General features: G+C 61.9%; 38 protein-coding genes and 2 tRNA genes. 31 read left to right on the top strand and 9 right to left on the bottom strand.

All coding sequences use genetic code 11. The features are described 5' to 3' along the window. Nucleotides 1-736, bottom strand: a 736-nt coding sequence (locus HJA_RS17010; protein ID WP_035584740.1) for an acyl-CoA dehydrogenase family protein, incomplete at its 3' end; no start/stop codon positions are given. Between the two features lie 221 nt (nucleotides 737-957). Between HJA_RS17010 and HJA_RS17005 the strand changes: the two genes are divergently transcribed. Both HJA_RS17005 and HJA_RS17000 read left to right on the top strand, forming a co-directional pair. Next, entirely contained in the window at nucleotides 958-1,566 is a 609-nt protein-coding gene (locus HJA_RS17005) for a helix-turn-helix domain-containing protein (protein ID WP_081814786.1), read from the top strand. Nucleotides 1,567-1,626: 60 nt separating this feature from the next. Further along, complete coding sequence (locus HJA_RS17000; RefSeq protein WP_035584734.1) at nucleotides 1,627-2,064, top strand: nuclear transport factor 2 family protein; 438 nt, start codon at nucleotides 1,627-1,629, stop codon at nucleotides 2,062-2,064. Nucleotides 2,065-2,088: 24 nt separating this feature from the next. Here HJA_RS17000 and ychF read toward each other — a convergent pair whose 3' ends face one another. Continuing rightward, a complete protein-coding gene (gene ychF / locus HJA_RS16995; protein ID WP_035584731.1) occupies nucleotides 2,089-3,186 on the bottom strand; it encodes a redox-regulated ATPase YchF in 1,098 nt (365 codons plus the stop codon). Nucleotides 3,187-3,332: 146 nt separating this feature from the next. Between ychF and HJA_RS16990 the strand changes: the two genes are divergently transcribed. Then, the gene (locus HJA_RS16990) at nucleotides 3,333-4,295 is read left to right on the top strand and encodes a hypothetical protein (RefSeq protein WP_035584728.1); all 963 of its coding nucleotides are present in this window, start codon (nucleotides 3,333-3,335) and stop codon (nucleotides 4,293-4,295) included. Nucleotides 4,296-4,298: 3 nt separating this feature from the next. On the opposite strand, the gene HJA_RS16985 is transcribed toward HJA_RS16990, so the two are convergent. The 3 genes from HJA_RS16985 to HJA_RS16975 all read right to left on the bottom strand — a co-directional run bounded on the left by HJA_RS16985 (nucleotide 4,299) and on the right by HJA_RS16975 (nucleotide 6,818). After that, nucleotides 4,299-5,087 carry a thioesterase family protein gene (locus HJA_RS16985; RefSeq protein ID WP_035584725.1) on the bottom strand — a complete coding sequence of 263 codons (789 nt, stop codon included), beginning with the start codon at nucleotides 5,085-5,087 and terminating at the stop codon, nucleotides 4,299-4,301. 146 nt (nucleotides 5,088-5,233) lie between these two features. Further along, nucleotides 5,234-5,554, bottom strand: coding sequence for a 2Fe-2S iron-sulfur cluster-binding protein (locus HJA_RS16980; protein ID WP_035584722.1), 321 nt, complete (start codon nucleotides 5,552-5,554; stop codon nucleotides 5,234-5,236). A gap of 16 nt (nucleotides 5,555-5,570) precedes the next feature. Next, nucleotides 5,571-6,818: an NAD(P)/FAD-dependent oxidoreductase gene (locus tag HJA_RS16975; protein ID WP_035584719.1), complete on the bottom strand. Its 1,248-nt coding sequence runs from the start codon at nucleotides 6,816-6,818 to the stop codon at nucleotides 5,571-5,573. Between the two features lie 137 nt (nucleotides 6,819-6,955). On the opposite strand from HJA_RS16975, the gene tsaE reads away from it, so the two are divergent. Genes tsaE through trxA form a run of 6 tightly spaced genes read left to right on the top strand, consistent with a single transcriptional unit; the run spans nucleotide 6,956 to nucleotide 16,149 of the window. Next, on the top strand, nucleotides 6,956-7,402 hold the full coding sequence (tsaE, locus tag HJA_RS16970) for a tRNA (adenosine(37)-N6)-threonylcarbamoyltransferase complex ATPase subunit type 1 TsaE (protein WP_051597835.1): 447 nt from the start codon (nucleotides 6,956-6,958) through the stop codon (nucleotides 7,400-7,402). Next, a complete protein-coding gene (locus HJA_RS16965; protein WP_035584714.1) occupies nucleotides 7,392-8,483 on the top strand; it encodes an aminoglycoside phosphotransferase family protein in 1,092 nt (363 codons plus the stop codon). Before tsaE ends, HJA_RS16965 begins: the two co-directional genes overlap by 11 nt. After that, nucleotides 8,484-9,209 (top strand): nucleotidyltransferase family protein, encoded by a 726-nt coding sequence (locus HJA_RS16960; protein WP_035584711.1) that lies wholly within the window; start codon nucleotides 8,484-8,486, stop codon nucleotides 9,207-9,209. Further along, the gene (gene addB / locus HJA_RS16955) at nucleotides 9,199-12,243 is read left to right on the top strand and encodes a double-strand break repair protein AddB (protein WP_035584708.1); all 3,045 of its coding nucleotides are present in this window, start codon (nucleotides 9,199-9,201) and stop codon (nucleotides 12,241-12,243) included. The genes HJA_RS16960 and addB overlap by 11 nt, the downstream gene beginning before the upstream one ends. Continuing rightward, a complete protein-coding gene (gene addA / locus HJA_RS16950; protein WP_051597833.1) occupies nucleotides 12,173-15,772 on the top strand; it encodes a double-strand break repair helicase AddA in 3,600 nt (1,199 codons plus the stop codon). Before addB ends, addA begins: the two co-directional genes overlap by 71 nt. Nucleotides 15,773-15,828: 56 nt before the next feature. Continuing rightward, the gene (gene trxA / locus HJA_RS16945; RefSeq protein ID WP_035572737.1) at nucleotides 15,829-16,149 is read left to right on the top strand and encodes a thioredoxin; all 321 of its coding nucleotides are present in this window, start codon (nucleotides 15,829-15,831) and stop codon (nucleotides 16,147-16,149) included. A gap of 18 nt (nucleotides 16,150-16,167) precedes the next feature. Here the strand turns inward: trxA and HJA_RS16940 are convergent, their stop codons facing one another. Continuing rightward, entirely contained in the window at nucleotides 16,168-17,121 is a 954-nt protein-coding gene (locus HJA_RS16940) for an ABC transporter ATP-binding protein (protein ID WP_035584705.1), read from the bottom strand. Nucleotides 17,122-17,240: 119 nt separating this feature from the next. On the opposite strand from HJA_RS16940, the gene HJA_RS16935 reads away from it, so the two are divergent. The 9 genes from HJA_RS16935 to HJA_RS16895 all read left to right on the top strand — a co-directional run bounded on the left by HJA_RS16935 (nucleotide 17,241) and on the right by HJA_RS16895 (nucleotide 25,651). Beyond that, nucleotides 17,241-17,444 carry a zinc-finger domain-containing protein gene (locus HJA_RS16935; protein ID WP_035584701.1) on the top strand — a complete coding sequence of 68 codons (204 nt, stop codon included), beginning with the start codon at nucleotides 17,241-17,243 and terminating at the stop codon, nucleotides 17,442-17,444. 28 nt (nucleotides 17,445-17,472) lie between these two features. Then, complete coding sequence (locus HJA_RS16930) at nucleotides 17,473-18,657, top strand: FAD-dependent monooxygenase (protein ID WP_035584697.1); 1,185 nt, start codon at nucleotides 17,473-17,475, stop codon at nucleotides 18,655-18,657. A 77-nt stretch (nucleotides 18,658-18,734) separates the two neighbouring features. Continuing rightward, nucleotides 18,735-20,105, top strand: coding sequence for an L-serine ammonia-lyase (locus HJA_RS16925; protein ID WP_035584694.1), 1,371 nt, complete (start codon nucleotides 18,735-18,737; stop codon nucleotides 20,103-20,105). A gap of 47 nt (nucleotides 20,106-20,152) precedes the next feature. Then, complete coding sequence (locus HJA_RS16920) at nucleotides 20,153-20,752, top strand: exopolysaccharide biosynthesis protein (protein ID WP_035584691.1); 600 nt, start codon at nucleotides 20,153-20,155, stop codon at nucleotides 20,750-20,752. Nucleotides 20,753-20,821: 69 nt separating this feature from the next. After that, nucleotides 20,822-21,742, top strand: a complete 921-nt coding sequence (locus HJA_RS16915) for an oxygenase MpaB family protein (protein ID WP_035584688.1) — start codon at nucleotides 20,822-20,824, stop codon at nucleotides 21,740-21,742. Nucleotides 21,743-21,754: 12 nt separating this feature from the next. Further along, nucleotides 21,755-22,963: an acyl-CoA dehydrogenase family protein gene (locus tag HJA_RS16910; RefSeq protein WP_035584685.1), complete on the top strand. Its 1,209-nt coding sequence runs from the start codon at nucleotides 21,755-21,757 to the stop codon at nucleotides 22,961-22,963. 11 nt (nucleotides 22,964-22,974) lie between these two features. Then, entirely contained in the window at nucleotides 22,975-23,763 is a 789-nt protein-coding gene (locus HJA_RS16905; RefSeq protein WP_035584682.1) for a glutathione S-transferase family protein, read from the top strand. A 41-nt stretch (nucleotides 23,764-23,804) separates the two neighbouring features. Then, complete coding sequence (locus tag HJA_RS16900) at nucleotides 23,805-24,782, top strand: NAD(P)H-dependent flavin oxidoreductase (protein ID WP_035584679.1); 978 nt, start codon at nucleotides 23,805-23,807, stop codon at nucleotides 24,780-24,782. A gap of 14 nt (nucleotides 24,783-24,796) precedes the next feature. Continuing rightward, complete coding sequence (locus tag HJA_RS16895; RefSeq protein WP_035584676.1) at nucleotides 24,797-25,651, top strand: enoyl-CoA hydratase-related protein; 855 nt, start codon at nucleotides 24,797-24,799, stop codon at nucleotides 25,649-25,651. A 108-nt stretch (nucleotides 25,652-25,759) separates the two neighbouring features. On the opposite strand, the gene HJA_RS16890 is transcribed toward HJA_RS16895, so the two are convergent. Both HJA_RS16890 and HJA_RS16885 read right to left on the bottom strand, forming a co-directional pair. Continuing rightward, nucleotides 25,760-25,835, bottom strand: a tRNA-Asn gene (locus tag HJA_RS16890). Between the two features lie 320 nt (nucleotides 25,836-26,155). Next, nucleotides 26,156-26,229, bottom strand: a tRNA-Cys gene (locus tag HJA_RS16885). A 149-nt stretch (nucleotides 26,230-26,378) separates the two neighbouring features. Here HJA_RS16885 and HJA_RS16880 point away from each other — a divergent pair. The 10 genes from HJA_RS16880 to hisC all read left to right on the top strand — a co-directional run bounded on the left by HJA_RS16880 (nucleotide 26,379) and on the right by hisC (nucleotide 37,496). Further along, nucleotides 26,379-27,032 carry a protein-L-isoaspartate O-methyltransferase family protein gene (locus HJA_RS16880; RefSeq protein ID WP_035584672.1) on the top strand — a complete coding sequence of 218 codons (654 nt, stop codon included), beginning with the start codon at nucleotides 26,379-26,381 and terminating at the stop codon, nucleotides 27,030-27,032. Between the two features lie 116 nt (nucleotides 27,033-27,148). After that, entirely contained in the window at nucleotides 27,149-28,426 is a 1,278-nt protein-coding gene (locus HJA_RS16875) for a TolC family outer membrane protein (RefSeq protein ID WP_051597832.1), read from the top strand. Between the two features lie 104 nt (nucleotides 28,427-28,530). Next, nucleotides 28,531-29,202, top strand: coding sequence for a PopZ family protein (locus HJA_RS16870; protein WP_035584669.1), 672 nt, complete (start codon nucleotides 28,531-28,533; stop codon nucleotides 29,200-29,202). An 82-nt stretch (nucleotides 29,203-29,284) separates the two neighbouring features. Beyond that, nucleotides 29,285-32,005 carry a valine--tRNA ligase gene (locus HJA_RS16865; RefSeq protein WP_035584666.1) on the top strand — a complete coding sequence of 907 codons (2,721 nt, stop codon included), beginning with the start codon at nucleotides 29,285-29,287 and terminating at the stop codon, nucleotides 32,003-32,005. Between the two features lie 43 nt (nucleotides 32,006-32,048). Continuing rightward, nucleotides 32,049-33,059 carry an isoaspartyl peptidase/L-asparaginase family protein gene (locus tag HJA_RS16860; protein WP_081814785.1) on the top strand — a complete coding sequence of 337 codons (1,011 nt, stop codon included), beginning with the start codon at nucleotides 32,049-32,051 and terminating at the stop codon, nucleotides 33,057-33,059. Nucleotides 33,060-33,080: 21 nt separating this feature from the next. Continuing rightward, nucleotides 33,081-33,617: a GNAT family N-acetyltransferase gene (locus HJA_RS16855; protein ID WP_035584664.1), complete on the top strand. Its 537-nt coding sequence runs from the start codon at nucleotides 33,081-33,083 to the stop codon at nucleotides 33,615-33,617. Between the two features lie 60 nt (nucleotides 33,618-33,677). Further along, nucleotides 33,678-34,691 carry a DUF3137 domain-containing protein gene (locus tag HJA_RS16850; RefSeq protein WP_051597831.1) on the top strand — a complete coding sequence of 338 codons (1,014 nt, stop codon included), beginning with the start codon at nucleotides 33,678-33,680 and terminating at the stop codon, nucleotides 34,689-34,691. 99 nt (nucleotides 34,692-34,790) lie between these two features. Continuing rightward, nucleotides 34,791-35,171, top strand: coding sequence for a hypothetical protein (locus HJA_RS16845; protein WP_035584661.1), 381 nt, complete (start codon nucleotides 34,791-34,793; stop codon nucleotides 35,169-35,171). 156 nt (nucleotides 35,172-35,327) lie between these two features. Then, a complete protein-coding gene (locus HJA_RS16840; RefSeq protein ID WP_035584658.1) occupies nucleotides 35,328-36,353 on the top strand; it encodes a LacI family DNA-binding transcriptional regulator in 1,026 nt (341 codons plus the stop codon). A 51-nt stretch (nucleotides 36,354-36,404) separates the two neighbouring features. Continuing rightward, the gene (gene hisC, locus HJA_RS16835; protein WP_035584655.1) at nucleotides 36,405-37,496 is read left to right on the top strand and encodes a histidinol-phosphate transaminase; all 1,092 of its coding nucleotides are present in this window, start codon (nucleotides 36,405-36,407) and stop codon (nucleotides 37,494-37,496) included. Here hisC and panC read toward each other — a convergent pair. Further along, on the bottom strand, nucleotides 37,480-38,325 hold the full coding sequence (panC, locus tag HJA_RS16830; protein WP_035584745.1) for a pantoate--beta-alanine ligase: 846 nt from the start codon (nucleotides 38,323-38,325) through the stop codon (nucleotides 37,480-37,482). The two genes, hisC and panC, sit on opposite strands and share 17 nt — an antisense overlap. A gap of 100 nt (nucleotides 38,326-38,425) precedes the next feature. Here panC and HJA_RS16825 point away from each other — a divergent pair, with 100 nt between their 5' ends. The 3 genes from HJA_RS16825 to HJA_RS16815 all read left to right on the top strand — a co-directional run bounded on the left by HJA_RS16825 (nucleotide 38,426) and on the right by HJA_RS16815 (nucleotide 40,918). After that, nucleotides 38,426-38,881: a hypothetical protein gene (locus HJA_RS16825; RefSeq protein ID WP_035584653.1), complete on the top strand. Its 456-nt coding sequence runs from the start codon at nucleotides 38,426-38,428 to the stop codon at nucleotides 38,879-38,881. A 48-nt stretch (nucleotides 38,882-38,929) separates the two neighbouring features. After that, nucleotides 38,930-39,814, top strand: a complete 885-nt coding sequence (locus HJA_RS16820; protein ID WP_051597830.1) for a division plane positioning ATPase MipZ — start codon at nucleotides 38,930-38,932, stop codon at nucleotides 39,812-39,814. Nucleotides 39,815-39,913: 99 nt separating this feature from the next. After that, the gene (locus HJA_RS16815; protein ID WP_035584650.1) at nucleotides 39,914-40,918 is read left to right on the top strand and encodes an amidohydrolase family protein; all 1,005 of its coding nucleotides are present in this window, start codon (nucleotides 39,914-39,916) and stop codon (nucleotides 40,916-40,918) included. Nucleotides 40,919-41,009: the final 91 nt, after the last annotated feature.

Genomic DNA, 41,009 nt, shown 5'->3' with positions numbered 1-41,009 from the left:
GGAGCCGCACCTGCATCGGGCCAAAGCCCTGGCCCTCCTCGCCAAGCAGCTTCCAGCCCGGCACACGGCAATCTTCCAGCGCGACCTCGTATGTGAATTCTCCGCCCAGCATTGGAATTCGGCGCAGCACGTTGAAGCCCGGCGTGTCGCGATCCACGAGGAATGCGGACATGCCGCCCCGTGCCTTCTTTTCCTTGTCCGTGATGGCCATCAGGATGGTGAAATCGGCCTCAGCAGCCCGGGTGATCCAGATCTTGCGGCCATTGATGACCCAGTCGTCACCATCGCGCACTGCGCGTGTAATCATTCCGGATGGATCGGCGCCGGCACCCGGTTCGGAAATGCCGATGGCGGATATGGTTTCACCTCGGGCGTAAGGCTCGAGATATGCCTTGCGCTGTTGTTCGTTCACCGTGGTCATGAGCATGCGAAGGTTCGGCGAGTCCGGCGGTAGCGTATAAGTCGCGACCGTGGAGCCGAGCGCCTCGTTAACGGCCACAAGGGCTACATGAGGCATGCCCATGCCGCCGGCGTCTTCCGGCGCATCGAGACTCCAGAGGCCAAGATCTTTTGAGACTTTGTCCAGCCGCTGGCGCTCTTCAGGAGTCAGATAGGCGCCTTGTCCATTGGCTTCGCGTTCCAGAACGGCGCCTTCCAGCGGCATCAGCTCGTCCCGCACGAAGCGCTGGACGAGGTCGGCAAGCATCCGGTGCTCTTCGTCCAGTTCAAATTTCATATTTCGCTCCTCCGGCCGCCCTTAACTGGTGGCTCAGAACGGCAGAACGCCACAAGGGAGGGAGTCGGGCAAGGCGCCAAACTTCATGACCTTGGGGAAGCTCCGCGGGAGTTGAAAGAGTCCCGAAGTCTGGCACAGGCCGGTAATCTGCCCTATCGATTGTCCTCGGCAAAGCTTGTCGTCAGGCGACCCGCTCGCTGGGGGAAGAAGGTAACAGGTGCATGAAGCGATCAGACGGAAAGGCTGAGCGGGACGACCGCGACACCTATTGGGTGCTTCGGAAGGATCAATTGAGCTGCTTGGCGTCTCCGGTACGAATGGACATTGTCGACCATCTGGTGGGCCGCGGCCCGATGTCCATCAAGCAGTTGGCGGCTTCAATGGGCCGGCAGCCTTCCTCGATCTATTACCACATGAATATGCTGGTGAAGGCGGATCTGGTCGTGGAGGCAGGTTCGCAGGTTTCCAATCGCCGGGCAGAGGTCCTCTACGAAACAATATCGCCTCGCATGCGATTGCAGAAAGCGCTATCTGATCCCGCCAATCACGAGACCATCGACCGGACGGTTGGTGCGATCTCCCGACAGGCACACCGGGATTTTGTTCAGGGCTTGTCTCATCCTCGGGCACAGCTGGAGGGCGACGAAAGGAACCTCGGGTTTTTCCGGCTGATCAACCGGCCGAGCCCGGAATCGCTCAGGGAAATCAATGGCTACATTGAGCGGATTGCCGAGATACTCTGGGAGGAACGCGACATGGAGCAGCCGCTGATTGCGTTTGCCTGGACACTGACGCCACTTCACGAAAAAGCTGTCAGTGGCGATGACTGAACCTCCGGACAGCGCGTTCGGCAGGTATTTGAAATATAAAGATGTTGATGGAGCGAGTTTATGAGCGACCTGAACAGCCGCGGGGTTATGAAAGCGATTTACGATGTAATCTCGCAGCCGTCAGGCAAGCGGGACTGGGAGAGCATCCGGCATTTGTATCATCCGCGCGCAACCATGACTCGGACAGGCGTAGCAATCGACACGTTGCCAGCCAATCAGTGCCTGACGTTCGATGAATATGTCAAAGCCGCAGAGGAAAATCTCGCTGGCGCCTCCTTCAAGGAAACCGAAATCGGGCATGAATGCGCGCGGCTGGGGGCCGTCGCACAGGTGCGCAGCGTGTACGAAACCATCTACCGGGTCGGAGATCGCGAGATTCATTCCCGGGGGGTGAACTTCATCACCATGGTCCGGCTCGCAGATACCTGGCAGATCATCAGCATCGCATGGGACAATGAACGCGCAGGTGTCACCATTCCGGATGAATGGCTCAATTGAGATAGATTGACAGGACGATCCCGGTCAGACGTTGAACCTGAATAGCATCACGTCGCCATCCTGCACGACGTATTCCTTGCCTTCGGCCCGCATCTTGCCGGCTTCCTTGGCGCCAGACTCTCCGCCGCAGGCGATGTAGTCTTCGAAGGTGATTGTCTCCGCACGGATGAACCCCTTTTCGAAGTCGCCATGAATGACGCCGGCCGCCTTCGGCGCAGTCCAGCCTTTGCGGATCGTCCAGGCGCGGGCTTCTTTCGGGCCAACAGTGAAATAGGTCTGGAGGTCCAGCAGGTCATAACCCGCATGGATCAGGCGGGTCAGGCCAGGCTCTTCAAGGCCGAGTGTTTCGAGGAATTCGGTCCGGTCGGGCTCGTCCAGGATGGCCAGCTCGGATTCGATCTGGGCTGAGATGACAACGCAGCCGGCGCCTTCTTCCTTGGCGCGCTCTTCCACGCGTCTGGAGTAGTCATTGCCGGTCGCCGCACTGGCTTCGTCAACGTTTGCGACAAAGAGGATCGGTTTGGACGTCAGCAGTTGCAGCATGTTCCACGCCTTGCGGTCGTCTTTCGGAACATCGGCGCGGCGGGCAGGGCGGCCTTCCTTCAGCTCGGCGAGTGCCAGGTCGATCAGGGCCACCTGGGCTTTGGCTTCCTTGTCGCCGGAATTGGCTTTCTTGATGACGTTCTGCTTGCGCTTCTCGAGGCTTTCGAGGTCTGCGAGCATAAGCTCGGTCTCGACCACTTCAAAGTCGGCAATCGGGTCGATGGTGCCGCGAACATGGGTGATGTCGTCATTATCGAAACAGCGGAGCACGTAAATGATCGCATCGGTTTCGCGGATATTGGCGAGGAACTTGTTGCCAAGGCCTTCGCCCTGGCTGGCGCCCTCAACGAGGCCGGCAATGTCGACGAAATTCATGCGCGCGGGAATGATCTCTTTCGAGCCGGCAACCCGGGCCAGTTCCGCCAGGCGCGGTTCTGGCACGGCGACTTCGCCGACATTCGGCTCAATCGTGCAGAACGGATAGTTCGCCGCCTGTGCCGCAGCAGTCTGTGTCAGAGCGTTGAAAAGCGTGGATTTGCCCACATTGGGCAGGCCCACAATCCCGCATTTGAAGCCCATTCCGGCCTCCCTAAACTTAGATTTCGAGGGGGCCATAGCCCTATTCCCGCAGGAAAAACAGGCGGTTTTCTCTCCTGACAGCGGAATTGGGTGTTCAACAGGGGGGCTTTGGGTAAGGTTGGCCCACGAAATGCAAGGCAGAACGCATGGCTTATGACGTCTTTCTCGTAACTGTGCCGGAAGACTTCGACATGGCGAAACTTGTCGCCCGTCGTCTCCGCTCGCTGAAATTCACCGTTCGTTTCAATCAGAAACAAACGGAGGACGATATTTTCGACGCCAAGGATGCGCGGGATGCCGGTAAATCCGGCAACATGCTGATCCTCTGGTCCGAAAATTCGGTCAAGAATGACTGGGTGCGCGCAGCAGCTGCGGTCGGCAATTCCCGGGATGGGATGCTGGTGCATGCCGGCATCGACAAGACGATCCCCTATACCCCTTACCGGAAATCGAAGCGCTTCCCGCTGGAGGGATTTACATCCCGGAAAATGCCGGAAGGTTTCTACAAGCTAGTCGAAGAGCTGGCGGAACGTACCGGCCGCTCCGATCTTCGCGCCTGGATGAAACTTGGTTCCAAGGATGACGAGGCCCGCGAAGCTTGGCTCGATGCCCATCCGGATGACCCGCTGGCCATTGCAGAGCGCCAAAAGCGTGAGAAGGCGCTCGGTATCAAGCCGGAACCTGCCAAGGAAGCTGCAGAGGCTGCGACGAAAGCGGAGACCACTCTGCGCAATGGCAATGGAGAACCTGCGCCCCGTTCAACAACCGGTGTGTCCGCTGCTGTGGCGCGTGCTTCGGCAAATGCCCGCACCGCAGCCACAACTGTCGTGGAGCCGGATCAGGATCCCGTTTACGGAAACTGGACCATCGCGGCTATCTGCGCGGCGATAGCGGCGATTTTCCTGTTCAGTCTTGTGGTCCGCTCTCAGCCCGTCGAACGGCTCAGCGCAGAGATGCCGGCAACCGGCAATGCCCGGACCGTTATCGCGGCTTGCCCGGCAGGGACCGTGCCGCGCTCAATGGTCGAGTTCATGGAGCCCGGCCCGGTCGACATCGGCATGGGGCACGGCCCGATCATCGACGACACGACCCCGCCTGAAAGCGAGTAAGGCCTATCCAAAGACGGCGATCGTCTGACGCCCCACCATCATCGGCTCGCCTTTTGAATTCCACAGGCGCATGGCCTGGCTGGAATAGCCTTGTTGTGCGGTCTGCGCGACGTGCTGGGCCAGGAACCACCCGTCCTCGGTCGAGATGTTGTCCGTCAGGAATTCAGCCATCCAGGTCATGGAGCTGATACGTCCCGGCGCGGTCATCATGGAAAGGGCCGCCGGAGGTGGTGAGTCCGCAATCGACAAAAGCGTGACAGCATCCATGGGTGCCGTTTCATCCCGGTGCCGTAGCCACAGAACGATTTCGCCATCCGGCGCGCCGCTGATCGGGCGCCCACCCTTGGCGAGGCGCACATTGAAGTGATGCGAGAAAGCAGGCCGCCGGCGCTCATCCGGGAAGAACTGTTTCGTCTCGTCCGGCAACGTAACAACCGGCGCCACCATGTCAGAGAAATCAAGGCTCGATTCCCGCGCGGCCCCGAATGCGAAAATGCATTCCGCGACGATCCCGTCGGGGCCTGTCATGCGGACGGAAATGAACGCGGTGTTCTTACCCTCACGCAGCACAGTCGGCACGGAGACAAGCTCACCTGAGGCCGGGCCGACAAAGGCGACCTGTGCAGAGCGAAGAGGCCGGTCGCCCGCAAGCGGCAGGGCGGCCTTCAGGCAGAGGGCCGCTGTCAGTCCGCCATATGTGGTTCGTCCCTGCATCCAGTCTTCAGGCACGGTTACACGTGCGGAATTATCCGCATCAAAGGCGATGGAGGAGAGGAGATCGGTATAGTTCATTGCCTCGGTCCGTTATGGCAGATTTGATTCCTGCCTAGCCGCATTCCTTTTCGGAACCAATCCGTGCCGCTAGGGGAGCATGGCCGGAATAAAAACGCCCCGGCGTGTGAAGCCGGGGCGCCGAAACTGGTGGTTTTCGATCCAGCCTAGTGCTGGCTTTCCGGCGTAGTCACACGCAGACCGTCCAGATCGTCCGACACGGTGATCTGGCAGGACAGGCGAGAGTTTTCCTGAACGTTTTCAGCGAAGTCGAGCATGGATTTTTCCATTTCCTGCTGCTCGCCCACTTTGTCCATGAAGGCCTGGTCGACATAGACGTGGCAGGTCGCGCAGGCACAGGCACCGCCGCAATCTGCATCAATTCCGGGAATGGAATTCTTGATGGCAGCTTCCATGACGGATTCGCCGTTTTTCGCCTCGACGGTCCGTTCGGTGCCATCATGGTCGATATAGGTAATCTTTGGCATCGGCTTTGTGGTCTCCTTAGGCTGAGGCGGCGGCCGCAGCGATGTCTTTCATTGAAATGGATGTATCCTTGAGCATGTCGGGTGCAACTTTGGTACCCGTCATGATCAATTTCTTTGACGCCAGGAATTCTGGCGGGCTGTTGACCGCGTCGACGGCGATCAGCGTGCCATTGCGCAGGTAGAAGACGGCGAATTTCCGCTCGTCCGGATTACCGCGAACGACAATTTCATCGTGGCCCTGGTTGAGCCCGGCGATTTGCAGTTTCAGGTCGTACTGGTCCGACCAGAACCAGGGGCAGTCTTCTGGCGGGCGCGGTTTGCCGAGGATGGCAGCGGCAGCGAGCTTACCTTGTTCAATCGCATTGTGGACGCTTTCAAGACGGCCTGTGCGGCCATAATGGACAAGCGGACGGCTGGCGCAGTCACCCGCCGCGAAGATGCGAGGATCAGACGTATGCGCGTCCCTGTCCGTGGCTATGCCATTGTCGATCGTCAGCCCGGCATCCTGTGCCAGTTCGATGTTCGGCAGGATCCCGATCCCGGCCAGCACAATGTCCGCCGGTAATTTTGTGCCATCCGCCAGAACTGCCGCGCTGACTTTACCATTCTCGCCTTCGAGATGGTCGAGCCGGGCGCCTGTCAGGATCGTGACGCCCTGCGCGCGGTGTTCCTTCTCGTAAAAGGCGCTCATCGTCGGGCTGGTCACTCGGGCGAGCACACGGTCCGCCATCTCCAGCACAGTGACTTCAAGCCCCATCTGGCGCGCCACAGCGGCTGCTTCGAGGCCGATATATCCGGCGCCGATAATCACCATCCGGCGGCCGGCGACCATGTTCGGCTGAATGCGGTCTACGTCAGCCAGGCCGCGCAGATCGAACACATTTTCAAGATCGGCGCCCTTCACCGGAAGCGGGCGGGGGCGGGAGCCCGTACACAGGATCAGCGCGTCATAGTTCAGCGTCGCGCCATGTTCGAGTTCTACCACCTGGGCAGCGCGATCGATCCGGGTCGCACGGGTCGAAAGGATCAGTTCGACGCCATTGTCTTCATACCAGGCGGCCGGTTTGAAGAAGAGGCGCTCTTCGGCGAACTCACCCTTCATATAGGCTTTCGAAAGGGGCGGGCGCTGGTAAGGCAGCGCGGGTTCGTCCCCAACAAGCACCAGCTTGCCGGCGTAACCTCCCATCCGCAGGGACTGCACGGCCTGCGCGGCTGCCTGTCCGCCGCCGATCAGTACGATCTGCGATGCGTCTGAAAGATCCAAACCTGTACCTCCCTCAAGGCATTGCTATATTTATGACGCATGCGTCACGTTTTTAGCCTTTTATATGCTGGCCAGTTACAGTGCAAGGCGTCGTAAATCCATGGCACGAATTAGCGCAGCACCTTTATATGCATGAGATGACAGTGATTCTTGAATGTCCAGATGAGACTTCCCTGCGTGACGTGGGGGCACGTGTCGCCCGCTTGCTTCAGGCGGGAGATGTGATCGCCCTTCATGGGGAGCTCGGCGCCGGGAAAACGACATTCTCCCGGGGGATTATATCGGACTATAGCGGGACTACGGATGTCCCAAGCCCGACCTATACGCTGGTTCAGCTGTACGATTCCGGGCCATTTCCGATCTGGCACTTCGACCTTTACCGGCTCAAGTCTCCCGATGAGGTCGTCGAGCTCGGATGGGACGAAACGCAGGACGGGATCGCCCTGATCGAATGGCCGGAGCGGGCAGGCGACCACCTGCCGGAGTGGCGGCTGGATGTGACGATTGAAATCCTTGGGGAAGGCCGTCGCGTGACACTGGAACCGCGCGGCGAAGGCTGGCAGACACGTCTCCATGGGTTTTGACGAAACAGGCCGCGCGGCGGAGATAGACGCTTTCCTTGTCCGTGCAGGCTGGGAGGACGCCGCGCGTTTCCCGCTCGGTCAGGATGCGTCCACGCGGCGCTATATCAGACTGATAAAACCGGATGGCTCGCGGGCGCTGCTGATGGATGCCCCGAATGTCGAGGACAGCCCATGTCCGCCGGATGCCGATGACGCGACCCGTATCGCCATGGGCTGGAATGCCTCGACGCGGCTTGCGGCCTCGCGGGTGGATGCCTTTGTCCTGATCGCCAAATACCTTCAGAATCGCGGGTTCCGGTCTCCGGAGATCCTCGCCCATGACAGCGATCATGGGTTCGCCCTCATCGAGGATTTCGGGGAAAATCTCGAAATTGCCCGGCAGATCGAAGCGGGGCTGATCGATGAGCGCCCGGCCTATGTCACCGCTGCGGGCATCCTGGCGGAGCTGCACCGTGAAGACCCACCAGAGGTGCTGTCGAATGGCGCGGATGTCTGGAGAATTCTCGATTTCGACCAGCTGGCGTTGAGATCCAATGCCGATCTCTATGCCGACTGGCTGCGGGCAGAGCGGGGTGGCGGCCCGCTGGAGGGCGCCGAGCGGGAAGAGTGGGACAAGGTTCGCGATCAGCTGATTGCGCAGGCAATGGAATATCCCCGCACCTTCACCCTCCGGGACTTTCACGCCGAAAACCTGCTCTGGCTGGGGAATGGCGAGCTTGGCCTGCTGGATTTTCAGGACGCCGTGCGCGGCTGGGACGCCTGGGATATGGCGATGCTGACCCAGGATGCCCGCCGGGAGGTTTCGCCGGAAGCGGCCGAGGCAGCCATCCGCCATTATCTCGACGAGACCGGCAAGTCGCGCGAAGCGTTTGACGAACGGCTGGCGGTAATCGGCGCGTTGAACGCCCTGCGCATTGCCGGCGTCTTTTCCCGTCTTCAGCACCGCGACGGCAAACCGCGTTACGGCCTGTTCCAGCCGCGCCAGCTCTCCATACTTGCCCGAAATCTGTCGCATCCGGCGCTTAAGGATATGCAGAGCTTCGTCAGGCGGACGACGCCGTTTGTCTTCGAGGGGGTCTGAATGAGCGTGCCGGTTCCACACACAGCCATGGTGCTTGCCGCCGGTCTCGGCACACGCATGCGGCCCCTGACCGATGACTGCCCGAAGCCGCTGATCGAGTTGCGCAGCAAGGCGCTGATCGACCGGATGCTGGACCCGCTGGCCGCCGCTGGCGTGAAACGAGCCATCGTTAATGTCCACTACCTTGCCGATCAGGTGGAAGCGCACCTGAAAAACCGCTCCGATATTGAGATCGTCATCTCAGATGAGCGCGGAGACGTTCTGGAAACCGGCGGCGCGCTGGCCAAGGCCCGGCCGCTGCTGGGCGATGACCCGATCCTCGTGGCCAACACGGATGCGTTCTGGGAGCCGGCGGGGCCGGAACCTGTCCAGGCGTTGGCCGAAGCGTTCGATCCGGAAGCCATGGATGCCTTGCTTCTGGTCGCCGATACCGGGCGCACGCTGGGCTTCGGCGGGGCAGGCGACTTCTTCCGCCATGAGGACGGCAGCATGACCCGGCGGGGCGATGCACCCAAGGCGCCATATGCCTTTTGCGGTCTGCGCATTATCCGCCCGCAACTCTACGACAATGAGCCTGTAGAACGTTTTTCGGCGCTTCGCGTCTGGACGCCGCTGATCGAAAAGAAACGCCTGCACGGTGTGTTGCTGGACCGGTTCTGGCTGCATGTCGGCGATCCTCAGGCGCTGAAGGACGCAGAGATGTGGCTGGCCTGCCATGGCGGATAAGGGCGGATTGTTCTCCGGTGACTCCCGCCTCTACACGATCCCTCCGGGAACGGATTTCCTGCGGGCGCTTGCGGGCACACTGGCGGAAGAGGCGGGGCTGAAGGGCAATCCCGAAGCGCTGGCAGACGCGGTCATCTATGTTCCGAACCGGCGCTCGGCCCGTGTGCTGGCCCGCGTGCTCTACGACGCAAGCGGCGAGAAACCGATCCTGCCGCCGGACATCCGCACCCTGGGAGACATTGAGGCGGATGAGGCGCCATCTGTTGACGCGGCAAGGTCCGGCCTGCCATCTGCCATGTCGGCGGCGAGACGGCTTGGCGCGCTGACCCATCTTGTCCAGGCCTTTTACGACAATGCCTATGGCGTGACGCCGCCGGCGGCCTCCGCGCTCGCGGCCGCGCAGGAACTCAGCCGACTGATGGAACAGGCGGCACTGAGTGAACAGGTCGACTGGTCAATGCTGCCCGACCTTGCCGGGACAACCGAACTGGCAAAGCACTGGGAACATTCGGTCAAATTCTTGAAGATCATTTCCGAAAGCTGGCCGGACTGGCTTGCCGAAAATGGTGAGAGCGATCCGTTCCTGCGGGACATTGCCGCGGCCCGTATCATGGCGCAGCGCTGGGCAGAGGCTCCGCCCAAGGCGCCGGTCCTGATTGCGGGGTCCACGGGTGCAACCCCGGCCGGCCGTATCCTGATGAAGGCCGCCATGACCTTGCCGAAGGGCCTGGTCGTGCTGCCGGGTCTGGACATGCACGCAGACGAAGACGCGCGCGCAGTCATTGCCGGATCCGTCAGTCACCCCCAGCATATCCTGTTCGATACGTTGCGGGATCTCGGCGTACAGCCGGAAGATGTGCGTATCTGGCCGGGAACCGATGGCACGACAAAGGCCGAAGCCCGCCGCCGCATGATCCATGAAGCGCTGGCCCCGGCGGAGTCGACAGCGGACTGGCGCCGGACGCTGGATTCCCTCTCGGCCTCTCTCGGGACCGTGAAAGAGGACTTCGCGCATGCGGCGCTCGATGGCCTGACCGTCATCGAGGCGCCGGATGAGGCCGTCGAGGCCGAGACCGCCGCGTTGCTGCTGCGCGAGGTGATGGAGCATCCCACAGAGACTGCCGCGCTGGTCACGCCTGACGCAACACTGGCAAGGCGGGTCAGCGGCGTGCTGCGGCGCTGGGGGCTGGACGTGCCGCCATCCTCCGGCAGTCCGCTGGGCCAGACGAGCGCGGGCAGCCTGATTGGCCTCTGCGCACGCTGGGTGCTCGACCCGGCGGAGCCGGTGATCCTGACCGCCGTGCTGAAGCACCCGTTTGTGCGCGGCTTTGGCGGGGCGGGCGGTCTGGACCTCTATTTCCTGCGCGGCGCCCGGAACTGGCAGAGCCTTGACGACCTGCTCCATTCCATCCGGACACGGAAGGATCTGGACCCCTATGCCAGTTTCTTCGATACCGATCAGGCTGAGGCCGAGGCCCTTGTTGAAGAGGTCATCACCGCTTTCCGTGAGACAGGCGCGGACCTGTCGGCGGCTGGCCCGATGCCGGGACGGCAGATCGCCGAGCGCATTGCTGCGCTGGCGGCCCGGGTCAGCCAGACGCCGTTCCCATGGGCCGGGGAAGATGGCCGCTCGGCGACGACGATGATGGAGCATGTTGCCGAGCTTGCGGATTATCTGGCGCCCATGCCGCCGCACGCCTTCGCAGAACTGATCGAGGCGGATGCGGCCCAGCGCACGGTCAGTGCCGGGGTGTCGGAACATCCGCGTCTTGCCATCTGGGGGCCGCTGGAAGCGCGTCTCCAGTCTGCCAGTCACATCATCCTGGCGGGGCTCAACGAAGATGTCTGGCCGCAGCGCCCGCCTGCAGATGCGTTCCTGCCGCGCCGGTTCCGCAAGGAACTTGGCATCAGCGATCCCGAAGACCGGGTCGGCCTGTCTGCGCATGACTTCGCGCAGCTGGCCTGCGCTCCGAAAGTGACCCTGCTCCACGCGCTCCGCCGCAATGATGCGCCGGCGGTTGCCTCGCGCTGGGTCTGGCGCCTGAAGACGCTGGCAGAAGGCGCGCTCGGCGATACCGCGAAGCACGCCCTCGCGCCGGACGGCGATGATCCGCTTGAGTGGGCTCTGGCGCTGCGAGACCGGAAGACGGCTGACTATCCGTCAGATTTTGCCGAGCCGAAACCGCGTAAGCGTCCGGAGGGATGGCCGCAGAGATTGTCGGTCACCCGGATCGATACGCTGCAGCGTGATCCCTATGCGATCTGGGCAGAGCAGGTGCTGAAGCTCGACACGGTCGACCCGATGAATGCCGAGCTTGGACCGGCGCCTCGCGGGACGGCGATCCACAAGGCGCTGGAAGATTTCGAACAGGAGGGTGCGCCGAAGACGGCGGCGCACCTTGTCTCATTGCTGACAGAGAATCTGTCCGCAGCCGGGGAACCCGAGGCTGTGCTGGCGGCGCGCCGGGCTGTGCTGGCGCAGATGGCAGACTGGTATCTCGGCTGGCGGTCTCAGCGCCGTGTCGATGGCAGGCCGAAACTGGAGGTAAAGGGGCGCTGGGATTTCGACATCGGCGGCGCGCTGTTCACCCTGTCCGCCATGGCCGACCGGATCGAACGCCAGCCGGATGGCAGCCTGATCGTGATTGACTTCAAAACCGGCAATCCGCCTTCGGACAAGGAAATCGCCGCCGAACTCAGCCAGCAGATGCCGCTTCAGGCGCTGATCGCAGGCAAGGGCGGCTATGAAGGCATCCCGGCCGCCAGTGTGTCCGGTCTCGAATACGTGGCCTTCAAGGCGAAGCCCGATGCCCGTGTTATCGGCCAGAGCCGGGCTCTTCAGGCGACACCCGACGAACTGGCGCAGACAGCGGAAGAGGGGCTCGTGCGCCTCATCTCTGCCTATCGCGAGAATGAAGCGGCGTTCCTGTCCGCTCCGCGTGTCCAGTTTGTGAAATACGACAATGGCTACAACCGCCTTGCACGGCGGGCCGAATGGGCCGGCGACACCGATGATGGAGGCGGCGATGAGTAGTTTCGTGTCTCCGCCGGATACGGAGGATTTCCGCAAGGCGGTCCAGGTGCAGGCCCGCTCGGCAGACCCGATGCATTCGGCCTTCGTCATGGCCAATGCCGGTTCCGGCAAGACCAAGGTGCTGATCGACCGCGTCGCGCGCCTGCTGCTGCGCCGCCCGGACGGGCGCCCCGGGGCGAAGCCGGACTCCATTCTCTGCATCACCTACACAAAGGCTGCGGCGAGCGAGATGCTGTCTCGTCTCTTCAAGACGCTTGGTCAGTGGTCGGTGATGGAAGATGACCCGCTGCGCAAGAAGCTCGCCCAGCTTCAGGGGCGCAAGGTCAGCGACTATAATGCCGAAGACCTTCAGGTCGCGCGAGCCCTGTTCGCAAACGCGCTTGAGACGCCGGGCGGCCTGCGTATCGAGACGATCCATGCCTTCTGTGCACGTGTGCTGCGGCGCTTCCCGCTGGAAGCCGGTGTATTCCCGGGCTTCACCGAGATCGAGGAAGACGAAGCCTTCGCCCTGTGGAACGAGGCGCGTAGCGAAGCTGTGCTGACGGCGCAGGAGACTATGCCGGAGTTGCTGGACCTCCTGGCGCTCGAAGGAGGACATGAAGGGGCCATGCTGGCGCTCGATACGCTACGCAGTATCGGCACGGCAGTCCTGCGCTTCGCAGCGCATCATGACGGCGACCTGGAAACGATGGATGATGTCCTTCGCGAGCGCCTGCAGGCGCCGGAAGCATCGGTTGCCGAATTGCTGGACCTCGCCATGGGTGAGGCGTTGCCTTCTGCCGATATTCGCACCGTGGCCGAACTCCTGCTCACAGGTGGCAAGACGGATGTGGCCACGGGCGAGAAGCTGATAGCTGTCCTCGCCGCGGAAGATGCAGGTGAGCGCTGGTCGATTTATCGCTCGGTCTTCCGCACGGCGAGCGGGGATGTCCGCGCGTCCAATCCGTACACGAAAGGCATGGCCGATGCTTCGCCGCTGGTTGCCCACCTGTTCCAGATGAAGGACGGTTTGGGTGAAGAAGCCCACCGCATGCTTGAACTGGAAGACCGGCTGAACCGCGCTGCCGCCTTCGCGCGCACATCCGCCATGGTGCGTGTGGGACTGCCTGCGCTGGAACGCTACCGCGAGCTGAAGCGTGCCCGCGCCGCGCTCGATTTCGACGACCTGATCGAGCATACGCGCATCCTGCTGACTGCAACCGGCATGTCGGACTGGGTGCTCTACAAGCTGGATGGCGGCCTCTCGCATCTTCTTCTGGACGAGGCGCAGGATACAAGCCCGACACAGTGGGAACTCGTCGATGCGCTAACTGGCGAATTCGATGCCGGGCAGGGCATCGAGCGGGCGCAGGACCCGCGTACCCTGTTCGTCGTCGGTGACGAGAAGCAGTCGATCTATTCCTTCCAGGGAGCAGACCCGTCACAGCTGTTGAAGCAGTATCACCAGTTCCAGTCCCGCAATTCGGATTTGCTGAAAGAGACGATGGAAATGTCCTTCCGGTCCGGTCCGGAAGTGCTGGAATATGTCGATGCCGTATGGAATGAGGCCCCGCCCATTCCGAACGCGCCCGCAGGTGACCCGACAGAGGAGAGCAATCTCATCCGGCATGTTTCCTGGCGGTCGGACCAGCATGGCTGTGTGGAACTCTGGCCGATCGCCCCGAAGGAAGAAGAGACAGAAGAGGACGCCTGGGCGCGGCCCGTCAACGCCATGCGGTCCTCCTCACCCAAGGCCCGGCTGGCCACCGAAATCGCCAGGGCCGTGAAGGCCATGATCGATGCGCGCGAAAGCATCTGGGCCGATACCGGAGAGGGCTGGGTGCAGCGCCCGGTCCAGCCGGAAGACATCCTGATCCTGGTCCGTGGACGGACCGGTGGCTTGTTCGATGCCATGATCGGTGCGCTGAAGGCGCAGGGGCTTCCCGTGGCAGGCGCTGACCGTCTGAAACTGGGCGACCATATCGGCGTGCAGGATTGCCTGAACCTGATGCGTTTCGCCGCCCTGCCTGAACGCGATCTGACCCTCGCCGAGATCCTGCGCGGGCCATTCCTCGGCCTTGTGGATGATGACCGCTACCTGTTCGAGCTGGCGAGCGGCCGCAGGCGTGGCGAGACCTTGTGGCAGCGTGTGCAGGCCAGCACGGATCCGGAAGTCCAGGCAGCGGCAGCGTTCCTGCAGAAGCTGATTGATAACGCCCATCTGCCGCCCTTCGACTTCCTCACCGCCGTGCTGGATGTTCCGGGAGCAGATGGACAGACCGGCTGGGAGAAACTGAACGCCCGGCTCGGCCACCCGGCACGGGATCCGGTTGAGGCGCTCGTCGCCGAAGCTATCGCTTTTGACTCGACCGAACCTGCCTCACTGCAGTGTTTCATCGCGCGCATGGAAGCGGGCGAGGTGGAGATCAAGCGCGACCTCGCTGCGCCGGAGCGGGAAATCCGCGTGATGACCGTGCACGGCGCCAAGGGCCTTCAAGCCCCGGTGGTGATCCTGCCGGATACGACCAGCGCACCGAAGCCATCCGGTGGGCGCATCCACGAAATCAATGGCGTGCCGGTCTGGTCGCCGCGCAAGGACGGGGAACTGGCCGAGGTCACTGCCGCCCGGGCACTGGCGGATGCGCGTGCCGAGGAAGAACACCGTCGCCTGCTCTACGTGGCGCTGACGCGGGCACAGGACCGGCTGATCATCGCCGGGCACTGGTATGGCGGCCAGAAGGGGGGCGGCTATCACGACCGCTCCTGGTATGCGCTCTGCCTGAACGCGATGGACAGGCTTGCCCCCGCCGAAGGCGAGGTGCGCGACGCGATCCGCCGGTTCGGTGTCTCGCCATCGACTGCGCCCAAGACCGCGCGCAGGGAAACCGAAAGCGCTGCTTATCCCGAATGGGCGCTGAAACAGGTGGAAGACACGCCGGTGACCGCCCGCCGCAAGTTCAGCGCGCCGACCAGCCTGCTCGGCCGGGACATGCCCGTCATGGCGCCGTTCGGGGAAGGGCGCGAGGCCCGCCTGAAACGCGGCCGTCTGATCCACGCCCTGCTGCAATACCTGCCGGATGTCGAAGAAGCAGACCGCGAGACAGCCGGCCGCAATTTCCTTGCGCGCGATGCCTCGCTGGAAGAGGCGGAACGCGAGGAGATGCTGGTGGCGGCGATGGGCGTCCTGCAGGACCCGGCCATGACAGGCGTCTTCGCGCCGGGCGGACGGGCCGAGGCGGCCATCATCGGGAGCTCGAAGGAGCACCTTCCGGAAGGCGTGGTGATCAATGGCCGGGTCGACAGGCTGGTGGTTTCAGACACGGAAGTCCTGATCGTTGATTTCAAGACAGACCAGCCCGCACCGGACACGCCGGAAGGCGTGGGCGAGAGCTATATGCTGCAGATGGCGGCTTATTGGGCCGTGCTGCGTGAGGCCTGGCCTGACCGCGCCGTACGGGCCGCGCTCTGCTGGACGGACGGGCCGAAACTGATGCCATTGCCGGAAGATATGCTGTTAGCCGCGCTAAAGCGTGCTGGCAGCGAGGTTTGACTTGTGCCGGGAGTCCCTATCTAGCAGTCTGTTGAACCGAAATTGAGGAGCTCGCCATGGCAGCGATTGATGTAACAGACGACGAGTTCGACGGCGTCATCGCCAATTCCGATGTCCCCGTCGTTGTGGATTTCTGGGCCGAATGGTGCGGCCCCTGTAAGCAGATGTCTCCGCATCTGGAGGCCGTCGCCGAGGAAATGGCCGGCAAGGTCAAAGTCGCCAAGATCAATGTCGATGAAAACCCGATGACCGGCTCGAAATACGGCGTGCGCGGCATGCCGACGCTGATGATCTTCAAGGATGGCAAGGTCGCTGCCACGCACCTCGGTGCGATGAGCAAGCAGGCCATCGCCGACTGGATCAAGCAGTCGGCCTGATTCGCCAGACAGCGAGTCCTAGGCTGGCTCGCTGGTCAGCGCCAGGAACACGTCTTCAAGGTCGGGGGTCTCGGTAACGAGATCCCCGATTCCGATTCCGGCCTGACGCACCTGTTCCAGAAGGCGGCCGATTCCGGTCTCGCTGGTCCGGAACGTGATTTCCAGCTCGCCCGACTCGCGGATTTTCGCATCCAGAGCAGACAGGGCGTCCGGCACATCCGCCAGCGGTTCTCTCGGGCTGATGACCAGCGTCTTGTAGTCGAGCCGGGAGAGAAGCTGCGGCGTCGGCTCGCAGGCAACGATTTCGCCATGGTTCACGATGGCGATGGAATCGCAGAGCTCTTCGGCTTCTTCCAGATAGTGAGTCGTCAGGATGATCGTGGTGCCGCGCTGGTGCAGTTCGCGCACATAGGTCCACATCGAGCGGCGCAGTTCCACATCGACGCCAGCGGTCGGCTCGTCCAGGATCAGGACAGGCGGATTGTGGACAAGGGCCTTGGCCACCATCAGGCGCCGCTTCATGCCGCCGGACAGCTGGCGCACATAGGCGTCTTTCTTGTCGTCCAGGCCCACAGCGGCGAGGATTTCGTCTGTCTGGCGCTCGCCCTTCGGGACGCCGTAAAAGCCAGCCATCAGCTCCAGCATTTCAAACGGGGTAAAGAAGGGGTCGGCGACGATCTCCTGGTTCACAACGCCAATGGCGGCGCGGCTCTGGCGGGGGTGCTGGTCGATGTCCAGGCCCCAGATACGCGCTGTGCCGGAGGTCTTGTTCACCAGGCCCGCCAGAATGTTGATGAAGGTGGACTTACCCGCCCCGTTCGGACCCAGCAGGCCGAAGATGGACCCCCGCGGAATCTTGAGGCTGATTCCCTTCAGGGCATGCTTTTCAGGCATTCTGCCGGAGGCAGCGTACACTTTCTGCAGGTTTTCGACTTCAATTGCGTATTCAGGGGCGGTCTTTTGGTCAGTCATCCAGTCCTTCTTTCCTGCGGCATGGCGGTGCTTGCGCGGTCCACTGGTGCGCTCTAGGTAGGGCTGTACGACGCGGCGAACAAGCCGGGGCCAACTTACAGGACTGAATAGGCGATCCAATGTCTACCAAGCGCGATGTTTTCGACCCACCCGAAGTCGTGATGGTCAAAAGCCACAAGGTCTCCTGTAATGGCGGCGGTGGGGCACTGGGCCACCCGCGCGTCTGGTACGAGATGGGCGACGAGGATTTCGTCGAATGCAAATACTGCGACCGGCGTTTCGTCCTGATCGGCGGCAAAGACGACCCCGGCCGGGGTCGCTGATTCTCCCTGAACACGGAGCCGGCAGACCATGCATGTTCTTGTCGTCGGCGGTGGAATTGGCGGGCTGACAGCCGCCCTCGCGCTGGAGAAGCGCGGTCATACCGTTACAGTTGTCGAGCAATCCGGTGTCATCAGTGAGGTGGGCGCCGGACTGCAGCTCAGCCCAAATGCTACGAAAGTCCTGAATGCCCTCGGCGTTGGCGCCCGGGTGATGACGGATGCGTTCCGCCCTCAAGCGGCGGAAATGCGCTGGGGCCGCAGTGGGGCGAAGGTTTTTTCCATCCCGCTGCGCAAGGCGGCGGTGAACCGATGGGGCGCCGAATACATCCATGTTCACCGCGCTGACCTGATTGAGGCGCTGCGGGCAGAGCTGGCGGCCCGGGCGCCGGAGTCCATCCTGCTGGGCCACCGGCTGGGGCGGTATGAGAACCGGGGCGACAAGGTCGTCGCGTTTTTCGAAGGCGGCGGCGCGATTGAGGCGGACCTGCTGATCGGTGCGGATGGCATTCATTCGGCCGTGCGCGCGCAGATGCTGGGACCGGACAAGCCGGAATTCACCGGCTGCGTTGCGTGGCGTGCCACCGCGCCGGTCACCGCGCTCGGAAACAACGCCCCGCCGCCCACAGCGAGCGTCTGGGTCGGGCCGCGCAAGCACGCGGTGACCTATCTGCTCCGCCGGGGCAGCCTCGCGAATTTCGTCGGGGTTGTCGAACACAAGACGCCGGGTGACGAATCCTGGACGGCGACCGGGGCCAAGGAACAGGCGCTGAAAGACTTCAAGCGCTGGCACCCGTCCGTCACCGCAATCATCGAAGCTGCCGACTCGATGAACCGCTGGGCGCTTTTCGGCCGCAAGCCGCTGCCCAAATGGAGCGACGGCCGCGCGACGCTGCTGGGCGATGCCTGCCATCCGATGTTGCCATTCCTGGCGCAGGGGGCCGCAATGGCGATCGAGGATGCTTGGGCATTGGCGGCTTGTCTGGAAGGTGAAGCGGATATGGCAGCGGCGCTTGCCGCTTACGAAGCCCGCCGCAAACCGCGTGTGACCCGGGTTCAGGCCGGGGCCCGCGCCAATGCGAAGCTGTACCATAGGGGCAACCCGGTCACGCGCTTCGGGTCCTATGTGCCGATGGCCATGGCAGCGCGCGCGGCGCCCGGTTTTGTCCGCTCGCGCCTCGACTGGATCTATCAGTACGACGAAACGTCTCTTTAGATTTTCACCGGTTATCCTTGCCCTGAAACTGCCCTAAGGGCAGGAAGGTCGACCCCGCTCAACCGCACCGGTGAAAAATGCTCTCAATTCTCGATCTTTTCCGCGTCGGAATCGGCCCCTCCAGTTCTCACACGGTCGGTCCGATCCGGATCGCGAACCGGTTCATGGCGAACCTCACCAGCGCTGGTGGCACGCCCGCAAGGATCGAAGTGGAACTGCAGGGCTCGCTGGCGCTGACCGGGGCGGGGCACGCGACGCCAAAGGCTGTCATGCTGGGCCTCCTCGGTTTCGAGCCTGAGACGCTGGACCCTGACGCGGCAGACCGGGATGTTGCCGCACTGGAAGCCTCTCGCGAGCTGCCTCTGGCGTCCGGCACATCCATTCCCTTCGATCCGGCCAGGGACATCGTCTTCGCCTATGACGTTCTGCCGGCGCTCCATCCAAACGGGATGCGCATGCGGGCGTTCGATGCAGACGGCGCGACCGTCGCCGACGAGACCTGGTATTCGACCGGCGGCGGCTTTATCGCCACCGAGCGGCAGCTTCAGCGCCCGGTTGAGGACGATCTGCTCCCCGTCGGCCCGTCCGTCCCGCATCCGTTCGGATCGGCTGCCGACCTCCTGGCCATCTGCGCCGCGACCGGTTCCGGCATCGCAGACATTATCCTGACCAATGAAGATGCGATGCGTCCCCGCGCCGAGACGGAAGCGGCGCTGGACCGGATCGCGGACGTCATGCTCGCCTGCATCGAACGCGGCCTGTCGCGCGAAGGCGTGCTGCCAGGCGGGCTCAAAGTGCGCCGGCGTGCGCCGGATCTGTGGAAGAAATTGCAGAATGATCCCCAGTCGAACGAACGGGAACAATTGTTCGACTGGCTCAATGTCTATGCCATGGCGGTCAATGAAGAGAACGCGAATGGCGGGCAGGTCGTCACCGCACCGACCAATGGCGCGGCCGGCATCATTCCGGCCGTGATCCGCCATTACTGCGCCGATACGGAAGACAAGACCGGGCGCCTGCGCCGCTTTCTGCTCACCGCCGGTGGCATCGGCCTGCTTTACAAGCAGCGCGCATCCATCTCGGGCGCGGAAATGGGCTGTCAGGGAGAGGTCGGCGTTGCCTGTTCCATGGCGGCGGCCGGGCTTGCCGCCGTCTGGGGCGCCAGCCCGCAACAGGTCTGCAATGCGGCCGAGATCGGCATGGAGCACAATCTTGGCCTGACCTGCGATCCTGTCGGCGGCCTCGTGCAGATTCCCTGTATCGAGCGCAATGCCATCGGCGCGGTGAAGGCTGCAAACGCCGCTCGGCTGGCGCTTCACTCAACCAATCAGACCCATGTATCGCTCGATCAGGTGATCGAGACCATGCGCCAGACCGGCATGGACATGTCTTCCAAATACAAGGAAACATCGCAGGGCGGCCTCGCCGTGAACGTCATCGAGTGTTGAGCGTTCTGTCCTGGAGTTGATTTCCGGAACATCACTGGGAGAGCCGCATGGCCACGGTCAACAATCTGTCCTCCTTGCTGCACAGCCTGGAAGCGAACACCGAGGGGGAAAAGGTGACCGTCCGGGCGATGCTGAACGCCGTCGGACGGCGGTCCTACGGGCCGATCCTGCTCCTGCTCGGCTTTCTGGCGCTCAGCCCGCTCACCATCATTCCCGGCGCGACTTGGCTGGTCGCGATCATCACCCTCCTGATTGCCGGCCAGATCCTGATCGGACGGCCATTTCCATGGATTCCCTCGCGTTTCCTGAAGGTCGAATTTCCGCGCGAGGCGCTGTTGCAGGGCATCAAGCTGGCCGATCCCTATGTCTGCCAGGTGGACCGTTTCCTGAAACCGCGGCTGGCCTTCCTGACGTCGCCTCTGTTCGCGCCCTTCGTGGCGCTGATCTGTATTGCAGCCGCGATCCTGACGATTCCATTGGGATTGGTGCCGTTCGGGCCCGTGCTGCCGGGGCTGACCGTCTTCCTGTTCGGCCTGGCCCTGACGGCGCGGGACGGGTTCGTCCTGATCCTGGCTGCGCTGGGGCTGGCGGCGGCCTGCTGGCTACTGTTCCGCCTCTGGGCGAGGATTTCCGGCGCGTTCGCTTGACGCCGGGTACGGCCTTTTTGACTTGAGATGGCTGGGTTACGCTTGCGGAAACGTAAGGCGGAAAGAGCAATGTCAGAGATCAGATCCTATCTCGGCTGGAAGGTGGATTACCTTAATGCCCCCGGTGAACCGGCATTTGCCGGGCCGGATTCCGTTTCCTGGCAGGTCTTCAAGAACCCGGTCGCGCTCGCCATCGGCGGTGTGGCGGCCGTGCTGTTGGAATTTGCGGATGCGCGCATCCGGTCTGGCGTGTGGGATCACTCCGTTTTCAAGACCGATCCGATCGGCCGGTCGAAGCGCACCGGCGTCGCCGCGATGGTCGGCGTGTACGGACCGCAGAGCGCCGCCCGCCGCGTCATTCAGGGTGTCACCAATATGCACGCCCGCGTCGAGGGGCAGACGCCATCCGGCGAGCCGTACAAGGCGCTGGATGTGGAACTGCTCGACTGGGTCAGTGCAACGGCCAGCTTTGGTTTCCTCACGGCCTATGACCGCTTCGTGAAACCGGTCTCGGAGGCCGACAAGAAACGCTTTTTCGAGGAAGGCGTTCCGGTCGCGCGGCTCTATGGGGTCCAGAACCCTATCCGTTCGCTGGAAGACTTCGACGCGATGATGCAGAAACTGTTGCCACGCTTCGAGCCGCATCCGATCAATACCGAATTCCTGGACATCATGTGCTCCGGCCGCGCGGCGCCGGGCGTCCCCAAAGGCCTGCAGAGCGCGCTTGTGCATGCCGCCGTGGCGATCCTGCCACCAGTCGTCCGTGAACGGCTGGAACTCGGTTCCGAATACGACCTGCACTGGAAGGGCGAGATGACGGTGAAGCTGATGGCCAAAGCCGCCGAGCGCTTTCCAGACCCGTCTTCACCCGCCGCGCATGCCAGCGAACGCCTCGGCCTGCCGCGGTCGTTCCTCTGGAAAAGTGACGCCGAGCGTGTCCGCCTCCTGCAAAACGCCGCCGCCGTCCGGGCGTCGGTTCCAGCCGAATAGGATCTCAGATACATGGACCTGGCCTTCAAGCCCGATGAGGAAGCCTTCCGCGAAGAAGTGCGCGACTTTCTCGCGGACAATCTGACGGAAGACCTTCGCCGCTACGCTGCGCGCATGACCAGTGTGTATGCGGAAAAGGAGATCGGCCTCGCCTGGCAGAAGATCCTTGTCGATCAGGGGTGGGCGGCACCATCCTGGCCGGTCGAATATTGCGGTTGCGACTGGAGCCTCGCGCAGCACTACATTTTCGACGTGGAAATGGCGCGGGCGGGCGCGCCGCCACTGTCGCCCATGGGCATCGGCATGTGCGGCCCGGCGCTGATCGGGCATGGCTCGAAAGCGCAGAAGGACTACTATCTGCCACGCATCCTGTCGGGGGAGGATTTCTGGTGCCAGGGCTATTCCGAACCGCATGCCGGTTCTGATCTCGCCGCCCTCACCATGTCGGCGGTTGAGGATGGCGACGACTTCATTTGCAACGGTCAGAAAATCTGGACCACGCATGGCCATGTTGCCAACATGTGCTTCTGCCTTGTGCGGACGGATTCCTCTGGCAAGCTGCAGCAGGGCATCACCTTTATCCTGATTGACATGAACTCACCCGGTGTGCGGGTCGATCCGATCGTCATGACGTCTGGCGAGCATATCCAGAACTCGCTTTTCTTCACGGATGTCCGTGTACCAAAGAAAAATGTCGTAGGCGAAGTCAATCATGGCTGGACGGTCGCGAAATACCTGCTCGAATTCGAGCGGGGCGGTCATGCCTACGGGCCGCGTCTGATCGCGCGGCTGGAAGCGTTGCGGCGTCACGCAGCGGAGCAGGACCTGCTGACACCGGACTTCGCCCGCAAGATCAGTCTCGCCGAAGCGGACGCCACCGCGCTCGAAGCAGCAGAGATGCAGCTCATGGCGGAACTGGCCGGGGGCGGCACGCCGGGTCTCAAAGGCTCGATGATGAAGATCCGCGGCACCGAACTCAGCCAGCACATCACCGAACTCGCCATCGAACTGGCCGGGCTCTACGTCCAGCCGTTCCAGCCGCACCATACCAGCCCCGGTGGACCGGTGACGACGGCGCCGCCGTCGAATGCGCCTCTGGTGGGACCCGAAAGTGCCGTGACCTCTTCCGCGAAGTATTTCAACGACCGGGCAGGCTCGATCTATGCCGGTTCCAACGAGATCCAGCGCAACATTCTCGCCAAGGGGCAGCTGCGCCTTTAGGACCCGACAAGATGATCACGCTCTACGAACATCCGCTCTCCCCCTATGCCCAGAAGGTGAAGATCGCCCTGCGCGAAAAGGGCGTGCCGTTCGAAGTGGCGATGCCAGAGGGCATCGGCGCCGGGTCCACAGGCGGTGCGTTTGCAGAGGCTGCGCCGCGCCGGGAAGTGCCGGCATTGATCGACGGGGACGTCTCCCTGTTCGATTCCACCATCATCCTCGAATACATCGAGGATAAATGGCCAGAGCCTTCGCTCTTTCCCGCCGATCCGGCCGCGCGCGCGAAATGCCGGATCATTGAAGACGTGATGGACACCCATTTCGAAGCGACCAGCTGGGGCCTTGGTGAGCTGCATCATTTCAAGCGCGGCGACGAGCCGACCCGGGCAAAGATCGAAAAGAATGCGGCGCGCCAGATCGCGGCCTTCATGGACTGGCTATCCGGCCAGCTGGGTGAGGCGGACTGGTTCAGCGGAGACGCATTCGGCTGGGGCGACCTCAGCGTTGCGCCTTATCTCAACGGCATTTCCGGGTTCGGCTATACGCCGGAAAAAGGCTCTGCGCTTGAAACATGGCTTGTCCGTGTGAATGCGCGCGACAGCGTGCGTGAGGCGGCCGAGCAGGCCCGCGCCTCGATCGCCGGAATGCAGGCAGTCAGCGCTGCGGTCGAAGCCGGCATTTTCCGCCGCCACTACCGCGACCACCGGCTTGAATGGATGATCCGCTCCGGTGGCATGGAAATCGTCCGCGACGGGATCGAGCGTAACACGATCCGTTTTACGGACCACTGGGACAACTGAACATCAACAAGGCCGCCTGACGCGGCTCAAGGAGGAACACAATGGCCATCAAGACACGCTTCACCGAGGAGTTCGGGATCGAGCATCCGATCGCGCAGGGCGGCATGCAATGGGTCGGCTATGCCGAAATGGTCGCGCCAGTCGCAAACGCAGGCGGCCTCGGCTTCCTGACGGCGCTGACGCAGCCGACGCCGGAAGACCTGGCGAAGGAAATCGCGCGCACCAAGGAAATGACGGACAAGCCGTTCGGCGTGAACCTGACCATCCTGCCGGCCATCAAGCCGCCGCCTTATGCGGAATACCGTGACGCCATTATCCAGGGCGGCGTGAAGATTGTCGAAACCGCCGGCTACAAGCCGCAGGAACATATCGATCACTTCAAACAGCACGGTATCAAGATCATCCACAAATGCACCGCCGTGCGGCATGCGCTGTCGGCTGAGCGGATGGGCGCGGACGCCATCTCCATCGACGGCTTCGAATGTGCAGGCCACCCGGGCGAAGACGATATTCCGGGCCTGATCCTGATCCCGGCAGCCGCCGACAAGGTGAAAGTACCAATGCTTGCTTCCGGTGGCTTCGGCGATGGACGCGGCCTCGCGGCGGCCCTCGCCCTCGGCGCTGACGGCATCAATATGGGCACGCGTTTCTGCGTCACGAAAGAGGCGCCGATCAACGAGGCCTTCAAGCGCCAGATGGTCGAGAATGACGAACGCGCCACGAACCTCATCTTCCGCACGCTGCACAATACGGCCCGTGTGATGAAGAACGCGGTCTCCGACGAAGTGGTCGCGATCGAGCGCAAGGGCGGGGCGAAGTTCGAGGACGTCCAGCACCTTGTCGCCGGTGTTCGTGGCCGCAAGGCAATGGCGGAAGGCGACACGGATGGCGGCATCTGGTCGGCCGGCATGATTCAGGGCCTGATCCATGACATTCCGACCGTCGAGGAGCTGATCGACCGGATCGTCGCAGACGCCGAGAAGATCATCAAAGGTCGTCTCGAGTCGATGATCAAATAAGCGGGGAGGGTCAGATGGCTTACGAGCAGGTACTTCTTGAAAAGGATGGCCCTGCGGCCATCATTACCCTCAACCGCCCGGACAAGCTGAACGCGTTCACGAACCAGCTTGGCCGGGAACTCGCCGACGCAATCCGCGCCTGTGATGCAGATGATGACGTTCGCGGCATCATCATCACGGGCGCGGGCCGGCATTTCTGCGCAGGCGCAGACATTTCCGATGGCGCGGATGCCTTCGACACGAAGAGCGGAACCGGCGCCAAGAATTTCGGTACGACCGAACCTGGCAAGAGCCGGGACGGGGCGGGCTTCATCGGTGCGATGTATGCCTGCCAGAAACCGCTGATCGCCGCATTTAACGGCGCGGCCGTCGGGGTTGGCATTACGATGATGCTGCCGACCGACTTCAAGATTGCCTCAGACAAAGCAAAGTTCGGATTCGTCTTCTCTCAGCGCGGCTTGCCGCCCGAAGCGGGCAGCGCCTGGTTCCTGCCACAGCTGGTCGGCCTGCCTCAGGCGCTCCGCTGGTGCATGACGGGGCGGGTGTTCAGTGCCGAGGAGGCGCTGGAAGGCGGCCTCATCAGCGAGATTCACCCGCCAGAGGAACTGTTGCCCGCCGCCAAGCGCATCGTTGCCGAGATCGCGCAGAACACGGCGCCGGTCTCTGTCGCCCTCGTGCGCCAGCTGCTCTGGCGATTCGGACCGGCAGCCGACCCGTTCGGCCTGTTGAAGGTCGATGGCCAGTTCGCCCTCAGCCTCGGTTCATCTCCGGATGTGAAGGAGGGGGTGACTGCTTTCCTCGAAAAACGTCCGCCGGCTTTCCCCGGCAAGGTCTCCTCCGACATGCCTGAAGGCTATCCCTGGTGGTAATACGCCCCGGAGGGGACCGCTATTCACGGTGTTTATACGGTGTATTCATGGTCTTCTTCACGGTGTCTGGGCGCCCGGAAGTGTTCGATAAGGGATGTGGGGAAGAGGTGGCTCCGCGAGTAGGACTCGAACCTACGACCGGGCGATTAACAGTCGCCTGCTCTACCAACTGAGCTATCGCGGAACAGCCGGAGAGGGGCTATTACCAGACCGCTCCACCGGTTCAAGCCCTCTGATGCTGCGAACCACACAATTCTTTCAGATCGCAGCAGAAAAACGCACAAAAAAAAGGCGGGAGACATGTCTCCCGCCGAGGCGTTGGGTGATGGTGGGTGTCTCCAAGAGAAGACAGGGTTAACAATCTGCGGAATTGGTTAACACGACCTAAACGGCTTGCCGAAAAGTCGAATTTCTCTGGCAAGAATTGAAATTTTCCCGGAAGGCACAGGGCGGCCTGCGGAAAAACCGCATGAATACAGGGGGATCGTCATTCCTGGGAAGGTCTGGAGGCCCCGGCCGGAATCGAACCGGCGTACACGGATTTGCAATCCGCTGCGTCACCACTCCGCCACAGGGCCATGCCGGAAGCAGGCCTCCTAGCAACGTTCCGGCCGGCGTGCAATCTGCCGTTTTCATGCCTGTGCGCGTTTATCGCCGATTGCATGTATGAAGCTGCATGATAAAGGGCTCCCCAGAGGAACATACGCACCCCGAAAGGCGAGAGCCCATGAACTTCGAAGCTGCCCGTGAAATCATGGTCGACAGCCAGATCCGCCCGAATGACGTGTCGGATCCGGAAGTCGTCCACGCATTCCTGAACACGCCGCGCGAGGCCTTCGTCCCGGCAACCCGCAAGCCGGTCGCTTATTCCGAACTGGAGATCGAAACGTCCGAGGGCCGCGCCCTGTGGACACCGCGTGACACGGCAAAGCTGCTCAAGGCCGCTGCGATCAAGCCGACCGACATCGTTCTGGTGATCGGCGCTGGTGCGGGCTACGAGACGGCGCTGATCAGCCATCTGGCGGAAACGGTCATTGCGCTCGAAGAAAGCACGGAACTGGTCGATGCCATGTCGGACCGGTTCGCTTCGCTGGGCTTTGACCGGGCTGTGGCTGTGGAAGGCAAGCTGGAAGACGGCCTGGCGGATCAGGGGCCGTTCGATGTGATCTATGTCTGCGGCATGGTCGAAACGGTGCCGCAAGCCTGGAAGGACCAGCTTGCCGAGGGCGGCCGTCTTGCGCTTGTGCAGTTCGAGCCGGATCGTGTGGGCCGCGGACGCGTCTATACAAAGGCGGGTGAAACCGTGTCGTCGCGCTATGCCTTCGATGCTTTCCCGCCAAAATTCGCGCAGTTCGACCGCAAAAAGGCATTTGTTTTCTGATTTTCCGGACTGGCCGCGTCAGCGTTAACTCCCCGGAAAAGTGAACACTGTTCTCTGTGGCCGCTAAGCCTGTATAAAGGCGTGTAATTGTAATTACGGCATCCGAGGAGCCTCCCATGACCCTGAAGTTTCGTATCCTTGCGGGCAGCGCGCTGGCCGGCCTGCTGGTGACCGGCGCTGCGTCGGCCGAGACATTGGGGGATGCGGTATCGTCGGCCATCCTCTCCAATCCGCAGCTGGAATCGCAGCGGGTCGAATCGGACATCGCCCGCGAGACGCTGGAACAGGCGCGTGCCGGTGGCCGCACAGCGGTCACGGTCGGCGGCTCGGCCGGTTACCAGTATACCGACACCAACTCGCCCTTCAGCGTGAGCAACGGCAATTCCGGTGCGTTCTCCTCACAGGTGCAGGCGACGAAGCCGATCTATACCGGTGGCCGTATCTCGGCAGGCATCCGTCAGGCCAAGGCCGGCATCAGCGCGGCAGACGCACAGTATGAGGCCGCTCAGCAGGACCTGATCCTGCAGGTCATCACCGCTTACATGGATGTACGCCGCGACCGTGAAACGGTCTCGATTCGCCAGAACAATGTCGATGTCTCGAATGAGCAGGTCCGCGCTGCGGAAGACCGCTTCGAAGTCGGCGTTGTCACCCGTACGGATGTGTCTCTGGCGCATGCGAACTTTGAAGGCGCCCGCGCTTCGCTCGCCGGGGCTGAAGCCGCACTCGAGACGAGCCTTGCGAACTATTCCTTCCTGACCGGTCTGGTGCCGGGTGATCTGGCGCCGCCGCCGCCCGTGCCGCCGTTGCCCGAGTCGCTGGAAGAGGCGACCCGGCTCGGCCTCGATGCCAATCCGGACATGATTGCAGCCCGCCATTCCGAACGCGCTGCCATGGAGGCGATCGAAGCCGCCAAGGCTCAGTCCCGCCCGACGGTGAACCTCGTTGGTACGGCGCAGACCCAGTACTCCACCTTCGAAACGCGGAATGTGCAGCAGTCCTCCGTGTCCGGTGTCGTGCAGGGCTCGATCCCCATCGTCACAGGTGGACTGGTAAAGAGCCAGACCAAGGCAGCCCGCCTGCGCCGCGACCAGGCCCGCCGCCAGATCGACGCTCTGGATCGTTCGATCCGGGCTCAGGTGGCCTCGGCCTGGTATGGCTATGACGCGACCCTGCGGGCCATCGAAGCCTCCAAGCGTCAGGTGGATGCCGCTGAAATCGCTTATGACGGCGCCAAGGAAGAGCTGGCCGTCGGCGTCCGTACAACGCTGGACGTGCTCAATCAGGAACAGCAATTGTTCGAGGCGCGGCTGGCATTGGTTCAGGCAGAACGGGACGCTTATGTCGCCGCGCACCAGCTGCTCCGGGCCACTGGCCAGCTGACGCAACCATAGCTACCCGTCCCGAAAGGGGTTAACATTGTCAGCCCTTTGTTAACCCAATCGCCTTAGCGATCGTAAACAGAATCGATGACGCTGAAGCATATCAGGGGGCTCTGATGGCCAACGAAGCACACAAGGAACCGACGATGGAGGAGATCCTCGCGTCGATCCGTAAAATAATCTCTGACGATGCAGCGGCGCCGGCCTCTGCCCCTGAACCGGAACCTGAAATTGCCAATGACGAGGAAGACGATGTCAGCCTCGAAGAGGTGATGTTCGACGACGACATCCGTGAAGAGGCTACGGAACCCGAAGCCGCCGAAGAATTCGAGATGGAATCGTTTGAAATTGAGGACTTTTCTGCCGAAGAGCCGCCGGAAGCTGCCCCGGAACCGGCCCAGAGCTTTGAATCCCTGCTGAGCGCTTCCCGTGCAGCTGAAGCCGAGCCGGAACCGGCCCCGCAGCCTGTTCCTGAGCCCGTCGCTGCAGCGCCCGCACCAGCCCAGCCCAAACCGGCGCCAGCCCCTGCGCCAGTGGAGAAACCCATGTCCGCCTCACCAGCCTATGACAACGCCTCTCTGACCGACGAATCGACGGCAAACGCTGCCGCTGGCGCGCTCGGCAAGCTGATCTCGAAGATGGACCTTGGCACCGACAACACGCTTGAAGGTCTGGTCCGCGAACTGCTGCGTCCGATGATCAAGGAGTGGCTGGATGCCAACCTTGCCTCCATCGTTGAGCAGAAAGTTGAAGCAGAGGTAGAGCGGATCTCCCGCATGGCGCGCTAGCCTCTCCCGCCAAATTGTTTATAGGGAAGGGCGCGCCGCCACCGGCGCGCCTTTTCTTTTTATCTGGAATACGCCCGAAACGATGCTCGACCAAAGATTTGACCCCGCTGAAGCCGAACCCCGCCTGTACGAGGCGTGGGAAACCAAAGGCTGCTTCAAACCCTCCGGTGACACGTCTGCTCAGGCCTATTCCATCGTAATTCCGCCGCCGAATGTGACCGGTGTCCTGCACATGGGGCACGCCCTGAACAACACGCTTCAGGATGTACTGATCCGTTTTGAGCGCATGCGCGGCAAGAACGTCCTCTGGCAGCCGGGCACGGACCATGCCGGTATCGCGACACAGATGGTGGTAGAGCGCCAGCTGGCCCAGGAAGGCAATGTCAGCCGCCGCGAGATGGGCCGCGAGGCCTTTGTCGACCGTGTCTGGGCGTGGAAAGCCGAATCCGGCGGCGCCATCGTGAACCAGCTGAAACGCCTCGGCGCCTCCTGCGACTGGAGCCGTGAACGCTTCACCATGGATGAAGGTCTGTCGAAGGCTGTCACCAAAGTGTTCGTCGACCTCTACAACAAGGGCCTGATCTATCGCGACAAGCGCCTTGTGAACTGGGATCCGCACTTCCAGACCGCAATCTCTGACCTCGAAGTCGACCAGCGCGAAGTGAACGGCCATTACTGGCACCTGCGCTATCCGCTGGCTGATGGCGTGACCTATGAGCACCAGGTCAAGGACGAAGACGGCAACGTCACGGGCACAGAGACGCGCGACTATATCGTTGTCGCCACATCGCGCCCGGAGACGATGCTGGGCGATACCGGCGTCGCCGTGCACCCGGATGATGAGCGCTATGCCGGCCTCGTCGGCAAATTCGTTGAGCTGCCGATCGTCGGCCGCCGTGTGCCGATCATCGCCGACGAATATGCAAACCCGGAAAAGGGCTCCGGCGCTGTGAAGATCACGCCTGCGCATGACTTCAACGACTTCGAAGTCGGAAAGCGCGCGGGGCATACGCCGCTGAATATCCTGACAGCTGTCGCTGCCATCGTGGACGGCGCAGAGGCCGACGCTGCTGGCATTCCGGAAGCCTATCGCGGGCTCGACCGGTTCGATGCGCGCAAGAAGGTTGTCGAGGATTTCGAGGCGGCCGGCCTGCTTCAGGAGATCGAGAGCCTCAAGATCGAGCAGCCTTTCGGCGACCGGTCGAACGTCGTCATCGAGCCGTGGATGACCGACCAGTGGTATGTCGACGCCAAGACGCTGGCCCAGCCGGCCATTGCTGCCGTGCGTGATGGCAAGACGCAATTTGTGCCGGAGAATTGGGAGAAGACCTATTACAACTGGATGGAAAACATCCAGCCCTGGTGCGTCTCCCGCCAACTCTGGTGGGGCCACCGGATTCCGGCTTGGTATTCCGAAGAAGGTGAAATCTTCGTCGCCGCCTCCGCTGAGGAGGCGCAAGCCATGGCAGGTGCGGGCGTTGAGCTGAAGCAGGAAGAAGACGTCCTCGACACCTGGTTCTCCTCTGCGCTCTGGCCGTTCTCGACACAGGGCTGGCCGGATCAGACGGACGATCTGAAAACCTTCTTCCCGACTGCGACGCTCGTCACCGCTTTCGACATCATCTTCTTCTGGGTTGCCCGGATGATGATGATGAGCCTCGAATTCATGGGCGAGGTTCCGTTCAAGGACGTCTACATCCACGCCCTCGTCCTCGACGAAAAGGGCCAGAAGATGTCGAAGTCCAAAGGGAACGTCATGGACCCGCTGGAACTGATTCATGAATACGGCGCCGACGCGCTGCGCTTCACCATGGGCCGCATGGCCGGGCAGGGACGGAACATCCGCCTCTCCAAGCAGGCGGTCGAAGGCAACCGGAACTTTGCGACCAAGCTCTGGAATGCCGCGCGTTTCGCCGAGATGAATGAGTGCGGCGCGCCCGGTGAGATCGACTTTGACCAGATCGAGAGCCCGGTAAACCGCTGGATCCTCGGCGAGCTCAGCCAGTGCATCGCCGATGTGACCAAGGGCATTGAAGACTACCGTTTCGATGATGGCGCGGGCGCTATCTATCGCTTCGTGTGGAACACGTTCTGTGACTGGTATCTGGAACTCATCAAGCCGCTGCTGGGCGGGATGGATGATGCTGCCAAATCCGAAACGCGGATGGTGTGTGGCTATGTCCTCGACGAAACGCTGAAACTGCTGCACCCGTTCATGCCGTTCGTGACGGAAGAACTCTGGGACCGCCGCGCGCCGGGCCGCGTTCAGGACAAGGGCTTCCTGATGGGGCAGGACTGGCCGGTCTTCACGGGCTTCCACGACGAAGCGGCAACGGAAGAAGTCGACTGGGTCATCGGAATGATCACGGAGATCCGAAGCTTGCGAAATGATCTCGACATTCCTGCAGGTACGCGGGTGCCTTTGGCGTTGATTCATTCAGGCAATGAGATCGAAACGCGCGCGATGCGGCATGAAGATATTTTGAAGCGCCTTTCTCGACTTGAGGACATTGCTTTTCTGGATACCGCGCCAAAAGGAGCGATTTCCTTTGTCTTCGGCGAAACTCTGGCCGCACTCGTGATCGCAGACATCGTTGATGTTGAAGCTGCCCGCAAGCGCATCAACAAAGAGATTGCGCAGATTGAGAAGGATATTGCGGCAACCGAGAAGAAGCTTTCCAACGAGAACTTCGTGGCCCGCGCGCCGGAAGAAATCGTGGAAGAGAACCGCCAACGCCTCGTAGAGTGGCGGGCGCGGCTCGAAAAACTAATTGCGGCACGAAAGGGGCTTGAAGGTCTCTGACCTTCAGGTCCAACCTGCTGTCTGATGGACAGGAGGCTTTCCCATGATTTTTCGGCCGCTTCTCGCGGCAGCCGCGATCTTTCTCGCGGGTTGCCAGGTTTCGCCTGTGAGTGCTGAGCCGCCGGAAGCGCCGCAGTGGCGCCTTGCCATCCATGGCGGGGCGGGCGTGATCACACGCGGCTCCATGACGCCGGAGCAGGAAGCCCTCTACAGGGCTGGTCTTCAGGAAGCACTTGAGGCAGGCGCAGACGTGCTGCGCAATGGCGGCAGCGCGCTGGACGCCGTGCAGGCCGCTGTTATGCCGATGGAGAACAACGAAATCTTCAATGCGGGCAAGGGCGCCGTCTTCACGGCGGCTGGTACGCACGAACTGGACGCCTCCATCATGGAAGGCAGCACGCGCAATGCAGGCGCGGTGGCTGGCGTCACCATCGTGAAAAACCCGATCCTCGCGGCGCGGGCCGTCATGGACAAATCCGAACATGTCATGTTCGCCGGGCCCGGCGCGGATGCCTTTGCCGAAGCGCAGGGCCTGGAAACGGTCCCGAATACCTATTTCGATACGGAGCGCCGCCGCAAATCGCTGGAGCGCGTTCTGGAAACAATGTCCCGTACGGCAGCTGACAAGCACGGCACGGTCGGCGCTGTGGCCATAGACGCGGACGGAAATATCGCTGCTGCCACAACAACCGGCGGCATGACCGCGAAGACCGCCGGTCGCGTTGGTGACTCGCCTCTGATCGGCGCGGCGACCTATGCCGAGAACGGCGTCTGTGGCGTCTCCGCGACAGGGCATGGCGAATACTTTATCCGCGTCGGTGTGGCCAAGACGATTTGCGACCGGGTGAAGCTTGCCGGGCAAAGCGTCGGCGAAGCCGCGCAGGTGGCGCTGGACGAGGTTGCCACACTTGGCGGCGACGGCGGCGTTGTCCTGATCGACGGCAACGGCGATGTCGATTTCGTCTTCAACAGCGAAGGCATGTATCGCGGCTGGATCGATGCAGATGTCTCGTGGACGGCGATCTATGGCGATGAAACGGAAGACGGCGAGTAGAGCGGGAGCCAGGGCGTAACCATGGAGTCTGATACATTGCAAAGCCTCACTTTCCGCGATGCTGTTGCGGAGGATGCCGACGCGCTGACGGCGCTGGCGCGCAAGACGTTCACGGACAAGTTTGGCCACCTCTACAATCCGGAAGACCTCGCGGCGTTTCTGGACGAGTCGCACAGCCCGGAAGTCTACAAGGCCTGGCTGGCAGATCCGGACGTGTTGGTCCGCGTCTGTGAAACGGATGATGGGGCTCTGAAGGCGTACCTGCTTTGCAGTCCGCTCAGCCTGCCTGCACCGGACCCTCAGCCGGGTGCCGTGGAGCTGAAGCGGGTTTATGTCGACGATGGACTGCAGGGGCAGGGGATCGGATCGCGCTTCATTGATGAGGCGCTCGTTTGGGCGCGCAGCCGCGGTTCGCCGGAAATGTATCTCAGTGTCTATTCCGGAAATCTCGGTGCCCAGCGCCTATATGACCGCCTTGGCTGGGAGAAGGTTGCGGAATTCCTGTTTCCCGTGGGCCGGCACCGGGACCTTGAATACCTTTTGAAACTGACACTCTGAGCGCCTTGGCGATACGGGCGAACCGGTTTTAAGTGCGCCTTGTAATTGCGGGACATATTTATGACAGACAAGCCAGAGATCGATCCGGCCATCCTCGAGGCGATGGACGGATTACGGGACGAATTCGCCGGTTTTGCCAGCGTCTACCAGAACGAAATCCAGCCAGCCCTGCAGGCGCGCGAGCACGACCGGGAGCAAGCTGTCAGCAAGGCACGCAAGTTCCGCTATATCGGCATCGGTCTTGGGCTCATGATCGCGCTGGTCGGATTTATCGGGTTCAAGTCCGTGTTCGGCCCATTCATTGGCGTGATTGTCGGCTTTGGCCTCGTGACCTGGGGCGGCCAGGATCTCAAAAAGTTCGGCAAGGAGGCCAAGGAGCTATTGGTCCAGCCTGTCGTGCGTGAGCTGGGACTGACTTTCGAGGCTGAGCCGGGTGAGGTTCCGTCGATCTACGAGCACAAGAAGGTCGGCATTGTGCCCGGTTGGGATCGTGCGAGTTATGAAGACCGGCTGACCGGCAAGCGCGACACGGTCGAGTTCGAACTGTTTGAAGCGCATCTGGAGGAAAAGCACACCTCCACCGATTCAAAGGGCCGGACGACAACGCGCTGGGTCACCGTCTTTCAGGGCCAGTGTCTGCGCTTTCATTTCGACAAGACATTCTACGGACGCACGCTCGTGACCCGTGACGCCGGTTTCTTCAACCGGTTTGGAGGTGGCAAGGGCATGACGCGGGCCTCACTGGAGGACCCGGAATTCGAGAAGATCTTTGAGGTCTATACAACCGATCAGGTCGAGTCGCGTTATCTGCTGACGCCTGACCTGATGCAGCAACTCGTGAATTTGGAGAAGGCTTTCCATGGCGGGAAGCTGAAATGCTGTTTCTATGGCGGTGAGATGTACATCACGCTGCAGGGCGGCAACCTTTTCGAGCCGGGCAGCATGTTCACCCCGCTCGACAGCCCCAACCGGCTCAGGGAGCTGCTGGAGGACTTTGCTGCCGTGTTCCACATCATCGATGTGACCAACGCAAACCGGCGCCGCAGGAGCCTGCAGGAGGGGCCGCAGGTCTGAGCCCGGCCAGCAAGTTGGGCAATTTCAGGGCAGTAACGTTCAGTAAGGCTTCAGATGACAAAGGTCATAGTCCGGGCAACTGGTGAGAAAGGACGATCCATGAACCGACTGCTGATTGCCGCCATCCTTGCGCTCGCTGCCCCTGTTGCTGCTGCAGATGCTGCGTCATCAGCACGGGATCTTGCGCGGTGTCAGGCCATGTCTGCGACCTTCAAGCCGAAGCAGGAAGAAATCGTGAAGCTGAAAGACGCCCGCGATGCGCAGGCCGAAATCGTCGAAACCAAGGGTGAAGCCTGGGATGATGTGGAAGTCATGCGCAATCTTTCGAAAGCCCATGCCGCGACCGCAGATGCTGCCAAGGCGGACTATGAGACGGCTAAAGCGGACTTGCTGCGCATGGAACTGGGACTTCAGGAGGCTGTAACGGCCCTGAACGCTGACTTCGACGCTTATAATCAGACCTGCGCGACCGCCGACTGATTTGCCTCCGATATGCGGGATCGCTGTCCGGTAGTTGCCGGATCTTCGCGCGACAGGCGATTTCCGCTACCCTGACAGACAAATGTCCATTGGATGCAAGGGCGTTCATGCTTATTCCTGATGACTGACCGAAATCAGAATTGTCATCAGTAGAACATGCCCCGCAGACAGGCTGGCGCCCGGCCAGCAACGATCATTGATGTGGCCCGGGAGGCGGGCGTTTCCTTCAAAACCGTCAGCCGCGTGCTGAACGGAGAACGAAATGTGCGCGAACAGACCCGCGACCGCGTCATGCGCGCAGTCTCGACGCTGAACTATCGTGCCAATCACAATGCGCGGAACCTGCGTACGCAGCAGAGCCGCATCATCTGCCTGCTCCATGCGAACCCGTCCCGCAACTATATCGGCGAGGTGCATCTGGGTGCGTTGCAGCGGTGCCAGACAGAGGGGTACAGCCTGATTACGGAGGATTGCTCTGCCGGTTCGGGCGGCGTACTGGCCCTGCGGTCCAAAAGTCGGATGGCAGGCGCAATCCTGACCCCGCCGCTGTCCGACGATCCGGACCTGATACGGGAACTGCGCGAGCATGGTGTGCCTTTCGTCCGGATTGCGCCATCGGCGTCGGCGGAGCCGGGCCGTGATGTTGCGATCGATGACCGCGCTGCAGCGCGAGAAATGGCGCAATACCTGATCGGCCTTGGGCATCGGCGGATTGGCTTTATCCGCGGCGCGGCTGCGCATCACCAGGCAGGCCTGCGCCTTGATGGCTACAAGGATGCGCTGGATCAGGCCGGCATTCCGTTCGACCCGGATCTGGTCGCCGAGGGTAATTTCACCTTCGACTCCGGCCTCGCGGCGGCAGACCAGTTGCTGGACTTGCCGCAAAGACCGACAGCCATTTTTGCCTCCAATGACGACATGGCAGCCGGTGTCATCGCCGCGTGTTACCGCCGGCGTATTCAGATCCCGCAGGAGCTGTCTGTCGCCGGCTTCGACGATACGCCTCTGGCCGCAACGATCAGTCCCTCGCTGACGACGATTTACCAGCCAAGCCGGGAACAGGCCTCCGAGGCGGTCGGGCTCTTGCTGGAAGAGATTGCCGCGCCGAGTGACACGCCGCACCGGGAATTGCTGGACTACCAGCTGGTGGTGCGGGATTCGACCGCGCCGCCGCACGCGTGATCTGACGCAATTCCTGTTTTCAGGCCTGCACACCTATTGTAAGGCGCCTGCATGACCCGCATCCGACCTCTCCCGCACATCGAAAAGACCAAGCCCTATGTTCCCGGCGGCAAGCTGCATGGGACGGAAGGCCGTATCGTGATGCTGGCGTCCAACGAAAACCCGTTCGGCCCAAGCCCGAAGGCGATTGAGGCCATGCAGGAAGTGGCTCGTCAGGTGCACGTTTACCCTGACCCCGATTATGGCGCCCTCCGCAGCGCCATCGCTGCGGCGAAGGGGATTGCCGATGTTTCGCGCGTGGCTGTCTCTGCTGGTTCAGACGAAATCATCCACCTGCTGACCCAGGCCTATGCAGGCCCCGGCGACGAAGTTCTGTTCACAGAGCATGCGTTCTCCATGTATCAGGTTTCTGCCCTTGGCCACGGTGCGACCCCGGTGACGGTTCCGGAAACGGATTTCACGGCGGGCTTCAATGCGCTTCTCGGCGGCGTGACGGAACGGACGCGGATCCTGTTCCTGGCAAACCCCAACAATCCGACCGGCACGATGCTGGATGTTGCGGAACTGGCGCGTCTGCAGGATGCGCTGCCACCGCACGTCCTGTTCGTGATTGACGGGGCTTATGCCGAATATGTCGGCGAAGAATACGAGGCTGCCATCCGGGATCTGGTCGACCGCAGGGACAATACGGTGATGATCCGGACCTTCTCGAAGATCTATGGCCTGGCGGCGCTGCGGCTCGGCTGGGGATATTTCCCGGCTGAGATTGCGCAGACGTTCCAGCGCATCCGGCCGCCGTTCAATATCAACGCTTTTGCTGTCGCTGCCGGAATCGCCAGCATCGGGGATACCGGGTTCATCGAGCAGAGCCGCGCGCACAACACCAAATGGCGGGCGATCTGTATCGAACGGCTGAATGCCATGGGGCTTCCCACACCTGAGGCGCATGCCAATTTCGTCATTCCCGATTTCGGGTCTGCGGAACGCGCTGCGGCCGCCAATGAATTCCTGAAGCAGAACAATGTTCTGGTCAGGGCGGTTGGCGGTTACGGCATGCCAAGCCGGCTGCGTATTTCAATCGGGTCGGCTGAGGACAATGAGACCGTGCTCAGCCTGCTGGAAACCTTCACCGCGTCACGCTGATATTATCGATCAGGCGGGTGCGCCCCATCCAGGCTGCGCCGAGCAGACGGGCAACCGTACCGGCGGTCAGGGGCGTATCCGGCAGGTCCTGCAGGGTCGCCGGGTCGACCAGCGAGACATAGTCAATTTTCCCAAAGCCGGAGCGGGCCAGCAGGTCGCGCGCTTCTTCCAGCGCGACAGAAGGCGATTCGCCGGTTGCCAGCCTGATGGAGGCGCGGTGAAGTGCCGCCTGCATGGCGCCAGCGTTCCGGCGTTCTTCCGGCTTCAGATAGAGGTTCCGGGATGACTGGGCGAGGCCATCGGCATCCCGCGCCGTCGAAGCGCCAATGATTTCAATGGGGAAGCCCAGGTCGCGCACCATCCGCCGGATAATCTGCAGCTGCTGGTAATCCTTCTCGCCGAATACCGCGACGTCCGGCTGAACGTGCAGGAACAGGCGGGCGACCACTGTGGCCACGCCATAGAAGAAATGCGGCCGGAAGATTCCATCCAGCAGGTCGGACATCTCCTCGACCCGCACATTGGTAACCGACCCGTCCGGATACATTTCCCCAACTGTTGGCAGGTAGGCGAGATCGCATCCGACCGAGGCGAGCTTTGCCAGATCGGCGTCTTCGTCTCGCGGATAGGTGTCGAAATCCTCGCCCGGTGCGAACTGAGTCGGATTTACAAAAATGCTCGCGACGATTCGTGTCGCATTTTCCTTTGCCTTTTCAATGAGGGACAAATGTCCGCCATGCAGCGCCCCCATTGTGGGGACAAAACCGACCCGTTCACCCGCCCGCTTCCAGGCCGCAACCTGTTGTAACAGCTCGGTTCTTGTCCTCACGGTGGGGGTAAGGTCACCTGTCTTCGAATTCACTTTCAATTCGTCCCGGCTCCGGATTGTGTAAACGCGTTGTTAACCTGTTCGGAGGAATTTTAAAGCCATGACACAGCGCATCCTTTCTTCCCTGAAATCCTTCGTGCTGACGGCAGCGTTCCGCATGTCCGCCAGCGAGTCGCGTCTGCCCGGCGAGGGCGCTCCGGAGCCGCGGATGCGGCACCTCAATCCGGAGATGGACATCGACGAATGGATGTTCGACCGCGATGGCAATCCCGTCACGGAATCGGCAACGCTGTATGCCCGCGAAACGGCCCGCGTCTCCGGAGCCCTCTCCGGCCTGCGCTCCCTGCTGACGCAGATCGCCATGCACGCCCCGCAGACAGAAGAACTGCCGGCCAAAGCTGCGTTCGGTCCGATCATGTCGGACGATGTGCTGTTCGATGGCGAGCCGATGCCGGCGCAATTCGGTATTCTGGCCGAGGATGACGACCTGTTCGACGAGATGCCTTCCAGCCGTCCGGCCTGGGATGCCTCGCACGACATGCCGCGCGTCGCCTGAGCCTTTTCGCCTGACTGAACTGACTGACTGAACCTGGAGCTTTCTGACATGCCTGATGGATTCGCGCCTACCGCACTCGTGGGTGGCCCGGACCTGTCGGTCCCCCAGAAGGATGCCCGCGTCATTGTCGTTGGCAACGAGAAGGGCGGGGCCGGCAAGTCGACGGTTTCCATGCACCTTTGCGTCTCGTTGATGCGGATGGGCAAGTCGGTCGGCGTGATCGACTTGGATGTCCGCCAGCGCTCGCTGACCCGTTATCTCGAAAACCGCCTCCGCTGGATGCAGTCCACTGGTGCGCGCCTGCCGATGCCGGAAATTGTGCGCGTGGATGCGTCTACCGAGCGTGATCTCGACCGCGCGGAAGCGGAAGAGACCAACCGGCTCGTCTCCAGCCTGCAGCGCCTGAAGAAGAGCTGCGACTTCATCATCATCGACTCGCCTGGCGGTGACACCTTCCTGTCCCGGTCGGCGCACATGCATGCCGATACGCTGATCACGCCGCTGAACGACAGTTTTGTGGACTTTGACCTGCTGGGCGATGTGAACCCGCAGACGCTGGAAGTGATCCGGCCGAGCTTCTATTCCGAAATGGTCTGGTCCTGCCGGAAGAAGAAGGCGCAGACCTCGCGCCGTCCGATCGACTGGATCGTGATGCGCAACCGGATGTCGCCGCTGGCGGCGCGGAACAAGGAGCGCGTCGGCGAAGCACTCGACAACCTCTCCAAGCGGATCGGCTTCCGCCTTGCGCCGGGCCTGTCCGAGCGGGTGATCTACCGCGAACTGTTCCCGGCCGGCCTGACACTGCTGGACCTGACGGAGAAGGGCTCCAACGTCTCCTTCACGATGAGCCATGTCGCGGCCCGTCAGGAGATGCGCGACCTGATCATCATCCTGCAGCTGCCGGAGCTGACCGGCGCGGAAATCACCTTCTGATCCGCCAGCCAACTGACGCGAGGTGAGGCCAGCTGAGCGCTGGCCTTCTTTGTTTTTCGGCGTCACTCTGCCTCCCAAAAGAACAAGGGAGGACGGCATATGGTTTTCAATAATACCGATTGGGTCTGGCAGGTTCGGGAAGATGTCCTTGAGCCCGAGCGTGAGATTGTCGATCCGCACCACCATCTCTGGCCGAGTGAGGAGATGGGCTATCAGGTGCCGGACCTGCTGGCGGACCTGACCAGCGGCCACAATGTGGTCCAGACGGTCTTCATGGAGTGTGGGGCGGCCTACCGGAAGGATGGGCCGGATTATCTGAAGCCGATTGGCGAGACGGTTTTCGTGACGGAATCTGCGGCCGAGATGAAAGCGAAGGGCGGGCCTTATATTGCAGCGCTGGTGGCGCATGCGGATTTGCGCTTGCCGCTGGTGCAGTTGGACGAGGTTCTCGATGGCCATGTCGAGGCGTCGAACGGCCTGTTCCGCGGCATCCGCCATGCCGGGTCCCGCGATGCGAGCGGGGCGACGCTGCGTATTCCGGGCCATGCGCCGCCGCGTCTCTATGCCGAAGAAGACTTCCGGCGCGGGGTGCAGCATCTCGGGTCGCGCGGCCTGACCTATGATACCTGGCATTATCACCACCAGAACCGGGACTATCTGGATCTCGCCAAAGCCTGCCCGGACACGGTGATGATTCTCGATCATTTCGGCACGCCGATTGGGGTGGGGCCCTATGAAGGCAAGCGCGACGAGATCTTCGAAGCCTGGAAGGACGACATGGCGGCGATTGCCGAATGCCCGAACGTCTATGCCAAGATCGGCGGCCTCGCCATGCCCGACAATGGCTTCGGCTGGGACACGCGGGATGTTCCTCCGACATCGGATGAGGTCGTGGAACAGCATGAGCGCTGGTATGATCACATGATCAAATGCTTCGGCCCGGAGCGCTGCATGTTCGAGAGCAATTTCCCGGTTGATCGCTGGTCGATGAACTATGTCGTCTACTGGAATGCGATGAAGAAGATCGCGGCGAAGTATCCGGAGGACGCGAAAGCGGCGATGTTCGCGGGCACGGCGCGGAAAGTGTATTCGGTCGAGGCCTGAACCAGCACAAGCGGCCGGAGTGGCGGTGGCCATCCGGTGTTGGGAGATCCGTTCTTGATCAGTCATCCTTCGATGCCCTGCGCTTGCGCTT

The sequence above is a fragment of the Hyphomonas jannaschiana VP2 genome, assembly GCF_000685215.1.
GTDB classification, from domain to species: domain Bacteria; phylum Pseudomonadota; class Alphaproteobacteria; order Caulobacterales; family Hyphomonadaceae; genus Hyphomonas; species Hyphomonas jannaschiana.
The sequence above is the reverse complement of the archived record's forward strand: the minus strand, read 5'-3'. Positions and strand labels throughout refer to the sequence as shown.

What these genes read in the sequence shown, in the direction of transcription:
- HJA_RS17005 (WP_081814786.1), top strand. Translation starts at nt 958, where the DNA reads ATGAAGCGATCAGACGGAAAGGCTGAGCGGGACGACCGCGACACCTAT.
- HJA_RS17000 (WP_035584734.1), top strand. Translation starts at nt 1,627, where the DNA reads ATGAGCGACCTGAACAGCCGCGGGGTTATGAAAGCGATTTACGATGTA.
- ychF (WP_035584731.1), bottom strand. Translation starts at nt 3,186, where the DNA reads ATGGGCTTCAAATGCGGGATTGTGGGCCTGCCCAATGTGGGCAAATCC.
- HJA_RS16990 (WP_035584728.1), top strand. Translation starts at nt 3,333, where the DNA reads ATGGCTTATGACGTCTTTCTCGTAACTGTGCCGGAAGACTTCGACATG.
- HJA_RS16985 (WP_035584725.1), bottom strand. Translation starts at nt 5,087, where the DNA reads ATGAACTATACCGATCTCCTCTCCTCCATCGCCTTTGATGCGGATAAT.
- HJA_RS16980 (WP_035584722.1), bottom strand. Translation starts at nt 5,554, where the DNA reads ATGCCAAAGATTACCTATATCGACCATGATGGCACCGAACGGACCGTC.
- tsaE (WP_051597835.1), top strand. Translation starts at nt 6,956, where the DNA reads ATGACAGTGATTCTTGAATGTCCAGATGAGACTTCCCTGCGTGACGTG.
- HJA_RS16965 (WP_035584714.1), top strand. Translation starts at nt 7,392, where the DNA reads ATGGGTTTTGACGAAACAGGCCGCGCGGCGGAGATAGACGCTTTCCTT.
- HJA_RS16960 (WP_035584711.1), top strand. Translation starts at nt 8,484, where the DNA reads ATGAGCGTGCCGGTTCCACACACAGCCATGGTGCTTGCCGCCGGTCTC.
- addB (WP_035584708.1), top strand. Translation starts at nt 9,199, where the DNA reads ATGGCGGATAAGGGCGGATTGTTCTCCGGTGACTCCCGCCTCTACACG.
- addA (WP_051597833.1), top strand. Translation starts at nt 12,173, where the DNA reads ATGGCTACAACCGCCTTGCACGGCGGGCCGAATGGGCCGGCGACACCG.
- trxA (WP_035572737.1), top strand. Translation starts at nt 15,829, where the DNA reads ATGGCAGCGATTGATGTAACAGACGACGAGTTCGACGGCGTCATCGCC.
- HJA_RS16940 (WP_035584705.1), bottom strand. Translation starts at nt 17,121, where the DNA reads ATGACTGACCAAAAGACCGCCCCTGAATACGCAATTGAAGTCGAAAAC.
- HJA_RS16935 (WP_035584701.1), top strand. Translation starts at nt 17,241, where the DNA reads ATGTCTACCAAGCGCGATGTTTTCGACCCACCCGAAGTCGTGATGGTC.
- HJA_RS16930 (WP_035584697.1), top strand. Translation starts at nt 17,473, where the DNA reads ATGCATGTTCTTGTCGTCGGCGGTGGAATTGGCGGGCTGACAGCCGCC.
- HJA_RS16925 (WP_035584694.1), top strand. Translation starts at nt 18,735, where the DNA reads ATGCTCTCAATTCTCGATCTTTTCCGCGTCGGAATCGGCCCCTCCAGT.
- HJA_RS16920 (WP_035584691.1), top strand. Translation starts at nt 20,153, where the DNA reads ATGGCCACGGTCAACAATCTGTCCTCCTTGCTGCACAGCCTGGAAGCG.
- HJA_RS16915 (WP_035584688.1), top strand. Translation starts at nt 20,822, where the DNA reads ATGTCAGAGATCAGATCCTATCTCGGCTGGAAGGTGGATTACCTTAAT.
- HJA_RS16910 (WP_035584685.1), top strand. Translation starts at nt 21,755, where the DNA reads ATGGACCTGGCCTTCAAGCCCGATGAGGAAGCCTTCCGCGAAGAAGTG.
- HJA_RS16905 (WP_035584682.1), top strand. Translation starts at nt 22,975, where the DNA reads ATGATCACGCTCTACGAACATCCGCTCTCCCCCTATGCCCAGAAGGTG.
- HJA_RS16900 (WP_035584679.1), top strand. Translation starts at nt 23,805, where the DNA reads ATGGCCATCAAGACACGCTTCACCGAGGAGTTCGGGATCGAGCATCCG.
- HJA_RS16895 (WP_035584676.1), top strand. Translation starts at nt 24,797, where the DNA reads ATGGCTTACGAGCAGGTACTTCTTGAAAAGGATGGCCCTGCGGCCATC.
- HJA_RS16880 (WP_035584672.1), top strand. Translation starts at nt 26,379, where the DNA reads ATGAACTTCGAAGCTGCCCGTGAAATCATGGTCGACAGCCAGATCCGC.
- HJA_RS16875 (WP_051597832.1), top strand. Translation starts at nt 27,149, where the DNA reads ATGACCCTGAAGTTTCGTATCCTTGCGGGCAGCGCGCTGGCCGGCCTG.
- HJA_RS16870 (WP_035584669.1), top strand. Translation starts at nt 28,531, where the DNA reads ATGGCCAACGAAGCACACAAGGAACCGACGATGGAGGAGATCCTCGCG.
- HJA_RS16865 (WP_035584666.1), top strand. Translation starts at nt 29,285, where the DNA reads ATGCTCGACCAAAGATTTGACCCCGCTGAAGCCGAACCCCGCCTGTAC.
- HJA_RS16860 (WP_081814785.1), top strand. Translation starts at nt 32,049, where the DNA reads ATGATTTTTCGGCCGCTTCTCGCGGCAGCCGCGATCTTTCTCGCGGGT.
- HJA_RS16855 (WP_035584664.1), top strand. Translation starts at nt 33,081, where the DNA reads ATGGAGTCTGATACATTGCAAAGCCTCACTTTCCGCGATGCTGTTGCG.
- HJA_RS16850 (WP_051597831.1), top strand. Translation starts at nt 33,678, where the DNA reads ATGACAGACAAGCCAGAGATCGATCCGGCCATCCTCGAGGCGATGGAC.
- HJA_RS16845 (WP_035584661.1), top strand. Translation starts at nt 34,791, where the DNA reads ATGAACCGACTGCTGATTGCCGCCATCCTTGCGCTCGCTGCCCCTGTT.
- HJA_RS16840 (WP_035584658.1), top strand. Translation starts at nt 35,328, where the DNA reads ATGCCCCGCAGACAGGCTGGCGCCCGGCCAGCAACGATCATTGATGTG.
- hisC (WP_035584655.1), top strand. Translation starts at nt 36,405, where the DNA reads ATGACCCGCATCCGACCTCTCCCGCACATCGAAAAGACCAAGCCCTAT.
- HJA_RS16825 (WP_035584653.1), top strand. Translation starts at nt 38,426, where the DNA reads ATGACACAGCGCATCCTTTCTTCCCTGAAATCCTTCGTGCTGACGGCA.
- HJA_RS16820 (WP_051597830.1), top strand. Translation starts at nt 38,930, where the DNA reads ATGCCTGATGGATTCGCGCCTACCGCACTCGTGGGTGGCCCGGACCTG.
- HJA_RS16815 (WP_035584650.1), top strand. Translation starts at nt 39,914, where the DNA reads ATGGTTTTCAATAATACCGATTGGGTCTGGCAGGTTCGGGAAGATGTC.